At 73.6% G+C, this 56,354-nt stretch carries 54 protein-coding genes and 2 pseudogenes (1 of these 56 running past the window's edge); 32 read left to right on the top strand and 24 right to left on the bottom strand.

The window, feature by feature from the left end; genetic code table 11:
* The 9 genes from KME75_RS04660 to KME75_RS04620 form a co-directional block, all read left to right on the top strand.
* A protein-coding gene (locus tag KME75_RS04660; protein ID WP_219413273.1) for an FAD binding domain-containing protein crosses the window boundary here: on the top strand, positions 1-691 show its 3' portion. 152 nt of this gene lie to the left of the window's left edge; the window shows 691 of its 843 coding nt (coding positions 153-843); the start codon falls outside the window, past its left edge; its stop codon occupies positions 689-691.
* On the top strand, positions 688-3,045 hold the full coding sequence (locus KME75_RS04655; protein WP_219413272.1) for a xanthine dehydrogenase family protein molybdopterin-binding subunit: 2,358 nt from the start codon (positions 688-690) through the stop codon (positions 3,043-3,045). The genes KME75_RS04660 and KME75_RS04655 overlap by 4 nt, the downstream gene beginning before the upstream one ends.
* A complete protein-coding gene (locus KME75_RS04650; protein WP_219413271.1) occupies positions 3,042-3,554 on the top strand; it encodes a (2Fe-2S)-binding protein in 513 nt (170 codons plus the stop codon). The genes KME75_RS04655 and KME75_RS04650 overlap by 4 nt, the downstream gene beginning before the upstream one ends.
* Positions 3,551-4,204, top strand: coding sequence for an isochorismatase family protein (locus KME75_RS04645; RefSeq protein WP_219413270.1), 654 nt, complete (start codon positions 3,551-3,553; stop codon positions 4,202-4,204). Before KME75_RS04650 ends, KME75_RS04645 begins: the two co-directional genes overlap by 4 nt.
* Positions 4,201-5,091 (top strand): alpha/beta fold hydrolase, encoded by an 891-nt coding sequence (locus tag KME75_RS04640; protein WP_219413269.1) that lies wholly within the window; start codon positions 4,201-4,203, stop codon positions 5,089-5,091. The genes KME75_RS04645 and KME75_RS04640 overlap by 4 nt, the downstream gene beginning before the upstream one ends.
* A gap of 115 nt (positions 5,092-5,206) precedes the next feature.
* Positions 5,207-6,349 (top strand): flavodoxin-dependent (E)-4-hydroxy-3-methylbut-2-enyl-diphosphate synthase, encoded by a 1,143-nt coding sequence (ispG, locus tag KME75_RS04635; RefSeq protein WP_219413268.1) that lies wholly within the window; start codon positions 5,207-5,209, stop codon positions 6,347-6,349.
* 53 nt (positions 6,350-6,402) lie between these two features.
* On the top strand, positions 6,403-7,236 hold the full coding sequence (locus KME75_RS04630) for a GNAT family N-acetyltransferase (RefSeq protein WP_219413267.1): 834 nt from the start codon (positions 6,403-6,405) through the stop codon (positions 7,234-7,236).
* Positions 7,237-7,309: 73 nt separating this feature from the next.
* The gene (locus KME75_RS04625) at positions 7,310-8,107 is read left to right on the top strand and encodes an SAM-dependent methyltransferase (protein WP_219413266.1); all 798 of its coding nucleotides are present in this window, start codon (positions 7,310-7,312) and stop codon (positions 8,105-8,107) included.
* A 194-nt stretch (positions 8,108-8,301) separates the two neighbouring features.
* Positions 8,302-8,484, top strand: a complete 183-nt coding sequence (locus KME75_RS04620) for a hypothetical protein (RefSeq protein WP_219413265.1) — start codon at positions 8,302-8,304, stop codon at positions 8,482-8,484.
* A 106-nt stretch (positions 8,485-8,590) separates the two neighbouring features.
* Here the strand turns inward: KME75_RS04620 and KME75_RS04615 are convergent, their stop codons facing one another.
* Together KME75_RS04615 and KME75_RS04610 are read right to left on the bottom strand one after the other, a co-directional pair.
* Positions 8,591-9,412: an ABC transporter permease gene (locus KME75_RS04615; protein WP_219413264.1), complete on the bottom strand. Its 822-nt coding sequence runs from the start codon at positions 9,410-9,412 to the stop codon at positions 8,591-8,593.
* Positions 9,409-10,392 carry an ATP-binding cassette domain-containing protein gene (locus KME75_RS04610; RefSeq protein ID WP_308282552.1) on the bottom strand — a complete coding sequence of 328 codons (984 nt, stop codon included), beginning with the start codon at positions 10,390-10,392 and terminating at the stop codon, positions 9,409-9,411. Before KME75_RS04610 ends, KME75_RS04615 begins: the two co-directional genes overlap by 4 nt.
* 69 nt (positions 10,393-10,461) lie before the next feature.
* Here KME75_RS04610 and KME75_RS04605 point away from each other — a divergent pair, with 69 nt between their 5' ends.
* A complete protein-coding gene (locus KME75_RS04605; RefSeq protein ID WP_219413262.1) occupies positions 10,462-11,235 on the top strand; it encodes a TetR/AcrR family transcriptional regulator in 774 nt (257 codons plus the stop codon).
* Between the two features lie 64 nt (positions 11,236-11,299).
* Here KME75_RS04605 and KME75_RS04600 read toward each other — a convergent pair whose 3' ends face one another.
* From KME75_RS04600 to KME75_RS04590, 3 genes are all read right to left on the bottom strand, one after another.
* A complete protein-coding gene (locus tag KME75_RS04600) occupies positions 11,300-12,583 on the bottom strand; it encodes an NAD(P)H-dependent oxidoreductase (protein WP_219413261.1) in 1,284 nt (427 codons plus the stop codon).
* A complete protein-coding gene (rfbC, locus tag KME75_RS04595) occupies positions 12,580-13,128 on the bottom strand; it encodes a dTDP-4-dehydrorhamnose 3,5-epimerase (RefSeq protein ID WP_219413260.1) in 549 nt (182 codons plus the stop codon). Before rfbC ends, KME75_RS04600 begins: the two co-directional genes overlap by 4 nt.
* A gap of 85 nt (positions 13,129-13,213) precedes the next feature.
* Positions 13,214-14,557: a neutral zinc metallopeptidase gene (locus tag KME75_RS04590; protein ID WP_219413259.1), complete on the bottom strand. Its 1,344-nt coding sequence runs from the start codon at positions 14,555-14,557 to the stop codon at positions 13,214-13,216.
* A gap of 87 nt (positions 14,558-14,644) precedes the next feature.
* Between KME75_RS04590 and KME75_RS04585 the strand changes: the two genes are divergently transcribed.
* Positions 14,645-15,844 (top strand): glycosyltransferase family 87 protein, encoded by a 1,200-nt coding sequence (locus KME75_RS04585; protein ID WP_219413258.1) that lies wholly within the window; start codon positions 14,645-14,647, stop codon positions 15,842-15,844.
* A 365-nt stretch (positions 15,845-16,209) separates the two neighbouring features.
* On the opposite strand, the pseudogene glgB reads toward KME75_RS04585, so the two are convergent.
* Positions 16,210-18,402: pseudogene (glgB, locus tag KME75_RS04580) on the bottom strand (1,4-alpha-glucan branching protein GlgB); the annotation flags it as partial.
* Positions 18,403-18,552: 150 nt separating this feature from the next.
* On the opposite strand from glgB, the gene KME75_RS04575 reads away from it, so the two are divergent.
* Complete coding sequence (locus KME75_RS04575; protein WP_219413257.1) at positions 18,553-19,260, top strand: hypothetical protein; 708 nt, start codon at positions 18,553-18,555, stop codon at positions 19,258-19,260.
* Positions 19,261-19,273: 13 nt separating this feature from the next.
* On the opposite strand, the gene KME75_RS04570 is transcribed toward KME75_RS04575, so the two are convergent.
* Complete coding sequence (locus KME75_RS04570; RefSeq protein WP_219413256.1) at positions 19,274-20,686, bottom strand: maltokinase N-terminal cap-like domain-containing protein; 1,413 nt, start codon at positions 20,684-20,686, stop codon at positions 19,274-19,276.
* Positions 20,683-22,428: a maltose alpha-D-glucosyltransferase gene (treS, locus tag KME75_RS04565; protein WP_219413255.1), complete on the bottom strand. Its 1,746-nt coding sequence runs from the start codon at positions 22,426-22,428 to the stop codon at positions 20,683-20,685. The genes KME75_RS04570 and treS overlap by 4 nt, the downstream gene beginning before the upstream one ends.
* Before the next feature lie 148 nt (positions 22,429-22,576).
* Between treS and KME75_RS04560 the strand changes: the two genes are divergently transcribed.
* The gene (locus KME75_RS04560; RefSeq protein WP_219413254.1) at positions 22,577-22,822 is read left to right on the top strand and encodes a YlcI/YnfO family protein; all 246 of its coding nucleotides are present in this window, start codon (positions 22,577-22,579) and stop codon (positions 22,820-22,822) included.
* Positions 22,823-22,825: 3 nt separating this feature from the next.
* Positions 22,826-23,263: a type II toxin-antitoxin system VapC family toxin gene (locus tag KME75_RS04555; RefSeq protein WP_246631456.1), complete on the top strand. Its 438-nt coding sequence runs from the start codon at positions 22,826-22,828 to the stop codon at positions 23,261-23,263.
* On the opposite strand, the gene hepT is transcribed toward KME75_RS04555, so the two are convergent.
* The 3 genes from hepT to KME75_RS04540 are packed head-to-tail and all read right to left on the bottom strand — an operon-like array spanning position 23,264 to position 26,053.
* Complete coding sequence (gene hepT / locus KME75_RS04550) at positions 23,264-23,692, bottom strand: type VII toxin-antitoxin system HepT family RNase toxin (protein ID WP_219413253.1); 429 nt, start codon at positions 23,690-23,692, stop codon at positions 23,264-23,266.
* Positions 23,689-24,078, bottom strand: coding sequence for a type VII toxin-antitoxin system MntA family adenylyltransferase antitoxin (gene mntA, locus KME75_RS04545; RefSeq protein ID WP_219413252.1), 390 nt, complete (start codon positions 24,076-24,078; stop codon positions 23,689-23,691). The genes hepT and mntA overlap by 4 nt, the downstream gene beginning before the upstream one ends.
* Positions 24,079-24,082: 4 nt before the next feature.
* On the bottom strand, positions 24,083-26,053 hold the full coding sequence (locus KME75_RS04540; protein WP_219413251.1) for an alpha-1,4-glucan--maltose-1-phosphate maltosyltransferase: 1,971 nt from the start codon (positions 26,051-26,053) through the stop codon (positions 24,083-24,085).
* Positions 26,054-26,317: 264 nt separating this feature from the next.
* On the opposite strand from KME75_RS04540, the gene glgP reads away from it, so the two are divergent.
* Positions 26,318-28,864 (top strand): alpha-glucan family phosphorylase, encoded by a 2,547-nt coding sequence (glgP, locus tag KME75_RS04535; RefSeq protein WP_219413250.1) that lies wholly within the window; start codon positions 26,318-26,320, stop codon positions 28,862-28,864.
* 183 nt (positions 28,865-29,047) lie between these two features.
* On the opposite strand, the gene KME75_RS04530 is transcribed toward glgP, so the two are convergent.
* Positions 29,048-29,269 carry an FmdB family zinc ribbon protein gene (locus KME75_RS04530; RefSeq protein WP_219413249.1) on the bottom strand — a complete coding sequence of 74 codons (222 nt, stop codon included), beginning with the start codon at positions 29,267-29,269 and terminating at the stop codon, positions 29,048-29,050.
* Positions 29,270-29,287: 18 nt separating this feature from the next.
* Positions 29,288-31,294: a glycogen debranching protein GlgX gene (gene glgX, locus KME75_RS04525; RefSeq protein ID WP_308282551.1), complete on the bottom strand. Its 2,007-nt coding sequence runs from the start codon at positions 31,292-31,294 to the stop codon at positions 29,288-29,290.
* A gap of 94 nt (positions 31,295-31,388) precedes the next feature.
* On the opposite strand from glgX, the gene KME75_RS04520 reads away from it, so the two are divergent.
* Both KME75_RS04520 and KME75_RS04515 read left to right on the top strand, forming a co-directional pair.
* The gene (locus KME75_RS04520) at positions 31,389-32,174 is read left to right on the top strand and encodes an ABC transporter ATP-binding protein (RefSeq protein ID WP_219413247.1); all 786 of its coding nucleotides are present in this window, start codon (positions 31,389-31,391) and stop codon (positions 32,172-32,174) included.
* Between the two features lie 96 nt (positions 32,175-32,270).
* Positions 32,271-33,050, top strand: a complete 780-nt coding sequence (locus KME75_RS04515) for an enoyl-CoA hydratase/isomerase family protein (protein ID WP_219413246.1) — start codon at positions 32,271-32,273, stop codon at positions 33,048-33,050.
* On the opposite strand, the gene KME75_RS04510 is transcribed toward KME75_RS04515, so the two are convergent.
* Positions 33,051-33,623 carry a Uma2 family endonuclease gene (locus tag KME75_RS04510; protein WP_219413245.1) on the bottom strand — a complete coding sequence of 191 codons (573 nt, stop codon included), beginning with the start codon at positions 33,621-33,623 and terminating at the stop codon, positions 33,051-33,053.
* Between the two features lie 35 nt (positions 33,624-33,658).
* On the opposite strand from KME75_RS04510, the gene KME75_RS04505 reads away from it, so the two are divergent.
* From KME75_RS04505 to KME75_RS04490, 4 genes are all read left to right on the top strand, one after another.
* A complete protein-coding gene (locus KME75_RS04505) occupies positions 33,659-34,615 on the top strand; it encodes a class I SAM-dependent methyltransferase (RefSeq protein WP_219413244.1) in 957 nt (318 codons plus the stop codon).
* A 44-nt stretch (positions 34,616-34,659) separates the two neighbouring features.
* On the top strand, positions 34,660-35,811 hold the full coding sequence (gene macS / locus KME75_RS04500) for a MacS family sensor histidine kinase (protein WP_219413243.1): 1,152 nt from the start codon (positions 34,660-34,662) through the stop codon (positions 35,809-35,811).
* Positions 35,808-36,467 (top strand): response regulator, encoded by a 660-nt coding sequence (locus tag KME75_RS04495; protein WP_219413242.1) that lies wholly within the window; start codon positions 35,808-35,810, stop codon positions 36,465-36,467. The genes macS and KME75_RS04495 overlap by 4 nt, the downstream gene beginning before the upstream one ends.
* A gap of 86 nt (positions 36,468-36,553) precedes the next feature.
* Positions 36,554-37,180: a response regulator transcription factor gene (locus KME75_RS04490; protein ID WP_219413241.1), complete on the top strand. Its 627-nt coding sequence runs from the start codon at positions 36,554-36,556 to the stop codon at positions 37,178-37,180.
* Positions 37,181-37,186: 6 nt separating this feature from the next.
* Here the strand turns inward: KME75_RS04490 and KME75_RS04485 are convergent, their stop codons facing one another.
* The 3 genes from KME75_RS04485 to KME75_RS04475 are packed head-to-tail and all read right to left on the bottom strand — an operon-like array spanning position 37,187 to position 38,522.
* A complete protein-coding gene (locus tag KME75_RS04485) occupies positions 37,187-38,137 on the bottom strand; it encodes a nucleoside hydrolase (protein ID WP_308282550.1) in 951 nt (316 codons plus the stop codon).
* Complete coding sequence (locus KME75_RS04480) at positions 38,134-38,298, bottom strand: hypothetical protein (RefSeq protein WP_219413240.1); 165 nt, start codon at positions 38,296-38,298, stop codon at positions 38,134-38,136. Before KME75_RS04480 ends, KME75_RS04485 begins: the two co-directional genes overlap by 4 nt.
* Positions 38,295-38,522, bottom strand: a complete 228-nt coding sequence (locus KME75_RS04475; protein WP_219413239.1) for a hypothetical protein — start codon at positions 38,520-38,522, stop codon at positions 38,295-38,297. The genes KME75_RS04480 and KME75_RS04475 overlap by 4 nt, the downstream gene beginning before the upstream one ends.
* A gap of 73 nt (positions 38,523-38,595) precedes the next feature.
* Between KME75_RS04475 and KME75_RS04470 the strand changes: the two genes are divergently transcribed.
* Positions 38,596-39,342 (top strand): acyltransferase, encoded by a 747-nt coding sequence (locus KME75_RS04470; protein WP_219413238.1) that lies wholly within the window; start codon positions 38,596-38,598, stop codon positions 39,340-39,342.
* Positions 39,343-39,402: 60 nt separating this feature from the next.
* Entirely contained in the window at positions 39,403-39,588 is a 186-nt protein-coding gene (locus tag KME75_RS04465; protein WP_219413237.1) for a hypothetical protein, read from the top strand.
* 36 nt (positions 39,589-39,624) lie between these two features.
* On the opposite strand, the gene KME75_RS04460 is transcribed toward KME75_RS04465, so the two are convergent.
* The 6 genes from KME75_RS04460 to KME75_RS04435 form a co-directional block, all read right to left on the bottom strand.
* Complete coding sequence (locus KME75_RS04460; protein WP_219413298.1) at positions 39,625-40,917, bottom strand: glycosyltransferase family 4 protein; 1,293 nt, start codon at positions 40,915-40,917, stop codon at positions 39,625-39,627.
* A 144-nt stretch (positions 40,918-41,061) separates the two neighbouring features.
* A complete protein-coding gene (locus KME75_RS04455) occupies positions 41,062-42,561 on the bottom strand; it encodes a 1,4-alpha-glucan branching protein domain-containing protein (protein ID WP_219413236.1) in 1,500 nt (499 codons plus the stop codon).
* A gap of 42 nt (positions 42,562-42,603) precedes the next feature.
* The gene (locus KME75_RS04450) at positions 42,604-43,392 is read right to left on the bottom strand and encodes a class I SAM-dependent methyltransferase (RefSeq protein ID WP_219413235.1); all 789 of its coding nucleotides are present in this window, start codon (positions 43,390-43,392) and stop codon (positions 42,604-42,606) included.
* Positions 43,393-43,456: 64 nt separating this feature from the next.
* Entirely contained in the window at positions 43,457-43,750 is a 294-nt protein-coding gene (locus KME75_RS04445) for a hypothetical protein (protein ID WP_219413234.1), read from the bottom strand.
* A 9-nt stretch (positions 43,751-43,759) separates the two neighbouring features.
* Positions 43,760-44,716 (bottom strand): DUF302 domain-containing protein, encoded by a 957-nt coding sequence (locus KME75_RS04440; protein ID WP_219413233.1) that lies wholly within the window; start codon positions 44,714-44,716, stop codon positions 43,760-43,762.
* A 117-nt stretch (positions 44,717-44,833) separates the two neighbouring features.
* On the bottom strand, positions 44,834-44,974 hold the full coding sequence (locus KME75_RS04435; RefSeq protein ID WP_219413232.1) for a hypothetical protein: 141 nt from the start codon (positions 44,972-44,974) through the stop codon (positions 44,834-44,836).
* Positions 44,975-45,217: 243 nt separating this feature from the next.
* Between KME75_RS04435 and KME75_RS04430 the strand changes: the two genes are divergently transcribed.
* From KME75_RS04430 to KME75_RS45605, 8 genes and pseudogenes are all read left to right on the top strand, one after another.
* Positions 45,218-46,003, top strand: a complete 786-nt coding sequence (locus KME75_RS04430; RefSeq protein WP_219413231.1) for an electron transfer flavoprotein subunit beta/FixA family protein — start codon at positions 45,218-45,220, stop codon at positions 46,001-46,003.
* Between the two features lie 32 nt (positions 46,004-46,035).
* Positions 46,036-46,983 (top strand): electron transfer flavoprotein subunit alpha/FixB family protein, encoded by a 948-nt coding sequence (locus KME75_RS04425; protein ID WP_219413230.1) that lies wholly within the window; start codon positions 46,036-46,038, stop codon positions 46,981-46,983.
* A gap of 175 nt (positions 46,984-47,158) precedes the next feature.
* Positions 47,159-47,925 (top strand): annotated as a pseudogene (locus KME75_RS04420) (GNAT family N-acetyltransferase).
* Between the two features lie 184 nt (positions 47,926-48,109).
* Entirely contained in the window at positions 48,110-48,790 is a 681-nt protein-coding gene (locus tag KME75_RS04415) for a lysophospholipid acyltransferase family protein (protein WP_308282549.1), read from the top strand.
* Positions 48,791-48,890: 100 nt separating this feature from the next.
* Entirely contained in the window at positions 48,891-50,120 is a 1,230-nt protein-coding gene (locus KME75_RS04410) for a cysteine desulfurase family protein (protein ID WP_308282548.1), read from the top strand.
* A gap of 10 nt (positions 50,121-50,130) precedes the next feature.
* A complete protein-coding gene (mnmA, locus tag KME75_RS04405) occupies positions 50,131-51,207 on the top strand; it encodes a tRNA 2-thiouridine(34) synthase MnmA (RefSeq protein WP_219413229.1) in 1,077 nt (358 codons plus the stop codon).
* Positions 51,208-51,536: 329 nt separating this feature from the next.
* Complete coding sequence (locus tag KME75_RS04400) at positions 51,537-52,601, top strand: uroporphyrinogen decarboxylase/cobalamine-independent methonine synthase family protein (protein WP_372452560.1); 1,065 nt, start codon at positions 51,537-51,539, stop codon at positions 52,599-52,601.
* Between the two features lie 73 nt (positions 52,602-52,674).
* Positions 52,675-54,276 carry a DUF1841 family protein gene (locus KME75_RS45605; RefSeq protein ID WP_219413227.1) on the top strand — a complete coding sequence of 534 codons (1,602 nt, stop codon included), beginning with the start codon at positions 52,675-52,677 and terminating at the stop codon, positions 54,274-54,276.
* 27 nt (positions 54,277-54,303) lie between these two features.
* Here KME75_RS45605 and KME75_RS04390 read toward each other — a convergent pair whose 3' ends face one another.
* Entirely contained in the window at positions 54,304-54,489 is a 186-nt protein-coding gene (locus tag KME75_RS04390; protein ID WP_219413226.1) for a hypothetical protein, read from the bottom strand.
* A 124-nt stretch (positions 54,490-54,613) separates the two neighbouring features.
* Here KME75_RS04390 and ligA point away from each other — a divergent pair.
* Positions 54,614-56,354, top strand: a 1,741-nt coding sequence (ligA, locus tag KME75_RS04385) for an NAD-dependent DNA ligase LigA (RefSeq protein ID WP_219413225.1), incomplete at its 3' end; no start/stop codon positions are given.

The raw sequence follows: 56,354 nt of genomic DNA, 5'->3' as shown, positions 1-56,354 counted from the left end.
CATCGACATCGGCCGGATCACCGAGCTCGGCGCGATCCGCCACGACGGGGACACGCTGCGGATCGGGGCGCTCGTCACCCACCACGCCGTCGAGACCGCCGACCTCGGGCCCGGGTTCCGCGTCCTCTCCGACGCGATGCGCTGGGTCGGGCACCTGCCGATCCGCACCCGCGGCACGGTCGGCGGCAGCCTCGCGCACGCCGACGCCACCGCCGAGTGGTGCCTGCTCGCGATGCTGCTCGACGCGCAGATCGTGGCGGAGGGGCCGGGCGGGCGGCGGAGCATCCCGGCGGGGGAGTTCTTCCAGGGCGTGTTCACCACCGCGCTCGAGCCGGACGAGCTGATCGTCGAGGTGGTGTTCCCGCGGCCCGCGCCGCGGGCAGCGCTCACGGAGTACGCCGAGCGGCGCGGCGACTTCGCGATCGTGGCCGCGGCGGTGGACCTGGACGCCCCGCGCGTGGTGCTCGGCGGCGTCGCCCCCGTGCCGCTGCGGGTGCCGGCGGCCGAGGCCGTGCTGGCGGACGTCGTGAGTGGGAGTGGTCGCCCTGGCGATGTTCTGCACTCACGGGCGGCGGCAGCCGCGGCGGAGGCGATCGACCCCCGCGACGAGCCGGGGGCGAGCGCGCACTACCGCCGCGCGCTCACCCGCACGCTCGTCGCCCGAGCCTGCGAGGAGGCGGGCAGCCGATGACCGAAGCGCACTTCCGCCGGGACGGCGCCTGGATCGGCGCGTCCGTCCCGCGCCGCGAGGACCCGCGGCTGCTGGCCGGGCGGGGCCGGTTCGTCGACGACATCGTGCTGCCCGGGATGCTGCACGCCCAGTTCGTCCGCAGCACGGTGGCGCACGCCCGGATCGTTGCGGTCGACCTGGACGAGGTGCGCGCGGTGCCCGGCGTCGTCGCCGCCTTCTCGGCGGCCGATCTGGACCTCCGCGACATCACCGCGCTGCTCGACCGGCCGCCGCAGGAGTTCGTGCCCACCGCGATGCCGGTGCTCGCCCGCGACCGGGTCCGCTACGTCGGCGAGCCGGTCGCGATCGTCGTGGCCCGCGACCCGTACGCCGCCGAGGACGGGCTCGAGGCCGCCGTCGTCGAGTACGAGGAGCTGGACCCGGTCGTCTCCGACACCGCCGCTCTCGCCGAGGGCGCCCCGCTGGTGCACGCCGAGGCGCCACGCAACACGCTGGTGGACGTCTCGCTGTTCGCCACCGAGGGCATCGACGACGTCTTCGCCGAGGCGCCGTGCGTCGTCCGGGTGCGGACGAAGACCGGCCGGCAGAACGCGCTGCCGCTGGAGACCCGCGGCGTCGTCGCCTCCTTCGACGACCGCGACGAGCAGCTTCGGGTACAGACCGCCACACAGGTGCCGCACCAGGTGCGGACCGTGCTCGCCGGCTGCGTCGGGCTGGACGAGAAGCAGGTCCGGGTCACCGTCCCGGACATGGGCGGCGGGTTCGGGCAGAAGTGCGTGGTGGGGCGCGAGGAGATCGCGGCCGCCGCTGCCGCGCTGCGCCTGCGCCGCCCGGTGAAGTGGATCGAGGACCGCAAGGACGCGCTCACCGCGGCGTTCCTCGCCAGGGAGCAGCGCTACGACGTGCGCGCAGCGTTCGACGCCGAGGGCCGCATCCTCGCCCTCGACGCCGACGTCGTGTGCGACATGGGCGCCTATTCCTGCTACCCGTTCACGGCGGGCATCGAGCCGCTGATGGCCTCGGCGGAGATGCCGTCGGTGTACCGGGTGCCCGCCTACCGGGTGCGCGGCCGCGCCGTCACCACGAACAAGGCGCCCACCGCACCGTACCGAGGGGTGAGCCGCCCGCAGTACGTGATGGTCATGGAGCGGCTCATGGAGCGCGCCGCCCGCGAGCTGGGCATGGACGCCGTCGAGGTCCGGCGCCGCAACGTCATCACGGTGTTCCCCTACACCGGCGTCAACGGGATCACCTACGACCCGGGCTCCTACCGCGAGTCGCTCGACCTCTGCGAGCAGGTGGTGCGGGACGAGGGCTGGTACGACGTGCGCGACTCGGATCGGATCATCGGGATCGGCTACGCCTGCTTCTCCGAGCGCACCGGCTACGGCTCGTGCGCGTTCGCGCAGCGGAAGATGCAGGTGGTGCCCGGGTTCGACATCTCCGAGATCCGGATGGACACCTCGGGCACCGTCAGCGTCACCACCGGGACGATGAGCCACGGGCAGAGCCACGAGACGACGATGGCGCAGATCGTGGCCGACCGGCTCGGGCTCGACATCGCCCAGGTCAAGATCGTGCAGGGTGACACCGACCGGATCACCTACGGCTGGGGCTCGTTCGCCAGCCGCTCGATCACGATCGGCGGCAGCGCCGTCGCGGCGGCGTCGGTCCAGCTCGGGGAGCAGCTGCGGGAGATCGCGGCGCACCTGCTGGAGGCCGACGTCGACGCCTGCGAGCTGGACGGCGCGGGTGGGGTGCGGCTGCGGGACGACCCGGGTCGGCGGCTGTCGTTCGCCGAGCTCGCCGACGTCGCCTACCTGCGGGCGCACCTGCTGCCCAAGGGCGTCGGCCCGGGTCTGACGGCCACCGCGAGCTTCGACGTCGGCGGCGACGGCACGTTCTCCAACGCCACGCATGCGGCGGTCGTCGAGCTGGACCCGGGCACCGGGGGCGTCGAGATCCTGCGGTACGTGTGCGTGGAGGACTGCGGGGTGGCGATCCACCCGCAGGTCGTGGAGGGCCAGGCGCGCGGCGGCATCGCGCAGGGCATCGCCGGGGCCCTGTTCGAGCAGGTCACCTACGACGCCGCCGGGCAGCCGCAGGCGCCGAGCTTCATGGAGTACAAGGTGCCGACGGCCGCCGAGATCCCCGACGTCGCGATCCACCACCTGGAGACGCCGTGCGCGTTGACCGCGAACGGTGCCAAGGGCGCGGGGGAGGGCGGCACGATCGGCGCGCCCGCCGCCGTGCTCAACGCCGTGAACGACGCGCTGCGCGCCACCGGCGTCGAGCTGGACGACACCCCGATCGCGCGGGAGACCGTCCACCGAGCACTGGAGGGAATCTCATGACCGAGGTGCAGCTGATCGAGCTGACCGTCAACGGTGAGCGGCACGACCTCGCGATCGAGCCGCGCCGCACGCTCGTCGACGTGCTGCGCCACGACCTCGGCCTCACGGGCACGCACGTGGGCTGCGAGCACGGCATCTGCGGGGCGTGCACCGTGCTCGTCGACGGCGCGCCGATGCGGGCGTGCCTGATGTTCGCCGCGCAGGCCGAGGACGCCGACATCCGCACCGTCGAGTCGCTCGCCGCGCCCGACGGGACGCTCTCGGACCTGCAGCAGGCGTTCTCCGCCCACCACGGGCTGCAGTGCGGGTTCTGCACGCCCGGGTTCCTGATGCTCGCCGAGGGCTACCTCGCCGAGCGGCCGGAGGCGACGAAGGAGGAGATCCGCGAGGTGGTCGCGTCGAACCTGTGCCGGTGCACGGGCTACCAGACGATCGTCGAGGCCGTGGACGACTGCGCGACCCGCCGCCGCGCGGCGCTGCAGGAGCAGCTGGACAGGAGGAGTGCATGACCTCGCAGGACGCCGTGTACGAGCGGGCCGGGTTCGGGGCGCCGGTGCGCCGCGGGGCGCGGCCGGCGATCGTCGTCGTCGACCTGACGCACGGGTTCACCGACCCGGCCGCCCCGACCGGGGCCGACCTGTCGGCCGTGGTCGCGGCGACCACCGAGCTGATCGAGGCCGGGCGCCCCGCGGGCGTGCCCGTGGTGTTCACGGCGATCGCCTACACCCCGGCGGAGGCCGACGGGGACGCCGTCACCTGGCTGACCAAGGCGCCGGGCATGCGGGCGCTGCGCGAGGGCAGCCGGGCCGTCGCGGTGGACGACCGGCTGCCGGTCGACCCGCGCGATCACCTGATCACGAAGAAGGGCGCCTCGGCGTTCTTCGGGACCACGCTCGCCGCGCTGCTCGCCGGCCTGCGGGTGGACACCGTGCTCGTCTGCGGCGCCACCACCAGCGGGTGCGTGCGGGCCACCGCCGTCGACGCGGTGCAGAGCGGCTTCTCCGTGCTCGTGCCGAGGGAGTGCGTGGGCGACCGCGCGCAGGCGCCGCACGAGGCCAACCTGTTCGACATCCAGGCGAAGTACGGGGACGTGATCGAGCTGAACGACGCGCTCGGCTACCTGCGCGGGCTGATCGTGGCTGCGGAGGTGGCGCGGTGAGGGCCGTCCTGCAGTCCGCGCTGGCCGACCTCGCCGAGGTGCCCGCCGTGTCGCGCTGGGTGCGCTCGGGCGACCTGCGGTTGCACGTCCTCGACTACGGCGGCGACGGCGTGCCGCTCGTCGTGCTGCCCGGCATCACGAGCCCGGCGGTGACGATGGACTTCGTGGCGCGGGAGCTCACCGACCTCGTCCGGCCGATCGTCGTGGATGTGCGCGGCCGGGGGCTCTCCGACTCGGGCAAGTCGTACACGCTCGAGGACTACGCCGACGACACCGTCGCCGTGCTCGACGGGCTCGGCCTGGACCGGCCGCTGCTGCTCGGGCACTCGATGGGCGCCCGGATCGCGGCCGTCACCGCGGCACTGCTGAGTCACCGGTGGCTGTCCGCCTGCTCCGCGACGGCGTTCAGCCACCGGACATGCCTGGGCGTGCCGCTGCGGGGCACCGTGCTCGTCGACCCGCCGATGAGCGGGCCCGGGCGCGGGCCGTACCCGACCACGCTGGAGGCGTTCCTCGGCCAGGTGGAGCAGGCGCAGCGGGGCACCGACGCCGACGAGGTGGCCCGGTCGTGGCCGCGCTGGCCGCGGCGGGAGCAGGAGCTGCGGGCCCGCTGGCTGTCGAGCTGCGACGCGGAGGCGATCGCGGCCACCCACGCCGGTTTCGAGAGCGAGGACTTCTTCGCGACGTGGTCGCAGGTCCCTACCCCGACCGTGCTCGTGTACGGCGGGGAGAGCCCGGTCGTCACGGCCGAGGGGGCGGCGGAGGCGGCGGCCGCGAACCCGGGTGCACGCCTGGTCGAGGTCCCCGGCGCCGGGCACATGGTGTTCTGGGACGAAACGGCGGCGGCCCTGGACACGCTCCGCAAGATCCTCGCCCAGCTCAGTTGAGCGAACGGCACTTTCGCTCAATAGGTTTGTTCGAACGTGCCGTTCGCGCGATGCGGACGTGGTCTCGGGCACCGTCGGCGGCGGGACCGGTCGGGTGCGGGGGATACTGGGGGTCGTGAGCGTCTCCCTGGGCATGCCCGCACCTCCCGCCCCGACCCTGGCCCCGCGCCGGAAGACCCGGCAGCTGCAGGTCGGCCCGGTCGGCGTCGGCAGCGACCACCCGATCTCGGTGCAGTCGATGACCACCACCCTCACCGCCGACGTCAACGCCACGCTGCAGCAGATCGCCGAGCTCACGGCGTCGGGTTGCGACATCGTGCGCGTCGCCTGCCCCAGCCAGGACGACGCCGATGCGCTTCCCGCGATCGCGCGGAAGTCGCAGATCCCCGTGATTGCCGACATCCACTTCCAGCCCAAGTACGTGTTCGCCGCGATCGAGGCCGGCTGTGCCGCCGTCCGCGTGAACCCGGGCAACATCCGCAAGTTCGACGACCAGGTCAAGGAGATCGCGGCCGCGGCGAAGGACCACGGCACGCCGATCCGGATCGGCGTCAACGCCGGGTCGCTGGACAAGCGGCTGCTGGAGAAGCACGGCAAGGCAACCCCGGAGGCGCTGGTCGAGTCGGCGCTGTGGGAGGCGAGCCTGTTCGCCGAGCACGACTTCCACGACATCAAGATCTCGGTCAAGCACAACGACCCCGTCGTCATGATCCGGGCCTACGAACTGCTCGCCGAGGCCTGCGACTACCCGCTGCACCTCGGCGTCACCGAGGCCGGCCCGGCGTTCCAGGGCACGATCAAGTCGGCCGTCGCGTTCGGCGCGCTGCTGCGCCAGGGCATCGGCGACACCATTCGCGTCTCGCTCTCCGCGCCGCCGGTCCAGGAGATCAAGGTCGGCACGCAGATCCTGCAGTCGCTCAACCTCCGCCCGCGCAAGCTGGAGATCGTCTCCTGCCCGTCCTGCGGCCGGGCCCAGGTCGATGTCTACAAGCTCGCCGACGAGGTCACCGCCGGGCTCACCGGCATGGAGGTGCCGCTGCGGGTGGCCGTCATGGGCTGCGTCGTCAACGGCCCCGGTGAGGCCCGCGAGGCCGACCTCGGGGTCGCCTCCGGCAACGGCAAGGGCCAGATCTTCGTCAAGGGCGAGGTCATCAAGACCGTCCCCGAGCACGCCATCGTCGAGACCCTGATCGAGGAGGCGATGAAGATCGCCGAGACGATGGAGGCCGAGGGCGAGCCGCAGGTGACGGTGGGCTGACCGGCACCCATCCTGTCGTGTGCACCGGGGCGGCGGTCTGGCATCGTGATGGGGTGCTTCGTGTCGCCGGAGCGCGGCTCCTCGACGACCGGGACCGCGTGGGGGTACGAGCGGTGCTGGAGAGCGATCCGGTGGCCGCCTGCATGGTCGCCGCGCGCGTCGACGTGGCGGGCCTGGACCCGTGGCGGCTCGGAGGCGAGCTGTGGGGTGTGGGCTCCCGCCTCGACGGGCTGTGCTTCTCCGGCGCCAACCTGGTGCCGTTGCGCGGTGACCGCGCTGCGCTGCGCAGCTTCGCCGATCGAGCCCGCCGGCAGGGGCGCACCTGCTCGTCCCTGGTGGGACGTGCGGAGCTGGTACTGCCCCTGTGGGACGACCTCGCCCCGTTCTGGGCGCCGGCCCGCGAGGTGCGCGCCGACCAGCCGCTGATGGTGCTGGCCGGGGCGCCCGCGGTCGCCCCCGACCCGTACGTGCGCGCGGTGCGCCCGGCCGAGCTGGACCGCTACCTGCCGGCGGCCATCGCCATGTTCACCGAGGAGGTGGGCATCGACCCGCGCGCGGGCGACGGCGGCGTCGGCTACCGGGCCCGGGTCGCCGAGCTCGTCGCGGCCGGGCGGGCGTTCGCGCGGTTCGAGAACGGCGAGGTCGTGTTCAAGGCCGAGATCGGGGCGCTGTCGGCGCAGGTCGGGCAGATCCAAGGCGTGTGGGTGCACCCGGAGCGCCGCGGCCACGGGCTGGGCACCGCGGGCACCGCCGCCGTGTCCGAGCGGCTCGCCGCGATGGGGCGGGTCGCGAGCCTGTACGTCAACGGCTTCAACCACTCCGCCCGATCGGCCTACGACCGGGTGGGCTTCACGCAGATCGGCAGTTTTGCGACCGTTTTGTTCTGAACCGGTGGGCACGGGACGCACTAGGTTGGGTGAACGCACACGCACTCACCCGAACGGCAGGAGCTCGCGCACCGTGACGCAGGAACAGTCGACGCCCGCGATCGACATCACCGTGGCCCACTCCCCGCGGATCTGGAACTACTGGCTCGGCGGGAAGGACAACTACGAGGTCGACCGGCAGGTCGGCGACGACTTCCGGAACATGTTCCCGCCGATCGTCGACATCGCCCGGTCCTCCCGGGCCTTCCTGAAGCGGGCGGTGCAACACCTGGCGGGCGAGGCCGGGGTGCGCCAGTTCCTCGACATCGGCACCGGGCTGCCGACGGTCGAGAACACCCACCAGGTGGCCCAGGGGGTGGCTCCCGAGGCGCGCATCGTCTACGTCGACAACGACCCGGTGGTGCTGGCGCACGCGCGCGTGCTGCTGCAGGGCACGCCGGAGGGCTTCACCACCTACATCGACGCCGACCTGTCGGACACCGCCCGGATCCTCGAGCGCGCTGCGGCGAGTCTCGACTTCGACCGGCCGATCGCGCTCATGCTCATGAACATCCTCGGCCACGTCCCCGACTTCGACGACGCCAAAGCGATCGTCTCCCGGCTGGTCGAGGCGCTGCCGTCGGACAGCTACCTGGTCGTCGCGGACGGCACGATCGACAACGGACCGTTCGATGCCGCCATCGACATGTGGAACCAGGCGGGGTCGCTGCCCTACATCCTCCGCACCCCGGAGCAGATCGGGCAGTACTTCGACGGCCTCGAGCTGCTCGAACCCGGCGTGGTCTCGTGCCCGTTCTGGCGGCCGGCCGCGACCGACATCGGCGTGGCCTCCCATGTGGACGAGTACGGTGCGGTGGGCCGCAAGCCCTGAGCCCGGACGGCCCGGCGCGAGCCGGACCGCGCACGCGCCGCGCCCGTCCGCCTGGCAGGAATGCGCTCTTCTGGCCGATATGTGGGTGCGCGAGCAGCCGGACCTGCCCTCGTGGCACTCCCCGGGCCCGGGGGCACGCGTGTGATCAAAGCGCTGACGTCGCTCTGGACCGATCCAGCAGCGACGTTTGCGCCTTGATCGTCGGCTGCCGAGGGCCCAGGAACGCCACCGCGGTCGTCGGGCTGCTGGTCGCGCTGAACATGCTCGGTGCGGCCCTGTTCGTGCACGTCGGCGCCGGGGTGTTCGTCGCCGACGGGGGCTGGGAACTGGTCGGCGTGATCGCGGTGACGGCCCGCCGCGCCCCGGCCGCCGTCTGACCCGTCCCGTCCGGCCGCCGGGTCCACGAGACGCCAGCAAGGTGGCAATACTGTCACTGGACGGCAGCATTGCCACCTTGCTGGCACGTCCCGCCGCCCCCTGGGCCTACCGCGAGATCGCCCGGTACCGCCGCACCGCCAGCGGCAGGAACACGGCGACGATCAGCACGGGCCACAGCACCGCGAGCAGCATCGCGTTCTCGGCCGGCCAGGACGTTGCAGCGAGCCCCGCGCCGGGGTTGCCGAACAGCTCGCGGGTGGCCGTCACCGTCGCCGAGATCGGGTTCCAGTCGGCGATCGTGCCCAGCCACCCCGGCATCTGGGACGGCGCGACGAACGTGTTGGCCACCATCGTCAGCGGGAACAGCGGCGCCCAGGCCAGCCCGGCGGCCTCCTGGCTCACGACCAGGCCGAGGAAGATCCCCACCCAGATCATCGCGAACCGCAGCAGGAGCAGCAGCCCGATCGCGGCCAGCGTGGGCAGCAGGCCGGTGCGCGTGGTCCAGCCGACCAGCAGCCCGCAGCCGACGAGGACGAGCAGGTCGACGACGGAACCGAACATGTCGGCGATGCTGCGCCCGATCACCGGCGCGCTGCGGGCCACCGGCATCGACCGGAACCGGTCGGTCACTCCCCGCGCCCGGTCCGCAGCGACCACGGCAACGGTGGCGGCGGCCCCGTTCACCATCGCCTGGGCGAACATGCCCGGCATGAGGAACTCGCGGTAGTCGCCCCCACCCGGCACGGCGATGGCGCTGCCGAACACGTAGCCGAACAGCAGCACGAACATCACGGGGAACGCGACGCTCGAGATGATCACGCTCGGGTTGCGCACCCAATGCAGCAGGTCACGGCGGGCGATCGTCCAGGAGTCGGACAGCACCCAGCGCAGCTGGTCCGCTCCCGGGGGGACGGTCATCGTGGTCATGTGGGCACCTCGATTCTCGGTCCGGCGGGGGTGGCGCTCTCGGCCGGGTGCCCGGTGAGGTGCAGGAACACCTCGTCGAGGGTCGGGCGGCGGACGCCGATGTCCTCGGCCGCGCGACCCGCGTCGTCGAGCGCCCGCACCACCTCGGTGAGCGCGGCGACCCGTTTCCGCGCCGGGGCGCTGATCCGGCGCAGCGGGGCATCGACCTCGGGGTCGGCGCCCGTGCTGCGGGCGAGCAGCGCCGCGGCGGCCGCGACGTCGCGCTCGTCCCGCATCGTCACGTCGATGCGGTCGCCCCCGATCCGGGACTTGAGCTGCGACGGCGTGCCTTCCGCGACCGTGCGGCCGCCGTCGATCACCACGATCCGGTCGGCGAGCTGGTCGGCCTCGTCGAGGTGCTGGGTGGTCATCAGGACGCTGGTGCCGCCCGCGACGAGCCCGCGCAGCGCGTGCCACACCTCACCGCGGTTGCGTGGGTCGAGACCCGTGGTGGGCTCGTCGAGGAAGAACACGCGCGGGGCGAGGACCAGGCTGCTCGCGATGTCCAGGCGCCGGCGCATCCCGCCCGAGTAGTGCTTCGCCCTGCGGTGCGCGGCGTCGGTCAGCGCGAACTGCTCGAGCAGCTCGTCAGCCCGGCGGGCCGCGGCCCGGGCCGAGAGGTGGAAGAGCCTGCCCCACATGATCAGGTTCTCGCGGCCGGTGAGGATGTCGTCGACGGTGGGCTGCTGCCCGGTCAGCCCGATGTGCCGGCGCACCTTCGCGGGCTCGCGGGCGACATCGAAGCCCGCTACCTCGGCGCGTCCGGCGTCGGCGCGCAGCAGCGTGGTGAGTACGCGCACGGCGGTGGTCTTGCCCGCCCCGTTCGGGCCGAGCAGCCCGAGGACCGTCCCTTTCGGTACCTCCAGATCGAACCCGTCCAGTGCCTGCTTGTCGCCGAAGCGCTTGCCGAGCGCCTCGGTGATGACGGCGTTGCGTCCCACGGATCCTCCCATAACTGGGTACGCTGTACGTCTAGCTTCACAGCGTACTCAGTTCTAGGATCGGCGGCAATGTCACGAGACGACAAGGCGGGCCGGCACGGCGGAGAAGGCGTCCGGCGCAGCCTCCAGCTGATGTGGGGCACGTCCGAGGAGCCCACCCGCGGACCGAAGCCGGGACTGTCCGTCGAACGGATCGTCCGCGCCGCCATCGAGGCGGCCGACGCCGAAGGGCTGGTGGCCCTGTCGATGCGGCGGATCGCGACGACGCTGGGCATGGGCGCGATGTCGCTGTACCGCTACGTGCCGAGCAAGGCGGTGCTGGTCGACCTCATGGTGGACGAGGTCTACCGCGAGGACCTCGATGCCGCCGCCGCCGTCGAGGGCGACTGGCGCACGCGGCTGGAGGCGTTCGGGCGCCAGGAATGGGCGCTGTACCTGCGGCACCCCTGGCTGCTGCAGGTCGCACAGGGCCGCCCCATGTTCGGCCCGAACTCGATGCGGTCCACCGACATCGTCCTGCATGCCGTGGACGGCCTCGGCCTCACCGAGGACGAGATGCTCGGGGCCGTGGTCATGGTCAGCTCGTTCGTCGCGGGGCTGGCGAAGACCACGATCGAGGCGACGCAGGCGACCGAGCGGACCGGGATCAGCGACGACGAGTGGTGGGAGATCCAGGGGGAGTACGTGGGGCCCGCCGTCGTCGCGGGGAAGCTGCCGATGCTCACGAAGGTCGGCGAGGCGGGCGCGTTCACCTCGATGTTCGACCACTTCGAGTTCGGGCTGCAGCGCGTGCTCGACGGGCTGGGACTGCTGATCCAGGCGCGCTATGGGAAGGGCCCGTAACGCGAACGGCACTTTCGCCCAACAGGTTTGAGCGAAAGTGCCGTTCGCGTGATCGTGGGAGCGCTCAGCCGAAGAGCTTCTCCTGCTCCTCGCGCAGCTGGTCCACCAGCCGCCCGGGCGGCAGGGTCACGTCGGCATAGGTCAGGACCTCGTCCTTCGCCACGTCCCGCTTGAGCACGCAGCCCTCGGCCACGCCCATCGGCAGCAGGTTCTCCGCGCGGGTCACCGCTCTGGACTCGGCCACGCCGTAGGTGTCGTAGCCGCCGAGGCCGTCGACGGTCTGGCCGACCTTGAGGTCCTGCTTGGCGGTGGCCACGACGTCCACGTGCGGGCCCGCGGGCGGGGTGAGGGCGGCGTCGGCGAAGTCGACGGCGCGCACCACGCTGTTGGGCACCTCGAAGTGGCACAGGTGGTAGGGCGTGTAGAAGCTGTACAGCGGGCCCTTGCCCAGCTTGTAGAGCTCCAGGTAGTGGCGCTGCTTCGGGTCGTCGTGCGTGCCGAGTACGTACACGCCGGGGCCCGGCTTGGCCTTGACCACGTAGTCGACGATTCCGCCGAGCTCGCGCAGCTGGTCGACGTCGAACTTGTCGGTGAGCTCGTCGACGTGGCCCTCGTGGTCCCAGCCGTTCATGCCGCGCTTGGGCACGGTGAGCCCGAACGCGTTGGCCACGATCGCCTGCTCGAAGGAGATCTTCGTGCCGTCGGCGAAGCTCGTGACCATGTACGGGTCTTGGCCCCAGCGCTCGGCGAACGCCTTCTGCGTGGTGGGCGTGCGGTACTCGTCCTGCAGGCCCTTGATGTTGCCCGCGACGAGCGGGGTGACGCCCAGGCCCTGCACGAAGCGGATGAGGTTGGCCTGCACGCCCGGCTGGTCGCCGTCGGCGCCGGTCAGCACCACGCCTGCCTCGCGGGCCCGGTGGGCGAGCAGGGGGCCGACGGTGCCGTCCAGCTCGGCGTTCATCGTGACGACCGGCAGGCCGCGCTCGATGGCCGCGACGGTGACCCGCGCGCCGAACTCCACGGCGCCGGTGACGTCGACGACGCAGTCCAGGTGCACGGCCTTGAGCAGCTCGAACGCGTCCTCGAGGACGGCAGGCGAGCCCTTCTCGATCGCGGCGTCGAGCTGGGAGGCGTTCTCCACCCGCACCGGCTCCACGCCGGCCTCGGCGTAGGCGCGCTCGGCGTTGGCGAGCGTGCGGTTGGCGACGGCGACCAGGCGCATGCCCGGCACCGAGTTGACGATCTGGTTGGCCAGGCCGCGGCCCATGAAGCCGGCGCCGATCATGCCGACGCGGATCGGGCGGCCCTCGGCCTCGCGCCTCTTCAGCGCGGTGTCCAGGATGATCATCGGGCCGTCACCGAGACCTCGGAGAGCAGCGGCCAGTTCGCGTCCTTCTCCGACACGATCACCGGCGGGATCGGCCAGTCGACGCCCAGCTCCGGGTCGTCCCAGCGCAGGCCGCGCTCGGCGCCCGGCGTGTAGGCCGTGCTGACCTGGTAGATCACCTCGGCCTTGTCGGTCAGCGTGAGGTAGGCGTGCGCGAAGTTGCGCGGCACGTACATGGCCGTGCGGTTGTCCTCGGTGAGCTCGGCACCGAACCACTTGAGGTAGGTGGGCGACTCCGGACGCAGGTCCACGATCACGTCGTAGATCGCGCCACGGTAGCAGCGGATCAGCTTCGTCTCCGCGTTCGGCTCCAGCTGGTAGTGGAAGCCGCGCAGCGTGCCAGCCTTGTGGTTGAACGAGATGTTGGCCTGCTCGACCAGCGGCTCGAGGCCCGCGTCGATGAACTCCTGATGGCAGAAGGCCCGGGCGAAGAAGCCGCGGTCGTCCTCCAGGAGCTTCAGGTCGACCAGTGCCGAGCCGGGGAGCGGGGTGGTGTGGATCTGCATGTGTGGAGGCTCGTCCTCTTCGCGTCGTCCGGATATACCGTCACGTTGTGTCGCCGCGGGCATCGTAGACGCGGCTGATGGCCGTTCATCCGTCACCGTCGGCATCGGCGTTACCGCCCCCGGGTGCGGCGTATCCGGATCCGGTCGGGTCGGTGTCACCGGCGGCGTCACGGGCTGCCCAGTCGCCCTCGAGCAGCACCTGGACGGCCTCGTCGAGGTCGCCCGGGGACAGCGAGAAGCCGGCATCGCGGTCGAGCAACCGGCCGGTGTAGGCCCCGGCGAGGCACACCGCCGCCGCGCCGGCGGCTGGCCCGGTGATCTCGGCGTCCACGGCGTGCAGGCCGGCGAGCGCGTACCGGCTCACCACGAGGGTGGCTCCCGCGTAGTCCCCGAACCGGCGGTGCACGGCGGCGAGCGGCTCCTCGTCGACGGACACCCGGCCGTCGGCGGCGCAGTACCGCGCCGGCCCCTGGGCGGCGAGGTCCTGGCTCCGGCAGCCGGGACCGGTGCCGAGCGGCGGCGGTCGCCAGCCGGGGACGACGGCGGCGAACCACGCGGTGGCGTCGGCCTCGACGGCGGCGAGCAGCTCGGTCAGCGGCAGGTTGCCGCCCCGGGCCCGGTCGGCCTCCGACCCGAAGTGGCGCTGCGTGAAGGTGCGGTTGTCCAGCGACATCCCGGCGCACTCCCGCGCGTCGCCGGCGTAGCCGTCCTGGAAAGCGGAGACCCGGTCGAACGCGTTGCCGTGCGCGCTCTCGTCGCCCGCCACGACGCCGAGCGGGTCGCGGAACCCGACGAGCGCCAGCAGCGCCGCGTCCCGCTCGGCGGGGCCCAGCGGCAGGCCCGGCACGGGCTGCGCGGCCAGGTGGGCGAGTGCCACGCCCGCGTAGCAGTCGGCCATCGCCTCGAGCAGGATCGTGGGGTACCGCGCCGGGTCGCGCCGCTGGGCCTCGTCGATCCCGAGGCGGGTCTGCACCGCGTGGCCCACCTCGTGGGCCAGCACGACGGCGACGCCCGCCGGGCCGAACCGGTCGTGCAGCGCCGGCAGCAGGCCGTGGGCGTCCCACACGACCGCGTCGGCGGCCGGGCAGTAGAACGCCTGATCCACCAGGTCGGCCGCCTGACGGACGCACGGCGGCGTGGGCTCGTCGGGGTCGGAGGTGTCGACCGGCGCGAACGTGTCGACGTCGGTCCACGGGCGGCCGAATGCGGCGGGGAAGTCCTCCCGCCAGACGTTCTGGAGCGCATCGGTGACGGTGTCGCCGAGGGCGTCCGTGCTCGCGTGGACCGCGTGGGGTGCGGCCACCGCGGCGGTGGACGCCCCGGCGGCCGCCCGCGCCCGGCCGGGGACGGCCTGCGTGCAGCTGCAGAGGACGACGAGCACGAGCACGAGCGCGGCTACGGCGGTGAGACGACGGTCACGGGCGCGCACCGGCACATCCTCCCAAGCGGACCCGCAGCGGGGGAGCGGTTCCGCCGGATCCGACCCGGCGGGCTACCGTCGAGCACCGTGTCTGCCTTGGGCGATGTCCGCGCCGTGAGATGGGGAGCGGCGCGCTGGGTTGTCGCCGCGCTCCTGGTGCTGGCGTCGCTCGGCGCCGCGGTCGTGCTGCACATTCGGCATCCCGACGCGCTCGTGACGCTGCTGCCGTCGGCGGACATGCGCGAGCTCCACGTCGACTTCGACACGTTCTGGCACTCGGCGGTGGCGCTCACCGCGGGGCAGGACATCTACGACACCCCGGCGAAGCTCACGAATCTCAACCCGCCGCTGCTCACGGTGCTGCTCACCCCGTTCGCCGCGCTCGACGCGCTCACCGCGTACCGGGTCTTCGCGGTGCTCACGCTGCTGATCGTGGTGGGCTCGGTGCTCGCCGTGTCGCGGGAGCTGCGACTGCACCCGGCCGTCACGGCGCTCGCGACGCTCGCGGTGCTCGCTTCGTCGCCGCTGCACGGCACGCTCGTGCTCGGCCAGATCTACCCGTTGCTGCTCGCCGGCCTCGTGGCCGGTTGGATCGCCGAGCGGCGCGGCCGGCCGGTGCTCGCGGCCGTCTGCTACGGCGTCACGGTGGCGCTCAAGCCGTCGCTGGCGCCGGTGCTGCTGCTTCCCGCCGTGCAGCGGCGGTGGGTGCCGCTGCGCGCGGGTATGGCGGCTGCGGCGGGGGCGAGCCTGCTCGGCGTGCTCGTCGCGGGCCCGTCGAGCGCGTTCGCGTGGCTGCGGATCGCGTTCACCGAGCCGGTGCCGGACACCGTCGACAACGCGTCGCTGCCCGGGCTCGCGGTCCGGATCGGGATCCCGTCGCTCGTCGGCACGCTGCTCGGTGCCGCGGTGCTCGTCGGAACGCTCGCCTGGTGCGCCCGGCACCGGGACCGGCTCGACCCCGCCGGCACGGCGCCGTGGGCGGTGCTCGCTGCCGGGCTGCTGTTCTCCCCGATCGCCTGGCACAACTACCTGATGCTGCTGTGGCCGGGCGTGCTCGCACTGATCCCGCTGGGGCGCGCCGCCGCGGCCACCGGAGCGCTCGCCGTGGCCGTCATCCCGGTGTCCTGGAACGCGGAGTGGCCGCCCGAGGGGCTCGGCGCCGATCTCGGGCGGTCGCTCTACTGCGCGATCCTGCTCGCCTACTGGGCGGTGTTGCTGTCGTCGGCCACTCGGCGGCCGGCGTCGTCGCCGGCCGGGGCGTCGGCGCCGGTGGAGGCCTCGGGTTCCCGCACCTGATCGGTCGCGTCGCCCAGCTCCGGCTCGGCCGCGGGGGTGACGACCGGCCCGCCCGCCACGTCGACGACGTCCGGCTCGGGCGGCGCCTCGATCGGGTCGCCGTCGGTCACCGGCGCGGCGGGCGCACTGTCGATGACGTCGTGGTCGGGGGCCGGCGCGGCGACGACGGCGTCGGTGTCGTCCGCGGGCGTCCCGGCCGAGGTGCTCGGTGCGGGCGGCTCGACCGGCTCGATCGGTGTGGCGGCCGGTACCTCGGCCGACACGTCGGCCGGGTCGGCCGTCTGCGCGGGGTGCGCGATCGCCGCGGCGTCCACGGTCGACGGCGCCGCCGCCCGCGCGGCTCCCCGCCGCACGGCGCCCGGGTAGGGCTCGGGCACCAGCCACAACACCCCCGACGGGGGCAGCTGCAGCACGGCCGAGGCGGGCCGCCCGTGCCACATCGTCCGCTCGGCCTCGACCGCGCCGAGGTTGCCCACACCCGACCCGCCGTAGATCTGTGCGTCGGTGTTGAGCACCTCCTTCCACCGGCCGGCGAACGGCAGGCCGACGCGGTAGTCCGGCTTGGGCGTGCCGGAGAAGTTCGCGATGCAGGCGAGCACCGTGGGCTTGCCGTCGGCGTCCACGCCGTGGCGCAGGAAGCTGAGGACGTTCCCGGATGCGTCGTTGGCGTCGATCCAGGAGAAGCCCTCGGGCGTGGTGTCCTTCGTCCACATCGCGGGGTTCGCCCGGTAGGTGCGGTTGAGGTCGCCCACCAGCGTGGTGATGCCGGCGTGCAGCGGGTCCTCCAGGAGGAACCAGTCCAGCGACCGCTGCTCGGACCACTCCCGTTCCTGGCCGAACTCGCTGCCCTGGAACAGCAGCTGCTTGCCCGGATGGGCCCACATGTACGCCAGCAGCGCGCGCACACCCGCCGCCTTGTTCCACGCGTCGCCGGGCATCCGCGTCCACAGCGAGCCCTTCCCGTGCACGACCTCGTCGTGGCTGATCGGGAGCACGAAGTTCTCGCTGAACGCGTACATCAGCGAGAACGTCATCTGGTTGTGGTGGTAGCCGCGGTAGATGGGGTCACGCCCGATGTAGTCGAGCGTGTCGTGCATCCAGCCCATGTTCCACTTGAAGCCGAACCCCAGCCCGCCCAGGTGGGTGGGCCGCGTGACGCCCGGCCAGGCCGTGGACTCCTCGGCGATCGTGACGACGCCGGGATGGTTGCGGTAGACGGTGGCGTTCATCTCCTGCAGGAACGTCACGGCGTCGAGGTTCTCCCGGCCGCCGTGGACGTTGGGCAGCCACTGGCCCTCAGGACGGGAGTAGTCGAGGTAGAGCATGCTCGCCACGGCGTCGACCCGCAGCCCGTCGATGTGGAACTCGTCGAGCCAGTACAGCGCGTTGGCGACGAGGAAGTTGCGCACCTCGCGGCGGCCGAAGTCGAACACGAGCGTGCCCCAGTCGGGCTGCTCGCCGCGGCGTGGGTCGGCGTGCTCGTAGAGCGGCGAGCCGTCGAACTTCGCGAGCGCCCACTCGTCGCGCGGGAAGTGCGCCGGCACCCAGTCGATGATCACGCCGTAGCCGTGCTGGTGCAGGTGGTCGATGAACCAGCGGAAGTCGTCGGGCGTGCCGAACCGTGCCGTCGGCGCGTAGTAGGAGGTGACCTGGTAGCCCCAGGACCCGCCGAACGGGTGCTCCGCCACCGGCAGCAGCTCGACGTGGGTGAAGCCGGTCTCGTCCAGGTACTCGACGAGCTCGTGGGCCAGCTCGCGGTAGCTCAGGCCCTGCCGCCACGAGCCGAGGTGCACCTCGTACACGCTCATCGGCTCGGCGTGCGCCTGCCGCTGTGCCCGCGCGGCCATCCACTCGGCGTCGGCCCATTCGTGGGTGGAGGCGTCGACCACCGATGCGGTGGCGGGCGGGATCTCGGTGCGGAAGGCCAGCGGGTCGGCCTTGTCCCGCCAGCGCCCGTCCTTGCCCAGGATGCGGAACTTGTAGCGGGTGCCCGGCTCGATGCCCGGGACGAACAGCTCCCACACGCCGGTGCTGCCGAGCACGCGCATCGGGTGCGCCCATCCGGACCAGCCGTCGAAGTCACCGGTGACACGGACGCCCTGGGCGGTGGGCGCCCACACGGCGAAGCTCGTGCCGGTGACGACGCCGGCCGGCGTGTCGTAGTGGCGGACGTGCGCGCCGAGCACGTCCCACAGGCGCTCGTGGCGGCCTTCGCCGATCAGGTGCAGGTCGATGTCGCCGAGCGTGGGCAGCCAGCGGTACGGGTCGTCGACGATGTCGACGCGCTCGCCGTAGCGGACGGCCAGGCGGTAGTCGGCGGGCGGACCGGGGATGAGGCCGGAGAACAGCCCCGAGTCGTGCACCTTCACGAGCGGGTGGCCCTCCCCGCCCTCACGGACGACGTGCACCTCGTCGGCGTGCGGGCGCAGCACGCGGACGACGGTGCCGTCGGCGTGCGGGTGGGCGCCGAGCACGGCGTGCGGGTCGTGGTGCGCGCCACCGAGCAGCCGGTCCACCGTGTGCGCGTCGGGCGGGCACGCGTCGGTGGCTTGATCGATCGTCTGGGTTCGGTTCTCCTCGCGATCCACCCGCGCACCTTATTGCGCCCGCGCCAAGGTCGCCGCCCCTGGGCGCAACGATCCGATTGCTGTCGGTGGTGGCCACCCGCTCGTGGCTCCGGAATGACCGATCCGCGGTGCGTGGGACAGGTGAGGGGGCCGAAGGTGCGACGGCGATGGCGATGGGTCGCCGCCGGGATCGCCGCGGTGCTCGCGGCCGCGGTGGCGACGGTCGTGACGGCATTTCCCGCGGTCGCCGCGACGACCTGCCCGGGCTGCTACGGCTTGCAACGGCTGGGGCCGGGCGTGTACGCCGAGCCGGGCCTGTCGCCGGAGCAGCAGCGGCACCTGCTCGACGTCGTCGCCGCGGCGGACCGGCGGGTGGCGCAGTTCTACGGCGGCCGGCAGAGTGCGCCCGCCGTGCTCGCCTGCCTGAGCGACGCCTGCTACGAACGGATCGGCGGCGGCGGGGAGCGTGGGATCGCCGTGCTGAACCGGGCCGTGATGCTCTCGCCGCGCGGCGTGGACCCGGTGATCGCCGCCCACGAGCTGTCGCACGTGGAACTGCACGCCCGGCTCGGCTCGGGCACCGTGCCGCAGTGGTTCGACGAAGGGCTCGCCGTCCTCGTCTCCGCCGATCCCCGCTACCTGCTCCCGGAGGGCGCGGGCGACCGCTGCCGGGTGGCGCCGACCGGGCCACTGCCCCGCACTCCCCAGGAGTGGCTGGCGGCGGCGGGTGCGGACCGGCAGGTCTACGCCATGGCGGCGTGCGCGGTCAGCCGGTGGGTCGCCACGCACGACGTGCTCACCCTGATCGACGACCTCGCGGCGGGCGGGGACCTTCCCCCGATCCCGTGAACCGCAGCGGCACTCAGCTCACCCCGGCGTCCGCCCCCGACGACGCCTCGGTGGTGATCCGGCGGATCGAGGCCAACGGGATCGGCGCCCAGGCCGGACGGCTGCGGGTCTCGTAGAGCACCTCGTAGACCGCCTTGTCCAGCTCGAACGCCCGCAGCAGCGCGACCTGCTCACGGGGGTCGGCGCCGGAGCGGATCGCGTAGCCGTCGCAGAAGGCGGAGCGGTTGCGCTCGGCCCACTCGTTCGCCCGCCACATCATCTGCGAGTCGTGGTGGGGGTCGGACCAGTCCACCCCCGGCTCCCACTGCGACAGCTGGTGGAACGCCGCGTAGTCGAACGAGCGGAGCATCCCCGCGACGTCCCGCAGCGCCGGGTCGGGGCGGACCCGCTGCTCGAGGGGCGCGGCCGGCTCACCCTCGAAATCGATCACCAGCCAGCCGTAGGGCGTGCGCAGCGTCTGGCCGAGGTGCAGGTCGCCGTGCACCCGCTGGGCCGGCACCGGATGGCCGATCGCGCCCACGGCGTCATAGACGGCGCGGATCGCGTCGAGGTGCTCGGCGAGCGCGGGCACCTCGCCGGCCACCGTGGCGAGCCGCTGGTGCCAGGTCGCGGCGAGCTCGCGGGGGTCGGTCTCGGCGCTCCCGAGCGCCTGCCGCAGCTCCGCGTGCACGACGGCGATCGTCTCGCCCAGCCGCGAGGCCTCCGCGGCGAAGTCGCCGCCCACCTCGTCGGCGCGCAGGTCGCCCTCGGCGAGCAGGTCACGGACGCTTGCCAGCGCCATCGACCAACCGTCGGCCGAGTTGGCCGCGAAGTCCTGCAGCATCCCGAGCGTCACCGGTTGCCCGTCGAGGACGCCCTCGATGGCGCCCTGCAGCGCCGCCACCTCGGTGCTGCCCACCGACCGCAGCGCGCGGTGCAGTTCGAGGTCGGGGTTCACGCCCGGCAGCACGCGGCGGAACAGCTTGAGGATCGACTGCTCGCCCCACGACACCGAGGTGTTGGACTGCTCCACCCCGAGCACGCGCCCCGGCACGCCCTCGGCGATCTCCGCGCCGGGCTCCGGGACGAACCGCACGTCGTCGACGGTGCGGCTCGCGCGGATGGCCTCCAGCAGCCACTCGGTGACGTCCGGGTCCCACAGCCCGTCGTAGGCGAGGTGGTGGTCGACCGCCCCGATGATCATGTGCTCCAGCTCGCCGCGCAGGTGCTCCCTGCGCGCCACGAGGAGCTGATAGTGCTGCACCGGCGAGTCGTCGTCGAATGCGACTGCGAGCAGCGCCAGGTCGAGGAGCAGCTCACCCTCGCTGATCAGCGGGGTCGAGGTGGCCACCGAGACCGAGCGGACGGGGCGGCCCTTCGCGGCGAACCAGCGCTGGTGGGGCAACCAGTCGGGCAGCAGGTGGGGGAGCTCCTCGCTGAGACTCACGCAGTTTCCTCCGGCGGGGTGATCGAGAACCAGTAGAAGCCGTGGCCGGGCAGGGTGAGCAGGTAGGGCAGCTCACCGATGCTCGGGAACGGCACGCCGCCGGTGAGCTCGTGTGGGGCGCAGCCCTGCCACGGGGACAGGTCCAGCTCCACGGGCTGGGGGAACCGGGACATGTTGTTGACGCACAGCACCACGTCGTCGCCGTGGGACCGGACGTAGGCCAGCACGGTCGGGTTCGAGCCACCGAGCTCGTGGTACTCGCCGAGCCCGAACGCGCCGTGGCGCTTGCGGACCTCGATCATGTGCCGCGTCCAGTGCAGCAGCGACGTGGACGAGTGCGACTGCGCCTCGACGTTCACGGCCTGGTAGCCGTAGACGGGGTCCATGATGATCGGCAGGTAGAGCCGGCCCGGGTCGCAGGTGGAGAACCCGGCATTGCGGTCCGGCGTCCACTGCATCGGGCTGCGCACCGCGTCGCGGTCGCCCTGCCAGATGTTGTCGCCCATCCCGATCTCGTCGCCGTAGTACAGCACGGGCGAGCCGGGCAGCGAGAGCAGCAGCGCGGTGAACAGCTCCAGCTGGTTGCGGTCGTTCTCCAGCAGCGGGGCCAGCCGGCGGCGGATGCCGATGTTGGCCTTCATCCGCGGGTCCTTGGCGTACTCCGCGTACATGTAGTCGCGCTCTTCGTCGGTGACCATCTCGAGCGTCAGCTCGTCGTGGTTGCGCAGGAAGATCCCCCACTGCGCGCCCGACGGGATCGCCGGTGTCTGCGCCAGGATCTCCGAGATCGGGAAGCGGTTCTCCCGCCGCACGGCCATGAAGATGCGCGGCATCAGCGGGAAGTGGAACGCCATGTGGCACTCGTCGCCGCCGACCTCGGCGTCACCGAAGTACTCCACCACGTCCGACGGCCACTGGTTGGCCTCGGCGAGCATGACCCGGCCCGGGTACTCGTCGTCCATCACCTTGCGGCAGCGCTTCAGGAACTGGTGGGACTCCGCGAGGTTCTCGCAGTTGGTGCCCTCGCGCTCGAACAGGTAGGGCACGGCGTCCAACCGGAAGCCGTCGATGCCGAGGTCCAGCCAGAACCGCAGCACCTCGATCATCGCGTCCTGCACGGCCGGGTTGTCGTAGTTGAGGTCGGGCTGGTGGGAGAAGAACCGGTGCCAGTAGAACTGCCCTCGCACCGGGTCGTAGGTCCAGTTCGAGGTCTCGGTGTCGACGAAGATGATGCGCGCGTCGGCGTAGCGGGAGTCGTCGTCGGACCAGACGTAGAAATCGCCGTACGGGCCGTCGGGGTTGCGGCGCGACTCCTCGAACCACGGGTGCGTGTCCGACGTGTGGTTCATGACCAGGTCGGTGATGACCCGGACCCCGCGCTTGTGCGCCTCGTCGAGCAGTACGACGAAGTCCTCGACCGTGCCGAACTCCGGCAGCACGGCGCGGAAGTCGCGGATGTCGTAGCCGCCGTCGCGCAGCGGGGAGTCGTAGAACGGCGGGAGCCAGAGGCAGTCCACGCCGAGCCACTTGATGTAGTCGAGTTTCTCGGTGAGCCCGCGCAGATCGCCGGTGCCATCGCGATTGGAGTCGTTGAAGGCGCGGACCAGTACTTCGTAGAACACCGCCCTCTTGAACCAGTCCTGGTCCACGTCGAGGGTGCGTGCGTGCCCGTAGTCCTCGGCCGGGTGTTCGACGACGACGCCATCGGCGTCGACGGTGCCGGGCTCGACCTTCTCGCTCATCAGACGCGAGGTTAACCGGGTGACGCGGAGATCACCGAACGTGGGAGGCCCCCCGATCGGGAATGATGATCATTTGGGCGAGTGGCCGGCGGATACGCTGGGCGTTTGCTCACGCCTGCCGCGGGGGACGCTGGGTATGCTGGCATACATGAAGCGGACGACGGTCAAGTTGCCGGAGGACCTCGACCGGGAGATGCGCGACGAGGCCGTTCGCCGAGGCCTGACTCTCTCCGAGTGGACGCGAGAGGCCATCGAGGCCCACCTGCCCCGGCAGCGCGGACGGCGCCGTCTCCGCGCCACCGGAGCGGGGAACAGCGGTCAGGCCGACACTTCCGAGCGCATCGAGGAGATCCTCGCGGCCGAGTGGCCGGAGATCATCAACGGTCGCGATTGACACATGTCCGACGAGCGCGGGCGCCGCGACATGGTCGTCGTCGACGCCGGGCCGCTTTACGCGTACGTCGACGCGGCCGACGCGCACCATGTCCGCTGCGCCACCTTTCTCGCTGACCACCCGGGTACCCTCGTCGTTCCACAACTCGTGATCGCCGAGGTCGCCCACCTGGTCGGACGCAGGCTCGGGACCCGCGCCGAGCTGCTGTTTCTCGCCGATCTGGCGTCCGGAGCGTTCTCCACCGAACCCGTGCACGCCGCGGATTGGCCACGGATCACGCAGCTGGTGGCCCGGTACCGTGACTTTCCGCTCGGCACCGTGGACGCGTCCGTGGTCGCCTGCGCGGAGCGGCTCGGCGTCACAGCGGTCGCCACGCTGGATCACCGGCACTTCGGCGCTGTCCGGCCGGCCCACGCGGGGGCGTTCGTGCTCCTGCCGTGATCACCGATCCCGCAGGGCGACGAGGAACGCGCGGAGATCGGCCGGCCCGGACGACGCGATCGCGTGCAGTCGCCGGAGGTCCAACCGGGCGTAGGCGTGGACGATCAGGTTGCGGAACCCGGCAGCGCGGGCCAGCCGCTCGGCGAGCGATCCGGGGATCACGCCTCCGTCGGCGAGCCGACGGAATGCATCGCCGTACGTGGGTGGGCTGCCGAGCCCGAGGCGGACGCAGCTGGACACCGCCAGGTCGATCACCACCTGCACGGCCTGCCACAGGTGCAGGACGACCGTGTCGGTGGCGGAGCTGAGCGGCTCCAGACCGGCGGGGTCGGGAGGGAGATGCTCGGCCACCCGGCGGAGGTGGCGCTCCACCGCTGCCGCACGTTCGGCCAGGAGTTCCCGATCGATCGAGCCGGGCGCCCCGGTCATCCCAGTCCGGCCAGCACGTCGTCCTGGGCCGCGCGGATCACCGGGCCTGCGTCACACCAGAACTGTGCCGCCGCGATCTGGAACTCCTGGAACTCACCTGCCCGCCCTTCGAGCAGCGGGACGCCGTCCCGGGCCGCGCGGTAGCGCAACAGGGCGCTCGCCGTGGCGAGATCGACCACGTCGACGGCATCGGTGCCGAGGAGCCGGGTGATCGCGACGGTGAGGGCGGCGAGGTCGGGATCGCCGTCGGGGGCCAGCACCCCGATGTCCCAGTCCGAGTGGGCGCCTGCCGTGCCTCGGGCGCGTGACCCGTGCAGGACGGCCAGCCGGAGGCCGGCCGTCGCCGGGTCCTCCCGCAGGCGCTCTCCGATCTGCTCGGGCGTCACCGGCCTACCGCTGCACCCGGAAGATGTGCGCCACCTGGTTCACCGGGTCCAGCCGGACGTAGTTGAACTGCCCCCACTGGTAGGTCTCGCCGCTCACCTCGTCGTGCACGGTGATCGTGTCGTTCCAGTCGGCGCCGAGCGCCGGCATGTCCAGCGACGTGGTGCCCTGCTGGGTGACGTGCGAGTCGAGCGTGCACACGACGAGCACCGTGTCGCCGGTGAGCGGGTCGGTCTTCGAGTAGGCGATGAGCGCGTCGTTGTCGACGTGGTGGAAGTGGATGTCGCGCAGCTGCTGGAGCGACGGGTGCGCCCGGCGGATCTCGTTGAGCCGGGCGAGGTAGGGCTCCAGCGAGTTGCCGGCGGCGGCCGCCGCGGAGAAGTCGCGCGGGCGCAGCTCGTACTTCTCGGAGTTGAGGTACTCCTCGCTTCCCGGGCGCACCGGCTCCGACTCGAACAGCTCGAAGCCGGAGTACACCCCCCACGTGGGCGCCATCGTGGAGGCCAGCGTGGCCCGGATCGCGAACATCGCGGGGCCGCCGGTCTGCAGCGACTCGTGGAGGATGTCCGGGGTGTTGACGAAGTAGTTCGGCCGGCACTCGTCGGCGTGCTCGGCGTGCATCAGCGCGAACTCGGTGAGCTCGGCCTTCGTGGTGCGCCAGGTGAAGTACGTGTACGACTGCGTGAAGCCGAGCTTCGCCAGCCCGAACAGGCGCGCGGGCCGGGTGAACGCCTCGGCGAGGAACAGCACGTCCGGGTAGCGCGCCTTCACCTGCCAGATGAGCCAGTGCCAGAAGTTCGGCGGCTTCGTGTGCGGGTTGTCCACGCGGAAGATCCGCACCCCGTGCTCGACCCAGTGCAGCACCACCCGCAGCGACTCGGCGTAGATCCCCGCCGGGTCGTTGTCGAAGTTGACCGGGTAGATGTCCTGGTACTTCTTCGGCGGGTTCTCCGCGTAGGCGATCGTGCCGTCGGGTCGCACGGTGAACCACTCCGGATGTGCGTCCACCCACGGGTGGTCGGGGGCGCACTGCAGCGCGAAGTCGAGCGCCACCTCCATGCCGAGGTCGTGCGTGAGCTGCACGAACGCGTCGAAGTCCTCGAGCGTGCCCAGCTCGGGCTCGATCGCGTCGTGCCCGCCGTCGGCGGAGCCGATCGCCCAGGGCGAGCCGACGTCACCCGGGCCGGCGTTGACGGAGTTGTTGCGGCCCTTGCGGTGCATGGTGCCGATCGGGTGGATCGGCGGCAGGTAGACCACGTCGAAGCCCATCGCCGCGACGCGGTCCAGCTCCTTGGCCGCCGTGACGAACGTGCCGTGGACCGGGCGGCCGGTCTCGTCGTGGCCGCCGGTGGAGCGGGGGAAGAACTCGTACCAGGAGCCGAACAGGGCCCGCGTCCGGTCCACGTAGACCTGCTGCGGCCTGCCGCGCGTGATGAGCTCGCGCACCGGGCGCTCGGCCATGATCTTCTCGACGGCCGGGAACAGCGCCGGCGCGACGCGGGCGTGCAGCGGCATCGCCGTGTCGCGCAGGGCGTTGGCCGCACCGAACAGCAGGTCGCGGTGCGGGCGCTCGGACGGCCTGCGGCCCACCCGCTGCAGCAGCCGGGCCCCGACCTCGAGGTCGTTGGCGAGGTCGCCCGCGCTCTGCCCGGCGTCCAGCTTGACGGTGACGGCGTGGCGCCAGGTCGCCCAGGGGTCGCTCCAGGCGTCCACGCGGAAGGTCCACAGCCCGGGCTCGTCCGGGACCACGACCGCCTCGAACCGGTCGGGGCCGCTCTCGCTCGGGGTCATGCGGACGTGCTGTGCCGCCCCGCGGCTGCCGACCTGCTTCCACACCACGTTGGCGGCGACGGCGTCGTGGCCTTCGCGCCAGACGTTGGCGGAGATCGGGATCACCTCGCCGACGACGGCCTTGCTGGGATGGCGGCCGCCACTCACCGAGGGGCTGACGTCGTCGATTCCCAGCCGACCGGTCATCGGCCCACCCCCCGTTGCACACGTGTTCCGGAAGTCACAAACCTACCTACCCACTACGGCCCCGATCGGAACGGGGCGCGCGCGTTCACGCGATAGTCACCCGGATGACCGCAACGTGGCGGGGCGCGGCGGGCAGCGGCACCCGATCGGGTCGCGGCGAGGTGGCGGCACGGCGGTCCCACGGGAGGACGACGGCTGCTGCGACCGGCGGAAGGCGCCGTGCGCTGGAACGATCCCGCGACCGATTCACGTACCCTCCGGCCCGTGAGAGCTCTCCGTCGGTTCACCGTGCGGGCCCAGCTGCCTGCCCCGCTGGCGCCGTTGCAGACCCTGGCCACCAACCTGCGGTGGAGCTGGCACCCGCCGACCCAGGACCTGTTCGCCGCCCTCGACGGCGACGCGTGGGAGCGGGCGGGCCACGACCCGGTGCGGCTGCTGGGGGAGATCTCGTCGACGCGCTTCGCGGAGCTCGCCAGGGACGCCGACACCGTCGTCACCGTGCGCGAGCTCGCCGACGACCTGGCGAGCTACCTCGAGGAGCCGCGCTGGTACCAGGTCGAGCGCGAGGACGACCCCACGCTGCCCGCGGCCGTGGGCTACTTCTCGATGGAGTTCGGCGTCAGCGAGGTGCTGCCCAACTACTCCGGCGGCCTCGGCGTGCTCGCGGGTGACCACCTCAAGGCGGCCTCCGACCTCGGCGTCCCGCTGATCGGTGTGGGGCTGCTCTACCGCTCGGGCTACTTCCGGCAGTCGCTGTCGCTGGACGGCTGGCAGCTCGAGCACTACCCGGTGCTCGACCCGCAGGGCCTCCCGCTGCAGCTGCTCACGGACACCGACGGCCGGCCGGTGCTCGTCGAGGTGGCGATGCCCGCGCGGCGCGTGCTCCGGGCCCGGGTGTGGCAGGCGAGCGTCGGGCGCGTCCCGCTCCTGCTGCTCGACTCCGACATCGAGGAGAACGAGCCCGACCTGCGTGGCGTCACCGACCGGCTCTACGGCGGCGACCAGGACCACCGCATCCGGCAGGAGATCCTCGTCGGGATCGGCGGCGTCCGAGCGGTGCGCGCGTTCTGCGCCGCCACGGGGCACCCGGAGCCGGAGGTGTTCCACACCAACGAGGGCCACGCCGGCTACCTCGGCCTGGAGCGGATCCGCGAGCTGCAGGCCCGCGACGGGCTGAGCTTCGACGAGGCGGTGGGCGCCGTCCGGGCGGGCACGGTGTTCACCACGCACACGCCGGTGCCGGCGGGCATCGACCGGTTCCCCGTCGACATGGTGCGCCACTACTTCTCCGAGAACCTGCTGCCCGGCCTGCCGATGGACCGGGTGCTGGCGCTGGGTGCCGAGGAGAACCCGAACATGTTCAACATGGCGCACATGGGGCTGCGCCTGGCCCAGCGCGCCAACGGGGTGTCCCGGCTGCACGGCGCCGTCTCGCGGGGCATGTTCGGCCCACTGTGGCAGGGCTTCGACGCCGACGAGGTGCCGATCGGCTCGGTCACCAACGGCGTCCACGGGGCCACGTGGGAGGCGCGCGAGGTCACCGCGCTGCTCGGCGACTCCGGCCCCGTCGCCACCCAGACCCCGCGCGAGCCGGTCTCCGACGAGATGCTGTGGGACCTGCGCGGCGCGCTGCGCGCCAGGCTCGTCGCCGAGGTCCGCAGGCGCGTCCGCGAGGCGTGGCTGCAGCGCGGCGCGTCGACGCCCGAGCTGGGGTGGACCGACCACGTCTTCGATCCCGACGTGCTGACCGTCGGCTTCGCCCGGCGCGTCCCCACCTACAAGCGACTCACGCTGATGCTGCGCGACAAGGACCGGCTGCGCGACCTGCTGCTCGACCCGCACCGCCCGGTGCAGCTCGTCGTCGCGGGCAAGTCGCACCCGGCCGACGACGGCGGCAAGGCGCTCATCCAGGAGATCGTGCGGTTCGCCGACGATCCCGCGGTGCGGCACCGGATCGTGTTCCTGCCCGACTACGACATGTCGATGGCCCGGTACCTGTACTGGGGCTGCGACGTGTGGCTCAACAACCCGCTGCGCCCGCTCGAGGCCTGCGGCACGTCCGGCATGAAGTCGGCGCTGAACGGCGGGCTCAACCTGTCCATCCGCGACGGTTGGTGGGACGAGTTCTACGACGGCGCGAACGGCTGGGCGATCCCCACCGCCGACGGCATCGCCGACCCGACCAAGCGCGACGACCTCGAGGCCAACGCCCTCTACGAGCTGCTGGCCACCCAGGTGGCGCCGGCGTTCTACGAGCGCACCGACGGCGTGCCGACCCGCTGGACCGAGCTCGTGCGCCACACCTTGATGACGCTGCGCCCGCAGGTGCAGGCCACGCGGATGGTGCGGGAGTACGTCGAGGACTGGTACGCGCCCGCGGCGCGCGCCGCCGTGCGGATCGCGGCCGACGACTTCGCCCCGGCCCGCGACCTCGCCGCCTACCGCTCCCGGTTGAACGCGGCGTGGTCACGCGTGCAGATCGCCGGCGTCGACGCCACCGGGCTGCCCGACACGCCGGAGGTGGGTGCACCCATGACGGTGCGGGCCGCGGTGCAGCTGGCCGGGCTCGCCCCGTCGGACGTCGCGGTGCAGGCCGTGGTCGGGCGCGTCGGCGAGTCCGACGACCTCGCCGACGCGGTGACCGTCGAGATGGAGCACGTCGGGGAGGCCGACGGCCGCGGCGACCGCTTCGAGTGCGTCGTGAAGCTCCCGCACGCCGGGCTCACCGGGTACACGGTGCGGGTGCTGCCCGCGCACCCGCTGCTCGCCTCGTCGGCCGAGCTCGCGCGGATCGTGCTGCCGCTGCAGTGACCGGACCGGCGACCCGGTCACGCGCTGTGTCCCCCGGCCGTCGTGCCCTGTCGCAGCAAGGTGGCTTTGCTGCCATGAGACCGCAGTAAAGCCACCTTGCTGCAACTCGGGGGCGGGGTGGGCGCGGGGAGGCGGTAGCGGTGAGTGACGGACGCTGGCCGTGGGGGTGTGGCTCTTGCGCGGTCAGCCGCCGCAGCAGCCGCCCCCGCAGCAGCCGCCGCCACCCGCTGCGGGGACGGCTGCGGGGCCGCCCGTGCTCCGTCCGCCGACCGCCACCGTGCTGAGCAGCTTGACGGTGTCGGCGTGGCCCGCCGGGCAGGGCGCCGGATCCCCGGCAGCACTCATGGGGCGGCTGACCTCGAAGGTCTGCGAGCACTCACGGCAGCGGAAGTCGTAGCGCGGCACGGTGCGACGGTACCTCCCTCAGGCGCCGCACAGCAGCAGCAGCGAGCGCGGGGGCAGCGTGATGGTGGTCCCGGCGGGCAGTGAGCGGCAGCTGACCGGCACGCCGTCGGCCCTGGTGCTGTCCAGCACCGGTGTGAAGGGTCCGCCGGGCGGCAGCGTCGCGGGCACGGCGTCGGGACCGGCGTGCAGGAGCAGCAGCCACTTCGCGCGCAGCAGCCCGAGGCTGCGCAGGCCGGCGTCGTGCCAGTCGTGCCCGCCCATCCGACGGCCCGCGGGGTGCCACCAGAGCACCTCGCCGTCGCGGTAGAACCGGTCCCGGTGCAGGGCGGGGGAGCTGCGGCGGATCTCCGCTACGCGCGCGGTGAACGCCGTCAGCGACGCCGCGGGCCCGTCGGCGGGCCACTCGACCCACGAGGTGGGGTCGTCGAGGCAGTAGGCGTTGTTGTTGCCGCCCTGGGTGCGCCACAGCTCGTCGCCGCCGAGCAGCATCGGTGTGCCGGTCGACAGCAGCAGGGTGCCGAGCATGGCCCGCGCCGCCGCCAGCCGCCGCGAGACGATCACCGGTGAGGACGTCTCGCCCTCCACGCCGAAGTTCTGCGAGCGGTTGTCGTCGGTGCCGTCGCGGTTGCCCTCCCCGTTGGCCTCGTTGTGCTTGCGCTCATAGGAGACGAGGTCGCGCAGCGTGAAGCCGTCGTGGGCGGTGACGAAGTTGATCGACGCCCACGGCCGCCGTCCGGACATCTTGTAGACGTCGGAGCTGCCGGTGAGCCGGGAGGCGACCTCGCCGATGCCGCCGTGGCCACGCCAGAAGTCGCGCACCGCGTCGCGGTAACGGCCGTTCCACTCCGACCACGCCACCCCGAAGCCGCCGACGCGGTAGCCCTCGCCCGTGGCGTCCCAGGGCTCGGCGATGAGCTTGGCCTGGGACAGCACCGGGTCGACCGCGATGGCCGTCAGCAGCGGCGCGTTCGGGTCGAAGCCGCCGGAGCGGGGCCTGCCGAGCACGCTGGCGAGGTCGATGCGGAACCCGTCGACGCCGAAGGCCGTGACCCAGTGCCGCAGCGCGTCGCACACCAGCCGGACGACCGTCGGGGAGCCGGAGTCGAGGGTGTTGCCGGTGCCGGTGATGTCGGCGTCGTAGCCGTTGCCGCCGATGCAGTAGTAGGCCCGGGCGTCGAGGCCGCGGTAGGACAGCGTGGTGCCGCCGACCCCACCCTCCGCGGTGTGGTTGGGGACCATGTCGAGGATGACCTCGATCCCCGCGGCGTGCAGCGCGGCGACCATGGTGCGGAACTCCTCGATCTCCGCGCCCGGCACGCTCGCGTAGCCCGCGTGGGGGGCGAGGAAGCCGAGCGTGGCGTAGCCCCAGTAGTTCGAGCGGCCGCGGTCCAGCAGCGGCGGCTCGTCGGCGATGGCGGCCACGGGCAGCAGTTCGACCGCGGTGACGCCGAGCCGGGTCAGGTGCTCGATGACGGCCGGGTGCGCGAGCCCGAGGTAGGTGCCGCGCTGTTCCGGCGGGACCTCCGGGTGCTGCCGGGTGTAGCCGCGCACGTGCAGCTCGGCGATCACCGTATCCGACCACGGGACGTCCGGGCGCGGGCCCGGGGCCGGCACGTCGGGGCCGGTGACGACCGACAGGGGCACGTGCCCGAGCGAGTCGACCGGGCTAGGGGGCCCCGTCATCGGGTCGGCGGCCCATCCCCTCGCCGCGCGCAGGTCGGTGACGCGGCCGGTGATCCGGCGGGCATAGGGGTCGACGAGGATCTTGGCCGGGTTGGCCCGGACGCCGTCCCACGGCCGGTACGGGCCGTGCACCCGGTAGCCGTACCGCTGCCCCGGGGCGACGCCGGGCAGGTACCCGTGCCAGACACCGAAGGTCCGTTCCGTGAGGGCGACCCGGCGCTCCGTCAGCTCCCCGTCCGGGCCGTCCACGAGGCACACCTCGACGGCATCTGCACTGGTGGAGGCCACGGCGAAGCGCACGCCGCCCGCATCGGCGTGGGCACCCAGGGGGAAGACCGGCACGATCCGCGAGGATAGGGGGGTGGCTGCGCCTGGACCCTCCCGTGAGTCGTTGATCACCGACAGCGGAGCGAGCATCGATACCGAGCGAAGCGATATGACCGATCTCGTCCTCCGGATGGAGGACGTGGCCGTCCGGCGCGGGAGCACGGCGTTGCTCCACGACGTGGACTGGTCGGTCGAGCTGGACGAGCGCTGGGTCGTGCTCGGGCCGAACGGCGCGGGCAAGACGACCCTGCTGCGGCTGGCCGCCGCCGAGCTGCACCCGACGTCGGGCACCGTGCACGTGCTCGGCGAGCGGATGGGCCGGGTCAACATCTTCGAGCTGCGCACCCGGATCGGGCTCTGCTCGGCGGCGCTCAACGGGCGCGTGCCGGGTGACGAGCTGGTGCGCGACGTCGTGGTGAGCGCCGGGTACGGGGTGCTCGGGCGCTGGCGGGAGGACTACGAGTCGGCCGACACCGACCGGGCCGAGTACCTGCTCGACGCGCTCGGCGTGCGCAACCTGGCCGAGCGCATGTACGGCACGTTGTCCGAGGGCGAGCGCAAGCGCACGCTCATCGCCCGCGCGCTGATGACCGACCCCGAGCTGCTGCTGCTCGACGAGCCCGCGGCGGGGCTCGACCTCGGGGGCCGCGAGGACCTCGTCGCCCGGCTCACCGCGCTGGCCGCCGACGCCGACGCGCCGGCGTCCGTGCTGGTCACCCACCACGTGGAGGAGATCCCGGTCGGCTACAGCCACGGCTTGCTGCTGCGGGAGGGCGGCGTGGTGGCCGCCGGGCTGCTCGACGACGTGCTGACCGACGAGAACCTGTCGGCCACGTTCGGCATGCCGCTGGCCGTCCAGCGCAGGCGGGGCCGCTACACGGCATGGCTGCGCTGACCCCGAACCCGCCGCCGCCGTTGCAGCAAAGCCACTTTCACGCAACCTCGTTGCAGGAAAGTGGCTTTGCTGCAGCGAGGCCGTAGGGTGCCGGGCGTGGGCGAATTCGTGAACCTTGAGGTCGACGGCGGCATCGGCACGATCCGGCTGGAACGGCCACCGATGAACGCGTTCAGCCGGCAGGTCCAGGAGGAGCTGAAGGCGTGTGCCGAGGAGGCCACGCGGCGGGCCGACGTGCGCGCGGTGATCGTGTACGGCGGCGAGAAGGTGTTCGCCGCCGGCGCCGACGTCAAGGAGATGGCCGGCATGTCCTACGCGGACATGGCGCCGGTCGCGCGCAGGCTCTCGGCCTGTTTCGGGGCGCTGTCGGAAGTCCCGAAGCCGACGGTCGCCGCGATCACCGGCTACGCGCTCGGCGGCGGTATGGAGGTGGCGCTGGGCTGCGACCGGCGGGTCTGCGGCGACAACGCCAAGCTCGGGCAGCCGGAGATCCTGCTGGGGATCATCCCCGGCGGCGGCGGCACCCAGCGGATGGCGCGGCTGATCGGCCCGGCGCGGGCCAAGGACCTGATCTTCACGGGTCGGATGGTCGGCGCGGAGGAGGCACTCGCCATCGGGCTCGTGGACGAGGTGGTGCCCGCCGACGAGGTCTACGCCGCCGCCCGGCGGTGGGCCGAGCAGTTCGCGAACGGTCCCGCCGTGGCGCTGGCGGCCGCGAAGAAGGCGATCGACGGCGGACTCGACGTCGACCTGCGCACCGGTCTGGATCTGGAGGCCGAGATGTTCGCGGCGCTGTTCGCCACGGAGGACCGGCAGACCGGCATGACCTCGTTCGTGGAGAGCGGGCCGGGCAAGGCGCGGTTCACCGGGCGCTGATCATTCGGCGCGCCGGGCCCATCCCGGGAGGATGTCGGCGAGCGCGAGGTCGACGGGGAACGGCTCGCCGACCTTGAGTCGCTCCTCGTCGATCGGCTCGGCTTCCTCGTAGCGGTCCCCGTGGCCCGGCCGGAACACGCGCACCCGCAGCGGGTCGAGTTCGATGCGCCAGAAGTGCGGGATGCCGTGCCGAGCGTAGATCGCCGGCTTGGTGAATCTGTCCTCCGTGTGCGAGCCCGGGGACTCGATCTCGACGGCGAGCAGTACCTCGGCCGGGGCGAACCAGTGCCGCCCCGGCTCGTCTGAGTGCACGACGAGCAGATCCGGAACGCGGGTCAGCTGCCGGGCGAAGCGGATCTCCACGGCCTGGGTGACGGCCAGCGGCGCCGGGGCGACCGCGTCCAGCCGCGCGAACAGCCGACCGGACACGGCCTGGTGCAGGCTGGACGGTGAGGGTGACACGGTGAGGGCCCCGTCGGTCAGTTCGTAGCGCACGTGTGACTCCGGCCAGCTGTCCAGGTCGTCGACCGTCCAGCCGCCGGAGGGCACCTCGACCGCGTGTGCGTCCACCATCAGGCGGAATGGTAGGCCCGTTTACGCTCCTACTCATGAGTACGGACCCGGCGCCGCGCCCGCACGCCACCGCCGAGGAGGTGGCGGCCGCCCGGCAGGACCCGAAGCTGGCCAACGTCCTCTACCACGACTGGGAGGCCGGGACCTACGACGACAAGTGGTCCATCTCCTACGACGAGCGCTGCATCACCTACGCGGCCGACCGCTTCCGCTACGCCGCGGGCGACGCGGACTGGCCCTACGAGCGCGCGCTTGAGCTGGGCAGCGGCACCGGGTTCTTCCTGCTCAACCTGATGCAGGCCGGCCTGGCGAAGCGTGGCTCGGTCACCGACCTGTCCCCGGGCATGGTGCAGGCCGCGCTGCGCAACGCCGAGCACCTCGGCCTCGACGTGGACGGCCGGGTGGCCGACGCCGAGCGGATCCCCTACGACGACGCCACGTTCGACCTGGTGGTGGGGCACGCGGTGCTGCACCACATCCCGGACGTCGAGCTCGCCCTGCGCGAGGTCCTGCGGGTGCTCAAGCCCGGCGGCCGGTTCGTGTTCGCCGGCGAACCCACCACGGTCGGCGACTTCTACGCCCGCCGCCTCGGGGCACTCACGTGGAAGGCCACCACGACGATCACCCGGCTCCCTCCGTTGCAGGGGTGGCGCCGCCCGCAGGAGGAGCTCGACGAGTCCTCGCGCGCTGCGGCCCTGGAGGCCGTCGTCGACATCCACACGTTCGACCCGGCGCAGCTGGAGGACACCGCCCGGCGGGCGGGCGCCCGCGACGTCCGGGTCGTCACCGAGGAGTTCACCGCCGCCATGCTCGGCTGGCCGGTGCGCACGTTCGAGGCCGCCGTGCCGCCGGGGAAGCTGGGGATGGGCTGGGCGATGTTCGCCTACCGCAGCTGGCAGCGGCTGTCCTGGCTGGACGCGAACGTGCTGTCGCGGGTCGTGCCGCGAGGGTGGTTCTACAACGCGCTCGTCACCGGTACTAAGAACCCGTAGGCCTACTGATCCGGGCGGCGCGGCCGCTCGGCGAGGATGGGGCCATGACCGCCCCCACGGCCGCCGACACCGAGCGGCCGCTCGAGTCGCTCTGGCGCGGCATGCTCTTCTACCGGGTGCTGACGCTGGTCAGCGCCGTCGTCGGGGTCCTGCTCGCCCTCGACGAGTACGCCTCCCCGCTGGGCGCGGTCGCCGTGCTCGGGGCGATGACCCTGTGGACCGCTCTCACCGGGTACGCCTACCTCGGTTCCCGGCCCGCTCTCCGGAAGCGGCGCGGGCGGCTCGCGGTCGTCGACGTCGTGGTCACCGTGGCGATCATGGGCACCACGCCGCTGGTGCAGACCCCGGCGCAGCTCGCCCAGGACGCCCCGGTGATGGGCTCGATCTGGACGCCCGCCGCCGTGCTCGCCTGCGCGATCGCGTTCGGCGTGCCCGGCGGCCTGGCGGGGGCGGCGGCGGTGTCGGCGGCGCTCGTGGTGTTCCAGGCGCGGCTGCAGGCCGAGCTCGCCGACATCCAGCTCCTCGCGCTGGCCGGGCTGACGATCGGCTTCGCCTCCACCGTGTTGCGCCGCTCCGCGGAACGGCTCCGGGAGGCGATCGCCGCCGAGGCCGCGGCGTCGGAGCGGGAACGCCTGGCCAGGGCCGTGCACGACGGGGTGCTGCAGGTGCTCGGCTTCGTGCGGCGGCGCGGCGCGGAGCTCGGCGGCGCCGCGGGCGAGCTCGGCGCGATCGCCGGGGAACAGGAGTTCGCCCTGCGCACGCTGCTGACGACCGGGCCGGCGCTCGTCGACGCGCACGGCAGGCGCGACCTCGCCGCGGCGTTGCGGATGCTGGCGTCGGCGCGGGTCAGCGTCTCGACGCCGGCGCACCCCGTCGAGCTCCCGGCCCCCGTCGTCGACGAGCTCAGCCGCGTGGTCGGAGCGGCACTGGCGAACGTGGCGCTGCACGTCGGGCCGGACGCGCCGGCGTGGGTGCTGCTCGAGGACCTGGGCGACGGCATCGAGATCAGCGTGCGCGACGAGGGTCCCGGGATCCCCGGCGGCCGGCTGGCCGCCGCCGAGGCCGAGGGCAGGCTCGGCGTGGCCCGCTCCATGCGCGGCCGCGTGCTCGACCTGGGAGGAACGATCACCTGCGACACCGGGCCGGACCGCGGCACCGAGTGGATCGTCAGGATCCCGCGGAAGGTGAGGACATGACGGACGGCGAGATCACGGTGATGGTCGTGGACGACCACCCGATCTGGCGGGAGGGGGTGGCGCGCGACCTGACCGAGCGCGGACTGAAGGTCGTCGCCACGGCGCCCGACGCGGACGCCGCGGTGCGGATCGCGCCCGCCGCCCGGCCGCGGGTGGTGCTGATGGACCTCAACCTGGGGGCGACCTCGGGCGTCGCGGCGATCGAGGGCATCCTCGCGAAGCTGCCCGACACGAAGGTCCTCGTGCTCTCGGCCAGCGGTGAGCACACCGACGTCCTGGAGGCGGTGAAGGCGGGCGCCACCGGCTACCTGGTGAAGTCGGCGAGTGCCGAGGAGCTGCTCGCGGCCGTCCGCCGCACGGCCGATGGCTTCCCCGTGTTCACACCCGGACTCGCGGGGCTCGTGCTCGGAGAGTACCGGCGCCTGGCCGGGGAGCCGCCGGGGCCGGACGGCGCGGCGCCCGCGCTCACCGACCGGGAGACGGAGGTGCTGCGGCTGGTGGCCAAGGGACTCACCGCGAAGCAGATCGGGGAGCGGCTCGTCGTGTCGCACCGCACCGTCGAGAGCCACGTGCAGAACACCTTGCGCAAGCTGCAGCTGCACAACCGCGCGCAGCTCGTCCGGTACGCGATCGAGCAGGGCCTCGCCGACGAGTGATCACTGATGGTGACGGGGTACGGCTGAACGGGTGGTCACACGCGAACGGCCTCCGCCGGCCATCCCTCCTTGGGAGGATCACCGACATGATCGTCCGGCCCGTCACCGTGGTGCTCGTCGCCGCAGCCACGGTCGGCCGGCACGCCGAGGAGATGGTGCGCAGGCCGGGCGTCACGCTGCTGGCCACCGCCGCGCCCGCGGAGGCGGTCCGGGTGGTGACGGAGCGGCAGCCCCAGGTCGTCGTGGTCGACCTCGACGCCGCCCCCGACGCGCTGTCCGCGGTCGAGTCCGTCAGTGCGGCCGTGCCCTCGGCACGGGTGCTGACCCTGTCGGCCGCGCCCGACCACGCCGTCGTCCTCGCGGCAGTGCGGGCGGGCGCCACCAGCCATCTCGTCACGGCGGCGGGGACGGCCGCCGATGCACTAGCGCGCACCGCGTGCGGTGAGGCGGTGTTCAGCCCCGGCCTCGCCGAGGTCGTGCTGGAGCGGTTCGGCAGGCCGCTCGACCCGCAGGAGGGTGCGCGGCGGCTCACCGAGCGGGAGGCCGACGTGCTGCGGCTGGTGGTCGAGGGGCTCACGGCCCGCCAGATCGCCGGCCGGCTGGTGCTCTCCCCGCGCACCGTGGAGAACCACGTGCAGAACATGCTGCGCAAGCTGCAGGTCAGCGGCCGGGCTGCGCTGGTGCGCTACGCCATCGAGCACGGGCTGGCCTGAGCCGCGTCATCCCAGCCCGTCCACCATGCCCAGGCGGGCCAGCACCTCGGCGAGCACCGCGCCGGTGTCGGCGTCGAGCGCCACGTGCACCGGCGGCCCGTCCGGCACCGCCACCGTGGCGCCGCGGGCGGGACCGAGGTCGCAGGCCACCGCGATCGGTGTCGAGGTGGTGGTCAGCGAGCCGGGAAGCACCGCCTCCAGCACGGCGACCGCGTCGTGCAGCGCCACGGCGTCCACCCCGTACCTGGCGCGGTAAGCGGCGCGGTAGTGGGCGATCACCTGGGCCAGCGCGGCGCAGCGCGGGCCCGCGGCGGCGAGCCCGTCGAGCCAGTCGGGCCCCGCCGGGCACCGCAGCGTGAGGTCCAGCGGTACCAGCGTGACCGGGACCTCGGACTGTGTGAGCACGCGGTGCGCCGCCTCGGGGTCGCAGAGGGCGTTGAACTCCGCCACGCCACCGAAGCCGGCGCCGGTGTTGCCGCCGCCCAGCGACCCGCCCATCACCACGATGCGTCCGATCCGCGGCACGAGCTCCGGGTGCACGGCGAGCAGGAGCGCGACGTTGGTCAGCGGCCCGATCGGGGCGATCGTCACGGGCTCGGTCGCTGCCCGCAGGACGTCCGCCATCAGCGCGACGGCGCCGCGCGGGTCGGGTTCGGCGGCGGGGGCGGGCAGCGTCGCGGCGCGTCCGCCGAGGCCGTCGCCGCCGTGCCAGGACTCGGCCCGCTCCCGCTGCGGGTGCACGAGCGGGCGCGCGGCGCCCGCGGCCACCGGTACGTCGGAGCGCCCGCAGAGGGCGAGGACACGGCCGGCGTTGGCGGTGGTGCGGTCCAGCGGGACGTTGCCGAACACGGTGGTGACCGCGCGCAGCTCAACCTCCGGGGACGCCAGCGCGAGCATGATCGCCACGGCGTCGTCGACACCCGGGTCGGTATCGATGATCAGCGGGATCGGGCTCACCCGGCCACCGCCGGCTCCGCCGCGGCGGGCAGCGACGGCTGGGCCCCGGCGCGGGTGACGGTGAGCGCCCCCGCGCACGCCCGCCGCAGCGGGGCGCCCTTCCCGCCGGGCACGCGGCGCCGGGCGGTGGCGGCGAGCGTCTCGCCGGGGCAAGTGATCACTCGCTGCGGGTGGGCTCGCTGTCGGCGTTCGGTTCGACGTAGTGCTCGGAGACGCCGCCGGTGGCGCCCCGGTAGGAGTCCCCCACGCCGCCGTCGGGCAGCGGATCGGCGGCGTCGTAGGCGCCCTCGTCCTCCTCCGTCGCCGTCGTCGGGTTGTCCACCCGGCGCGACACGACGCGGTCCTCCTCTTCGGGGCTGTCCCCGCGGGCGCTCTCGGTCGTCACGGGCGCGGGCTACCCGGCGGCGGGCCGGGGGCAAACCCGGCGGTGCGCGAGTGACCGGGCATCATCGCGTGCCATGACGAGCATGTGGGGCGCTCCGCTGCGCGAGCGCTGGGGACGGGGGCGCCGGGACCCGCGGCAGGCCCGCTTCCTCACCCTCGCCTCGCTGCGGTGGGTGCTCCGCAACCGCGCATGGACGCCCTGGTACCTCGTGCGGTACTGGCGGCTGCTGCGGTTCCGGCTGGCGAACCCCCACGTGGTGCTGCGGGGCATGGTGTTCCTCGGCAAGCGCGTGGAACTGCACGCCCGGCCCGGCTACGGGCGGTTGGAGATCGGCCGCTGGGTGCACATCGGCGACGACAACTCGATCCGCTGCCACGAGGGCTCGCTGCGGATCGGCGACAAGGTCGTGCTGGGCAAGGACAACACGATCAACTGTTACCTCGACGTCGAGATCGGGGCCGCGACGATCGTCGCCGACTGGGTGTACGTGACCGACTTCGACCACCGCACCGCCGACGTGCACATTCCGATCAAGGACCAGGGCATCGTCAAGACGCCGGTGCGGATCGGGCCGGACTGCTGGCTCGGGGTGAAGGTGTCGGTGCTGCGGGGCACGCGGGTCGGGAGGGGCACGGTGCTGGGGGCGCACGCCGTCGTGCGCGGCGACATCCCGGCGTTCTCGGTGGCGGTGGGTGCACCCGCGCGGGTGGTGCGCAACCGGCGCGCCGACTACGACGCCGCGGCGGAGGAGCGGGCAGCGCTCGCCGACATCGCCAGGAAGACCGCGGCGGCGGTCCAGGCGACCGTCGAATCCGCCTGAATCGATGTGACATCGGACGGGGCCGGAAACACCACGGGGCCTGCCGACGCTGAACCGACCGTGGACGCCACGATCGAGACCCGACTCCGGCTCCTGCACGAGGAGTACATCGCCGCCGTCAACAGCGCGCTCGACGAAGGACGCGAGGACCTCGTCGACGAGCTCGCGAACGAGTTCCCCGACATGGCCCTGCGCGTGGTCCTGGGCGAGGTGAGTGACCTGGGCGACGCGGCACGCGCCGCCTGAGGGCCCCCGAGAAGTGTCAGGAAAGCCACGTTCCCGTCATTCAGCGACAGGAACGTGGCGTTCCGGACGTTCGGCGGGGCGGGCCAGGACGTTGCCGTCCGGGATCTTCGGCCGGGCGAGTTCGCGCGGGCCGCTCGCGCGAGCCGCGGCGTAGACGTCGACGGTGGCGCGCGCGATGTGCCGCCAGTCGAAGTCCGTGCCGAGCCGGACCGCGGCCGCCCGGGCTCTGCTCCGCGTGGCCGCGGGATCGGCGAGCACCGCGGACACGGCCGTCGCCAGGCGCGCGACATCACCCGGAGGGAACGAGAGCCCGGTCTCACCGTCGCGCACGACCTCGCCGAGCCCACCCGCCGTCGAGGCGACCAGCGGGGCGCCCGCCGCGGCCGCCTCCAGCGCCACGATCCCGAACGGCTCGTAGCGGCTCGGGAGCACCACGGCGTCCGCGGCGGCGAGCAGTGCCGCGAGGTCGTCGTCGGGCAGGTGGCCGAGGAAGGTGACGCTGCGCTTGACCCGATGGGTGCGCGCGGTCTCGGCGAGCATCTCCGCCGCGGTGCCGGTGCCGGCCACGAGCAGCCGGGCGCCGCGGTGCGCCCGGCGGATCCGGGGCAGGGCCGCGATCGCGTCCTGCACCCCCTTCTCGTACTCCAGGCGGCCGAAGTAGAGCAGCAGCGGCGCCCCGCCGGGCGCGTGCCGGCGCCGCGCTGCGGCCACGCGTGCGGTGCTCGCGCGCCAGCGGCGCGGCGCGATGCCGTTGTGCAGCACCTCGATCGGCTCGGGGTCGAGGTCGAACAGCTCGGCCACCTCGGCGCGCATCGCGGCCGAGCAGGTGATCAGGGTGTCGGCGCGGTTCGCGAGCCACCACTCCGCGGAGTGCACCTGCCGGCTCAGCGGCGACGACAGCCAGCCCGCGTACCGCCCCGCCTCCGTGGCGTGGACCGTGGCGACGAGCGGCGCGTCGCAGGCGTCGGCCAGCGCGATCGCGGGGTGCGCGACGAGCCAGTCGTGGGCGTGCACGACGTCGGGACGCCACCCGCGCAACGCGGTGAGCCCGGCCCGCAGCAGCGCATGCCCCATGGCCAGCACCCACGCGACCATGTCGCGCTCGAACTCCAGGTGCATCGGGTCCTCGGCCACGCGCAGCACGCGCACGCCCTCGACGACCTCGTCCACCGTCGGGTGCGTCTCCGCGTCGGTGCCGGCGGGTCGCCGGGAGAGCACGACGACCTCGTGGCCGTCCGCGACGAGCTCCGTGGCCAGCGCGTGCACGTGCCGGCCCAGGCCGCCGACCACGACCGGGGGGTACTCCCACGACACCATCAGCACCCGCACCCGCAGGAACCTACCCGTGGGTAGCGGGGGTGGCCGGTGCACCCTCAGTCCGCCCATGCACCCCTTCTCCGCCCATGCCCCCCGTCGACGGGGCGCGTCGGCCGAATCGAGGCGCACGAGCGGAAACGAGGTGCGCGCGGAGGCTCAGCGGGCGGCGAGCAGGCGGGGGTCGACGTGGCCGAACGCGCTGTCGTCGCCGCCCCAGGAGGCGATCCGGTGGGCCGCGGCCGCACGGCGGCCGGCGGCCAGCAGCGCGGCCAGCTCCTCGACGCGCGTGGCGTGGCCGTGCGCCCGGCCGCGGGCGTAGTCGGCCGCGGAGTCCTTGCTGACCATGAACGCCCAGTCGCTGGACAGCGCGAGCAGCGCCTCCTGGGCCAGTGCGTCGCGGATCGGGTCGCGCGTCACCCCGGGCGCGACCGCGTCCAGCAGGGTCTTCTGGACGCGGTCGCCCAGCGCCACGAGGTCGGCCACCTGCTCGCCCGCCCAGACGCGCCAGTCCTTCCCCGACCCCCACGACGACGGGGGCAGGTCGGCGGGCTCGCCCACCAGCCCGTGGTCGACGGCGCCGCGGAGGGTCGTGACCCGCACTCCCGCGGTGGGGAGCGCCCGCAGCACGGCCTCGAGCCAGGCCGGCCCCTCGTGCCACCAGTGCCCGAAGAGCTCGGTGTCGAACGCCGCCACGGTCAGGGCGGGCCGCCCCAGCCGCTCCCGCAGCTGCGCGAGCCTTTCCCGGACCACGCGGACGAAGTCGGCCGCGTCGCGGGCCACCGCCGCGGCAGCGCGGTCGGGCTCGTAGGGCCGCTTGTCCTCCGGCGGCACGGACCGCCCGGTGACGCGGGCCGGCTTCAGTCCGGATGGGTGGTCGTAGGTGTGGAAGTCGCGGTAGTCACGCCCACCCGGGTAGCCCGCGCGCGGTGACCACACCCGGTAGGTGACGTCGAGGTCCCGGCCGAACGCGAGCACGTCCGAACCGCCCACGGGCCGGGCGATTGCGGTGTCGCCGTGCAGGGAGGGGCCGTCCACGAGGAAGCGCCGCACGCCCGCCGCGGCGTAGCCCTCCTCCATACCCGGCGCGTAGCCGCACTCGGGCGCCCAGATGCCCGCCGGCCGGGTGCCGAGCCGGAGCGTGGCGTCGGCGAGCCCGGTGGCCAACGCGAACGCCCGCACCGGCGGCTGCAGCAGCGGCGCGAACGCGTGGGTGGCGGGGCCGCCGAGGAGCTCCAGCGCCCCGGCGTCGGTGAGGCCGCGCAGCACCGGCGACGCCCCGTGCCGCCAGCGCGACTCGAACAGGGCGAGCGCCGCGGTCGCCGTGCGGTGCTCGTGGGCGGCGAGGTCGGGCAGCCGGTCCGCGGCGCCGTGGGCGCGCAGCAGCCAGCCGCCGAGCCAGTCGTGCACCCCGCGCAGGCAGTGCGGGTCGTCCAGCTGCGCGGCCAGGACCGGGGTCACGCCGAGCGTCAGCAGGTCGCGCCGCCCCTCGGCCGCGAGCCGCTCCACGACGTCGAGCACGGGCAGGTAGGAGTGCGCCCACGACTGGTAGAGCCACTCCTCGCCGACGGGCCACCGCCCGTGGTGGGCGAGCCAGGGCAGATGGCTGTGCAGCACCAGGCAGAACGTGCCGACGGGTTCGCGTTCGCGCTCCGTCACGTCAGCAGGTTACTGGCGAGTTGACCTGGCCGGTGGTCCGGCTCAGGGGCGCACGGCAACCGCGACCAGATCGAGGCTCGCGTCGACGTCGTCGGCCCGCAGTTCGAAGTCGGCGACGGTCACGCCGGCGACGTCGGACAGCAGCCCGGCAGGCCACTCCGCGTTGTCGACCGCGACGGCGACCTGGGCGTCGACGATCGAGCCGCCGTGGCGGGCGTCGAGCGTGCGCAGCCGGGGCCCGTGGTGCAGTCCCAGCACCTCGACGTCGGCGAACCCGGCGTCACGCACCAGCCCGGCGAGCTCCGCGCCCGACAGCTCCCGGGTGTGGAACGGGTTGAGCGGCGTCTCCCGGCCGGGGGAGAACGTGATCCGGTTGGGCGTCGACAGCATCAGCGCGCCGCCGGGCCGCAGGACGCGGCGGCACTCGCGCAGGAACCGCTCCTGCTCCCACAGGTGCTCGATGACCTGGAGCGACACCACCGCGTCGCAGCCGCCGTCCCGGACCGGGAGCGCCACGAGGTTGGCCCGTCCCACGCCGACGCGCGGGTACCGGCGCGCCGCGTGCGCCGTGGCATCGGTGTCGTAGTCCAGCGCGAGCACGGTCGCGGCGACGCCGGCGAGCAGGTCGGCGCCGTACCCCTCCCCACTGCCCGCCTCGAGCACGACCGCCCCGGCGCACCGGGGACGCAGCGCCTCGTAGACGGCTTCGTGCCGGCGGAACCAGTAGTTCTCCTCCGGGATTCCCGGGACCGTCCGCTCGCCGGTGAGGGGCAGGCGCCCCGATCGATCGGTGTCGGCGTCCGCGGTCGTCCCGTCGGGGTGGCGAGTCACGGTCCGGACCGTCCCAGACCCGTCCGGAGCGGCGGCAACCGGGCCGGTGGCGGCCGTGGCGGTGTCAGCGAGGCGGGTTCGCGACGGTCAGCACCCCGCCGACGTCGTAGGTGAGCCAGGCGAGCAGCGTGGCGTCGTCCAGGGTGAGCGGAACCCGCGGCCCCGACCAGCTCAGCAGCGCGGTGGGCCGGTGCTTGAGCGCGTCGCGCAGCGTCGCGGCCAGCTCGGGGGTGGCCAGCACGGTGACCCCGTCGTGGCTCACGCTCTGGGCGCCCGGCGGCGCCGCCCCGGTGGCATCGGCCCCCGTCCTGAGCACGTAGCCGCACCCCTGCCGGTCGTCGTACCCCGTCACCACCACCGCGTCCTCCTAGTCGACGGCGCCGGCCGCGGCCCGGGCGATCCGGTCGGCGTCGGCGGTGAGCCGGGCGACGTTCGGGTCGTCCACGGGGATGCCGTGGCGGACCGCGATGCGTCGCAGGTCGGGGTAGCCGATCTGCGTGACGTCCTGCGCGTCGCGCCACACGGCGAACCGCAGCGGCAGGTCCAGCCCGATCGAGGGGGCGGCCGCGAGGAGCGGCGCCTCGGCCTCGGGCGTGCTGACCAGGACCAGCGATGTCGGCCGGAGCGGCGGGCCGCCGTCCCCGGGGCCTGCGGACAGGTCCAGCACCGCGTCGACGCGGCCGGCGCCGGCCGCGGCCGCGCGCCGCAGCCGGTCGACGGCCTCGGGCACCGGGCTGTCGGTCGGCACGGTGAGGAGATAGTTGACCGGGGTCACCCCGATCAGTGGGGACCCCAGGGGAGGGTCGGCGCCGAGCGCCTGGCGCGCCACCGCCGTGGTCGTGTCGTGCAGCGCGGTGCGCGCCTCGGGCGCGACGACGCCGGAGACGGCCGCGACGTAGGCGGCGCTGTTCGTGGTGAGCGTCACCGCACCGGTCCCGTCCTGCCGGACGAGGTAGCGCTGGGGCAGCTCCGCCGCGGCCTGCTGGTCCGCCCGGAGCAGCGGCTGCCAGGCGGCGGGCGACCCGCCGATCACCACCGTGTTGGGCGGGATCTCGACGCCCACGCCGCGCGCGTCGGCGGCATGGTCGACCAAGGCCGTGACCGTCCCGCCCGCCGCGGTGATCGCGTCCTGGATCCGCTGGACGGTCCGGGCGACGTCCGATGCTCCCGCGGGGAGCACGACCGTGCCCGCGGGCTGTCCCGGCGCCGCCTGCGGAAGCTCCTCCACCAGCGGTTCGGGGTTCGCGCATGCCGTCGAGCCGACGGCGAGTGCGAGCGCGACACCCAGCGCGCGCACGGTGCGCGGGGGGACCGGGACGAGCATGGGCGGCTCCACGGGTTCGGGCGGTTCCCGGACCCTAGGCCATGTCCGGCGGTCCCTTGGGCGCGCTCTCGTCCGTCCCCCGGCCGGGGTCGGCCGGGGGACGGGGCGACCGGGCCGTCAGCGGCGGCGCAGGCGCGCGAGGAAGCCGCGGGCCCGCTGGCGGCTGCGCGGGTCGGAGGCCATCCGCCTGCCCTGCTCAGTGACGCGGCGGCCCTGGGGGCTGGCGAGGAAGTTGCGGATGCGGTTGAGAAGCGGCATTTCGTACGGGTACCCGCGAACCGGACCGGGCATGCTCGTGTCCGACGGGCGGGCCGCGCGGTGAGGCGGTTCACTCCGTCTCGCATTTACCGCCGCTCTACCCCCCGGTAACAATGGCCGGACGCCCGTTGCGCCGCAGAGCGGTCACGGGTGGCAGAGTCGGCAAAGGGGCGCCGCGGCCGAGCGCGCGCCCGGAAGGCCCACCGCGGCACGCCCGCACCGGCAGGAGGTCGAAGAGGTCCGATGAACATCGTCGTGCTGATCAAGCAGGTGCCCGACACCTATTCGGAGCGGAAGCTCAAGGACTCCGACGGCACGTTGGACCGCGAAGCGACCGACGCGGTGCTCGATGAGATCAACGAGCGCGCGGTGGAGGCGGCCCTGCAGCTGAAGGAGGCCCAGGGCGGGGAGGTGACCGTTCTGACGATGGGTCCGGACGGGGCCACCGACGCGATCCGCAAGGCGCTGTCGATGGGTGCGGACAAGGCCGTGCACCTGTCGGACGAGGCGCTGGCGGGGTCGTGCGCGGTGCAGACCGCCCGCGCGCTGGCGAAGGCGATCGGCACCGTCGAGGGCGGGTTCGACCTGGTGGTGGCCGGTAACGAGGCTTCTGACGGGCGCTCGAGCGCGGTGCCGGCGATGGTGGCCGACGTGCTGGGGCTGCCGGCGCTGACGCACGCGCGGGAGATCACCGTGGACGGGTCGTCGATCACGGTGAAGCGGGAGACCGACGACGGGGTGACCACGCTGACGGCGGAGCTGCCGGCGGTGGTGAGCGTGGGTGAGAAGATCAACGAGCCGCGGTACCCGTCGTTCAAGGGGATCATGGCGGCGAAGAAGAAGCCGGTCGCGGCGATCACGATCGCCGACGCGGGGATCGAGGCGTCCGAGGTCGGCCTGGCCAACGCGCTGACCACCGTGACCTCGGCGTCGCCGAAGCCGCCCAAGAGCGCCGGCGAGAAGATCGAGGACGAGGGTGACGGCGGTGCGAAGGTCGCCGCGTACCTGGTCGGCCAGAAGCTCATCTGACCCGGATCGACGAGAGATAGAGGAGAACACTCATGGCTGAGGTGCTGGTCCTCGTCGACCACCTCGAGGGTGAGGTCAAGAAGTCCACCTACGAGCTGCTGACCGCGGCGCGTGGGCTGGGTGAGCCGTCGGCGGTGGTGGTCGGCCCGGCCGGGACGGCGGCGAAGCTGGCCGACGGGCTCACCGAGTACGGCGCGGAGAAGATCTACGTCGCCGAGACCGACGCGTCGGAGTTCCTGGCGGCGGAGGTGTCGGTGCTGGTGGAGCTGATCGGGTCAACCGAGCCGGCGGCGGTGCTGATCGGCACGTCGGCCGACGGCAAGGAGATCGCCGGCCGGGTCGCGGTGCGCACCAACTCGGCGTTGCTGTCGGACGTGGTCGCGGTGGGTGCCGACGGGGTGACGCACTCGATCTTCGGTGGCGCGTACATCGCCGAGGCGAAGGCGAACACCGCGCATCCGGTGATCACGGTGCGGGCCGGTGCGGTGGACGTCGAGCCGTCCCCGGGTGCGGGTGCGGAGGAGACCGTGTCGGTGCCGGCGGCGCAGGGGCTCAGCGCGACCGTGACCGCGCGGGAGCCGATCACCGGTGGTGACCGGCCCGAGCTGTCCGAGGCCACGGTCGTGGTGTCCGGTGGGCGCGGGGTCGGCTCGGCCGAGGACTTCGCGGTCGTGGAGGCGCTGGCCGACTCCCTGGGGGCCGCGGTGGGTGCCTCGCGCGCGGCGGTGGACTCGGGCTACTACCCGCACCAGTTCCAGGTCGGCCAGACCGGGAAGACGGTGTCGCCGCAGCTGTACATCGCGCTGGGGATCTCCGGGGCGATCCAGCACCGGGCCGGGATGCAGACCTCGAAGACGATCATCGCGGTGAACAAGGACCCGGAGGCGCCGATCTTCGAGATCGCCGACTTCGGCGTGGTGGGCGACCTGTTCAAGGTCGCCCCCCAGCTCCAGGAGGAGATCACCAAGCGCAAGGGCTGATCCGCCGAGGATCGTTCCGCGGGCTCCCGTGCCCCGGGCAGGCGCAGGCCGCCCGGGGCACGGCGTGTTTCCGGAACCGGCGGCCCGGCGCCGCCGGCCGTGTGTTCACCCCGCTGCCACGGCGACGTCGGCTCGTCCAGGCGCGCCCGTTGCCTGTGCCCCGTAGCAAGAGCCCGTGACCTCGTCGCAGGTGCTCGCCAGGACGCCGCAGGCCGCCGCGTCCCGCCGCTACTCGCTGCTCCTCACCACCGACGCCGACGACGTGCGCGCCGCCCAGCGGCTGCGCCACCAGGTCTTCGCCGGCGAGCTCGGCGCCGTCCTCACCACACCCGAGCCCGGCCTCGACATCGATCGCTTCGACCCCTACTGCGACCACATGGTGGTGCGGGAGGACGTCAGCGGCGAGGTCGTCGGCACCTACCGGATGCTGCCGCCCGAGCGCGCCCGCGCCGCGGGCGGGCTGTACTCCGAGACCGAGTTCGCGATGGCCGGCCTCGCCCCGCTGCGGCCGTCGCTGGTGGAGGCGGGCCGGTCCTGCGTGCACCCCGACCACCGGGACGGGGCCGTCGTCGGCCTGGTCTGGGCCGGGATCGCCCGGTACATGCTGCTGACCGGCAACCGCTGGCTCGCCGGGTGCGCGAGCGTCCCGCTCGCCGACGGCGGTGCGCTCGCCGCCGGTGTCTGGGACCGGGTGCTCGCGCGGCACCTCGCCCCGGAGCCCTACCGGGTGCGGCCGCTGGTGCCGTGGCGCCCGCCGCTGGTCGCCCCCCGGAGCCGGGCCCCGATGCCGCCGCTGCTGCGCGGTTACCTGCGCCTGGGAGCGTGGGTGTGCGGCCCGCCCGCCCGCGACCCCGCCTTCGACTGCGCGACTTCCTGGTCCTGCTGGGCCTCGACCACATGGACGACCGCTACGTGCGGTTCTTCCTCGGGGGCGCGGGATGACGCATCCGGCGGTGGCCGCAGGCTGGGCGCCGACGTCACCCTGCGGGCCGCGCTGCTTGCCCGCATCCGCTCCTGCCCGGACCGGCGCGCCGGTGGTGGCCGTGCGGCTGGCGGCGCTGGCGGCGGTGCTGCTCGGCGCGGTACTGGGCGTGCCGCTGCTGCGGGCCGAGCGCGCGAGCACTGGGTGCGGGCGTGCTGCAGGGCCGCGCTCGCCGCGGCGGGCGTGCGGCTGCGCGTCATCGGGGACGAGCGCTACAGCACGGGTGGCGGAACGCTCGTCGTCGCCAACCACCTGTCCTGGCTCGAGGTGCTCGCGCTCGGCGCGGTGCAGCCGGTGCGGATGCTCGCCAAGCGCGAGGTGCGCGACTGGCCGCTGATCGGTGCGGTGGCCGCGCGGACCGGCGCGCTGTTCGTCGACCGCGCGGGTCTGCGCGGGCTGCCCGGAACCGTCGCGGAGACGGCGGCCGCACTGCGGGCGGGCGCCGTCGTCGCGGTCTTCCCGGAGGGCACGACCTTCTGCGGCGCCGCGGCCGGGCGGTTCCGTCGCGCCGCGTTCCAGGCGGCGCTCGATGCCGGGATGCCGGTCCGGCCGGTGGCGGTCACGTTCCGCGACGCCGCGGGTGCGCCCGCCTTCGCGGCCGCGTTCGTCGGCGACGAGACCCTGTGGGACGCAGTGCGGCGCGTGCTGCGGCTGCCCGGGCTGGTGTGCGAACTGACCGTGCTGCCCGTGATCCCGGCCGCCGCCGTCGCGGACCGGCGGGAGCTGGCGCGGCGTGCGGGGGAGGCCGTCGCCACGGTCACCGGCCTCGTCCACCCGGTGGTCGAGGGCACCGCGGTCCGCCCGTCGGGGGCGGTCGCGGCCTGACGCCCGGCAGGGGGTGCGCCACGGAGCGGCGACTACCCTGGACCCCGGTTCATCGACCGGGACGGGTGGCCGCCCTGGACTGGCAGCGACGAGGTCTGACGTGACATCACCAGCGACGGGGTCGCAGCCCGCGGCCGTCTACCTCGACCACGCCGCCACCACGCCGATGCTCGACGAGGCGGTGGCCGTGATGACCGACGCGCTCCGCCGCACCGGCAACGCCTCCTCGCTGCACACCGCGGGCAGGCGGGCCCGGCGGGAGGTCGAGGAGGCGCGCGAGCGGATCGCCGCCGCGGTGGGTGCGCGTCCGTCCGAGGTGGTGCTCACCACTGGGGGCACGGAGAGCGACAACCTGGCGGTCAAGGGCCTCTACTGGTCCCGGCGCGCCACTGACCCACAGCGCACCCGGGTGCTGGTGTCGGCCATCGAGCACCACGCGGTGCTCGACTCCGCGGAGTGGCTGGCGGCCCACGAGGGCGCCGAGGTGGAGCTGCTGGAGGTCGACGACCTCGGGCGCGTCCGGCCCGAGACGGTGCGCGCCGCGCTCGCCCGGGAGCCCGAGCGGGTCGCGCTCGTCTCCGTGATGTGGGCGAACAACGAGGTCGGCACCGTCAACCCGATCCGGGAGCTGGCCGCGATCGCCCACGAGTTCGAGGTACCGCTGCACACCGACGCCGTGCAGGCCGTCGGCGTGCTGCCGGTCGACTTCGCCGCGTCCGGCGCCGACGCGCTCACGCTCACCGGGCACAAGCTCGGTGGCCCCTACGGGGCGGGCGTACTGCTGCTCGGCCGCGAGGTCGCGCTCACGCCGCTGCTGCACGGCGGCGGCCAGGAGCGCGACGTCCGCTCCGGCACGCTCGACACCCCCGCCGTGGTGGGGCTCGCCACCGCTGTCGAGCTGGCGGCCGCCGACACGCCGCGGCGCGCGGCCACGCTGGCCGGGCTGCGCGACGACCTCGTCGGCAAGATCCTCGCGACCGTGCCCGACGCCACGCTCAACGGCGACTCCGGCACCGGCGTCGTCGAGGGCGGCCCCTCGCGGCTGCCCGGCAACGCGCACCTGTCGTTCCCCGGCTGTGAGGGCGACAGCCTGCTGATGCTGCTGGACGCCCAGGGCATCGAGTGCTCCACGGGCTCGGCCTGCACCGCGGGTGTCGCGCAGCCGAGCCACGTCCTGCTCGCGATGGGCGCCGACGAGGCCACCGCCCGGGGATCGCTGCGGTTCTCCCTCGGCCACACGTCCACCGCTGCCGACGTCGACGCGGTGGCCGCTGTGATCGGCGGCGTGGTGGAGCGGGCGCGCCGGGCCGGCCAGAGCGCGCTGCGATGAGGGTGCTGCGATGAGGGTGCTGGCCGCGATGAGCGGCGGTGTCGACTCGGCGGTGGCCGCCGCGCGCGCCGTCGCCGCCGGGCACGACGTGGTCGGCGTGCACCTGGCGCTGTCGGAGACCCCGGCCGCGCTGCGCAGCGGGTCGCGGGGCTGCTGCTCCCGCGAGGACGCCGCCGACGCCCGGCGGGCCGCCGACGTGCTCGGCATCCCGTTCTACGTCTGGGACTTCGCCGCCCGGTTCACGGAGGACGTGGTGGACGACTTCGTCGCCGCCTACGCCGCGGGCCAGACGCCGAACCCGTGCCTGCGGTGCAACGAGAAGATCAAGTTCTCGGCGCTGCTGGAGCGGGCGCTCGCCCTCGGGTTCGACGCCCTCTGCACGGGGCACTACGCGCGGCTCGAGAACGGGCAGCTGCGCCGGGCCGTCGACGCCGACAAGGACCAGTCCTACGTGCTCGCCGTGCTCACCGAGCACCAGCTCGCCCACTCGATGTTCCCCATCGGCGACACCCCCAAGGCGCAGGTGCGGGCCGAGGCCGCCGAGCGCGGGCTGCGGGTGGCCGACAAGCCCGACAGCCACGACATCTGCTTCATCCCGTCCGGCGACACCCGCGCCTTCCTCGGCGCGCGGCTCGGGAGCAGGCCGGGCGCCGTGGTGGACGACGCCACCGGAGCGGAGCTGGCCCGGCACGACGGGGTGCACGGCTTCACCGTCGGCCAGCGCAAGGGCCTCGGCATCCACGCCCCCGCCGACGACGGGCGACCCCGTTACGTGCTGGGGATCGAGCCCGTCAGCGGCACCGTCCGGGTCGGGCCCGCCGGCGCGCTCGACGTCCGCACCATCGACGCCGCACGCCCCGTGTGGAGCGCGGGCCGCTCGCCGGGGGACAGGTTCCCCTGCATGGCCCAGGTGCGCGCCCACGGCGGGCTGGCGGCCGCGGTGGCCGAACCGGGCCCGGACGGTGTGCGCGTCGAGCTGGAGGAGCCGCTGCGCGGCGTGGCGCCGGGGCAGGCGGTGGCCCTCTACCGGCCCGACCCCGCCGGGGACGTCGTGCTGGGCAGCGCCACGATCACCGCCACCCACTGACCCCACCCCGCGAGTCGCCCGTTCCCGACGCGCGAGTCGCCCGTTCCCGACGTGCGAGTCGCCCGTTCCGGACATGCGAGTCGGCACGGATTGGCGGGCGTGTCGGCCCTGACCGCTCGCGAGTCGCCCGTTCCGGACGTGCGAGCCGCCGCCGGATCGTCGCAACTCGCCCGCCACGCCGTACCGACTCGCGGGGACGACGTTTCCCTCTGGCGGCCCGCTGGTAGACAACCGCTGTGAGTACCGACGACGCCCTCGAAGCCGCGCTCGCCGCGGCAGGCCTGGCCGGGGCGACCCCGGGGGAGACCGCGGCAGGCGGCGCGATCGTCGTGCCCGGCCCCGCCGAGGACCCGGCCGAGACCCCACCGCCCGCACGCTGGCCCGACGGGGCGGCAACGGGCGTCGGGTCGCTGCCCGGCACCGACGCCCGCGAGGCCGCCGCCACGGTCGTGGGCGAGCTGCCGCTGTTGCCGCACCTGCCCGAGCTGCCCGTCCGCGGCGTCGGCGCCGACATGATCGGTCGGACGGCGGGGCTGCTCGTGGACCTCGCCGTCGAGGTCGTCCCGACGGGCTACCGCGTGACCGCCCGCCCCGGCCGCGACCACCGGCGCGCGGTGGACCTGCGCCGCGCCGACGTCGACGCCTTCGACGAGGCGTGCGATCCGGTGCGCCCGGACTGGGTGAAGGTGCAGGTCGCCGGCCCGTGGACGCTCGCGGCCGCGGTCGAGCTGCACACCGGGCACCGGGTGCTCACCGACCGGGGCGGTGTCCGGGAGTTCACCGCGAGCCTGACGGAGGGCCTGCTGGCCCACGTCGGCGAGGTCGCGGAGCGGACGGGCGCGCAGGTGCTCGTGCAGCTCGACGAGCCCGCGCTGCCCGCCGTGCTGGACGGCTCGCTGCCCACGGCGTCGGGCTTCGGCACGGTGCGGGCCGTGCCCGAGCCGGACGCGCAGGACGCCCTGCGGGACATGGTCGCCGCGCTCGGCGCGCCGGTCGTCGTGCACTGCTGTGCGGACCGCCCGCCGGTGCGGCTGCTGGCGGGCATCGGGGCCGCGGGCATCGGGATCGACGCCACGCGTCCGGCGTTCACCGGCGCGACGGCGCGGCCGGCGGCGCTCGACGCGCTGGGCGAGGTGTGGGACGCCGGCACGCCACTGCTGCTGGGGCTCGTGCCCGCCCGGGAGCCCGCCACCCGGCCGGTGTTGCGCGATCTCGCCCGGGGCGCGTTCGACCTCGCCGACCGCCTCGGCTTCGACCGCGCCCGGCTCGGCGCGCTCGCGGTCCCGACGCCCACGTGCGGGCTCGCCGGCGCGACGCCGGCGTGGGCGCGGCGGGCGATGGCGCTGGCCCGCGACCTCGGGCAGGCCTTCGTCGACCCGCCGGAGGACTGGTAGCGGGGCCTGGCACGGTGGGCGAGAGCACAGCAACGCCGCGAACGTGGGCGGTGAGCGTCAGCGAGGAGGATTTGTGAGCCCGGAGAGCAAGCGACGCAAGCGCAAGCCCACCGGGCGCGGCGCAGGCGCCCCGCCCGGCCCGGACCAGATCGTGGCCCGCACCGTGCAGGTGGCGGCTCGCGAGCTCGAGCGGGTCCCGGACGCACTCCAGGCCGAGCTGTACGTGTCGGAGATGCTCGGGGCGTGGTGGGGGCTGTTCATCGTCGACGACGACCCCGAGGTCGTGTTCGGCGAGGCCGTCGTCGCGTACGCGGGCAGCCGGAAGCGGACCGGCGCGCTCGCACTGCTGCGTTGCATCGCCGTGCTCGGGACGGAGCGACAGCGTGCCCAGGCTGCTGCAGCGGCCGACGCCCTGGCCGCCCGCGGGGTGGCCGAGCCGGCGTGGGTCGAGGACCTCGGCGCGGAGCGGGTGACGATGACGTGGGCCTACGGTGACGTCTACGGCGACCAGACCACCGTTCTGTTGGGCGTCGACCGGGCCGGCGTGGAACACGGCGTCGCGGTGCTGGTGGACCACACGCTCGGCGGCATCGCCAAGGACGCGTTCGTCACGGCGGACCCGGTCGAGACCCTCGACGACCTCCGGGAGCTCGCCGACGGCGCTGGCGTCTGGCTGCGGGAGCTGTCCCACGAGGAGGCAGGCGGCATGCTGGCGCCTGCCCTCGCGGCGACCGACGCGGCCGTGGAACCTCCGGTGAACGAGGATTTCCCCCCGTTCCGAGCGCTGGCCAACGCCAGGGCGCGGCTGGTGCCGGCGCCTCCCCCGCAGCCGGCCCCGACAGTCGATGCGGAACAGCGCCACCGGATCGTCGAGGAGTTCCTCGCCTCGGACGCCGGGCGGGATCTCCCGGCAGGAGCCCGAGCGTGCATCGAGCTCATCGTCGACTTCGGCGCGGACGTCGATCGCGGGCAGCCGTTGCGGGTGAGCCCGGCGAAGACCGAGCGGTTCCTGTTCGGCTGGCTGCCTGAGCAACCCGATCCGGGCGACGCCGTGCTCGCCGCGCTCAACGAGACGCTGCCCGCGTGGGCCGACTGGGCCGGTGCACGGGTGGGCCTGCCCGCGGAGGCTCTCGCCGAGCTGCGGGAGATCATCGACGAGATGACGACGGCATTCGACGAGGACGACGGCATCGCGCCCGGCGGCGCCCCCGCCGACGTCTACATCGCCGGGGTGGACCTCGACGGCCTGGACGCGTACGGGCTGCGGGATCTGATCGAGCGGCGGTTCTTCGCGATGCCGTTCGGCACCGCGAAGATCGGCGACGAGTACTTCGCGCACCTGGACCCGAGCGACCCGGACGACAGGGCCGTGCTCATCAGGGGCGAGCACCCGGAGTACCACGACGCGCCGGCCGACCCGGACCCGGACGTCGTGGGCGGGGTGAACCCGCGGCTGCATGTCGCGGTGCACGAGATCGTCGCCAACCAACTGTGGGACGACGATCCGCCGGAGGCCTGGCAGGCGGCCCAGCGGTTGCTCGAGTCGGGCATGGACCGCCACGACGCGCTGCACGCGATCGGCGAGGTGTTGGTCACGCACCTGCACGGCGTACTGACCGGCCGTGGGCCGACGAACGTCGCCGCTTATGTCACGGCCCTGAAGGAGCTCGGCTGATCCGACGAAAGGGACGGTCGCCGGTCCCTATCCGACGAGCGCCCCGTTCGTCTCCTCCGAACGCCGGTGCCGGCCGGTGACGACCCGGATGCGCTCGCCGTCGTGGCACTCGACCTCCACGACGATCCCCTCGGGGGTGTTGTGGAGCGCGCGGATCCGCCGCTCGGACAACAGGACGCGGGAGCCGTGCCGGGGGCAGTGGACGAGGAACATGGACCGAGCTTCCGCTCGTCCCGGGGTGTCCACGAGTGGCAGGAATGCCGTTCTTCGGCAAAATGCTGCCACCGTTGGGTGTCGCCCACCCGGAATCGTCGGGAGTCCTCGATAGCCTTCCGCCGTGACCGAAGCAACGCCCGACCTCCGCGAGCGGCACGTCCGGCTGGCCACCGAGATCGCCGATCACCAGTTCCGCTACTACGTGCTCGCCGCGCCCGTCATCTCCGACGGGCAGTTCGACGCGCTGTGGCGTGAGCTCGTGGAGCTGGAGGCCGAGCATCCGGAGCTGGTCACGCCCGAGTCGCCCACGCAGAAGGTGGGCAGCCGGTTCTCCACGGAGTTCGCCGCGCACGACCACCTCGAGCGCATGCTCAGCCTGGACAACGCGTTCAGCGCCGACGAGCTTCGCGGCTGGGCCGAGCGGGTGGCCCGGGACGTGGGGTCGGAGCAGATCCACTACCTGTGCGAGCTGAAGATCGACGGGCTCGCCGTCAACCTGCTCTACGAGAACGGCAAGCTCACCAGGGCCCTCACCCGGGGCGACGGGCGCACCGGCGAGGACATCACGCTCAACATGCGCACCCTCGAGGAGGTGCCCGACCGGCTCACGAGCACCGAGGAGTTCCCGGTGCCCGCGGTCGTCGAGGTGCGCGGCGAGGTCTACTTCCGGCTGGAGGACTTCCAGGCGCTCAACGCCTCGCTGGTGGAGGCCGGCAAGCCGCCGTTCGCCAACCCGCGCAACACCGCGGCCGGCTCCCTGCGGCAGAAGGACCCGCGGGTCACGGCGGCGCGGCGGCTGCGGCTGATCTGCCACGGCTTCGGCAAGCGCGAGGGCTTCGCGCTGGAGCGGCAGTCGCAGGGCTACGACGCGCTGCGGGCGTGGGGGCTGCCGGTCTCGGAGCGCTCGGTGGTACTGAAGGGCGTCGACGAGGTCGTCGCCCACGTCGAGTACTGGGGCGAGCACCGCCACGACATCGAGCACGAGATCGACGGCATCGTCGTCAAGGTCGACGAGGTGGCGCTGCAGCGCAGGATGGGCTCCACCTCGCGGGCGCCGCGGTGGGCGATCGCCTTCAAGTACCCACCCGAGGAGGCCACCACGAAGCTTCTCGACATCCAGGTCAACGTCGGGCGTACCGGCCGGGTCACCCCGTTCGCGCAGATGGAGCCGGTGGTGGTGGCGGGGTCCACGGTCGCGCTGGCCACGCTGCACAACGCCGACGAGGTGCGCCGCAAGGGCGTGCTGATCGGCGATCGCGTCGTCATCCGGAAGGCGGGCGACGTCATCCCGGAGGTGCTCGGCCCGGTCGTCGAGATGCGCGACGGCTCCGAGCGCGAGTTCGCGATGCCCACCCACTGCCCGGAGTGCGGCACCCGGTTGGTGCGGCAGAAGGCGGGCGACGTCGACCAGCGGTGCCCCAACGCCCGCTCCTGCCCCGCGCAGCTGCGGGAGCGGTTGTTCCACGTGGCCGGCCGCGGCGGGTTCGACATCGAGGGGCTGGGCTACGAGGCCGCCACGGCCCTGCTCACCTCGGGCGTGGTGCAGGACGAGGGCGATGTCTTCCGGCTCACGGAGGAGGACCTGCTGCGGGTCGACCTGTTCCGCAAGAAGGAGGGCGATCTCTCCGCCAACGGCCACAAGCTCCTGGCCAACCTGGAGGCGGCGAAGGATCGGCCGCTCTGGCGGGTGCTCGTGGGGCTGTCGATCCGGCACGTCGGTCCCACCGCGGCGCAGGCGCTGGCCCGGGAGTTCGGGTCGATGGACGCGATCGAGGCCGCGGCGGAGACCGCCGCCCGCGACACGGCGGCCGCCGGCCTCACCATCACCTCCGACGGCACGGCGGGTGACCCGGCCGACGATG

The organism is Pseudonocardia nigra (assembly GCF_019396355.1).
Taxonomy (GTDB): domain Bacteria; phylum Actinomycetota; class Actinomycetes; order Mycobacteriales; family Pseudonocardiaceae; genus Pseudonocardia; species Pseudonocardia nigra.
Note: the sequence above shows the minus strand (reverse complement) of the source record. Positions and strands in the feature narration are given on the sequence as shown.

Excerpts from the sequence above, each read along its gene's own strand:
- KME75_RS04655 (WP_219413272.1), top strand. The coding sequence starts at position 688 with ATGACCGAAGCGCACTTCCGCCGGGACGGCGCCTGGATCGGCGCGTCC.
- KME75_RS04495 (WP_219413242.1), top strand. The coding sequence starts at position 35,808 with ATGACGGACGGCGAGATCACGGTGATGGTCGTGGACGACCACCCGATC.
- KME75_RS04560 (WP_219413254.1), top strand. The coding sequence starts at position 22,577 with ATGAAGCGGACGACGGTCAAGTTGCCGGAGGACCTCGACCGGGAGATG.
- rfbC (WP_219413260.1), bottom strand. The coding sequence starts at position 13,128 with ATGCAGATCCACACCACCCCGCTCCCCGGCTCGGCACTGGTCGACCTG.
- KME75_RS04435 (WP_219413232.1), bottom strand. The coding sequence starts at position 44,974 with ATGCCGCTTCTCAACCGCATCCGCAACTTCCTCGCCAGCCCCCAGGGC.
- treS (WP_219413255.1), bottom strand. The coding sequence starts at position 22,428 with ATGAGCGAGAAGGTCGAGCCCGGCACCGTCGACGCCGATGGCGTCGTC.
- KME75_RS04390 (WP_219413226.1), bottom strand. The coding sequence starts at position 54,489 with ATGTTCCTCGTCCACTGCCCCCGGCACGGCTCCCGCGTCCTGTTGTCC.
- KME75_RS04645 (WP_219413270.1), top strand. The coding sequence starts at position 3,551 with ATGACCTCGCAGGACGCCGTGTACGAGCGGGCCGGGTTCGGGGCGCCG.
- KME75_RS04490 (WP_219413241.1), top strand. The coding sequence starts at position 36,554 with ATGATCGTCCGGCCCGTCACCGTGGTGCTCGTCGCCGCAGCCACGGTC.
- macS (WP_219413243.1), top strand. The coding sequence starts at position 34,660 with ATGACCGCCCCCACGGCCGCCGACACCGAGCGGCCGCTCGAGTCGCTC.
- hepT (WP_219413253.1), bottom strand. The coding sequence starts at position 23,692 with ATGACCGGGGCGCCCGGCTCGATCGATCGGGAACTCCTGGCCGAACGT.
- mnmA (WP_219413229.1), top strand. The coding sequence starts at position 50,131 with ATGAGGGTGCTGGCCGCGATGAGCGGCGGTGTCGACTCGGCGGTGGCC.
- KME75_RS04520 (WP_219413247.1), top strand. The coding sequence starts at position 31,389 with ATGACCGATCTCGTCCTCCGGATGGAGGACGTGGCCGTCCGGCGCGGG.
- KME75_RS04555 (WP_246631456.1), top strand. The coding sequence starts at position 22,826 with ATGTCCGACGAGCGCGGGCGCCGCGACATGGTCGTCGTCGACGCCGGG.
- KME75_RS04605 (WP_219413262.1), top strand. The coding sequence starts at position 10,462 with ATGTCACGAGACGACAAGGCGGGCCGGCACGGCGGAGAAGGCGTCCGG.
- KME75_RS04505 (WP_219413244.1), top strand. The coding sequence starts at position 33,659 with ATGAGTACGGACCCGGCGCCGCGCCCGCACGCCACCGCCGAGGAGGTG.
- KME75_RS04510 (WP_219413245.1), bottom strand. The coding sequence starts at position 33,623 with ATGGTGGACGCACACGCGGTCGAGGTGCCCTCCGGCGGCTGGACGGTC.
- KME75_RS04540 (WP_219413251.1), bottom strand. The coding sequence starts at position 26,053 with ATGACCGGTCGGCTGGGAATCGACGACGTCAGCCCCTCGGTGAGTGGC.
- KME75_RS04470 (WP_219413238.1), top strand. The coding sequence starts at position 38,596 with ATGACGAGCATGTGGGGCGCTCCGCTGCGCGAGCGCTGGGGACGGGGG.
- KME75_RS04600 (WP_219413261.1), bottom strand. The coding sequence starts at position 12,583 with ATGATCATCCTGGACACCGCGCTGAAGAGGCGCGAGGCCGAGGGCCGC.
- KME75_RS04425 (WP_219413230.1), top strand. The coding sequence starts at position 46,036 with ATGGCTGAGGTGCTGGTCCTCGTCGACCACCTCGAGGGTGAGGTCAAG.
- KME75_RS04440 (WP_219413233.1), bottom strand. The coding sequence starts at position 44,716 with ATGCTCGTCCCGGTCCCCCCGCGCACCGTGCGCGCGCTGGGTGTCGCG.
- KME75_RS04430 (WP_219413231.1), top strand. The coding sequence starts at position 45,218 with ATGAACATCGTCGTGCTGATCAAGCAGGTGCCCGACACCTATTCGGAG.
- KME75_RS04615 (WP_219413264.1), bottom strand. The coding sequence starts at position 9,412 with ATGACCACGATGACCGTCCCCCCGGGAGCGGACCAGCTGCGCTGGGTG.
- KME75_RS04650 (WP_219413271.1), top strand. The coding sequence starts at position 3,042 with ATGACCGAGGTGCAGCTGATCGAGCTGACCGTCAACGGTGAGCGGCAC.